Here is a 57,671-nt window from a genome sequence, read left to right as displayed (position 1 = left end):
GGGGCAATGGCTAAAACATGGCAGTAATCACTCTGAGCAAATATCTGAAGCAACAAAAGCTACATCAGCCGTTTACCCGCTGATATCACAATCTCTGCCAGAACGGGCGGCAAAATTAGCACAGATCGCCCAAAATTCTCGTTCGGCAGACCGAAACCGTGCGCGTTATCTATTGGCCAGTGATTACATTGAAAGAACGCAAGCAAGAAAAGCGCTAAGTTTACTCGAAGGGCTAGAGAAAGACTATCCTATCCTAGCTCCCTACATTTTGCTGAAACAGGCGCAAGCACAGGATATGCTCGGCGAAGACGGCAAAGCTTCAGATCTTAGACAAAAAGTATTCAAACAGTATCCCAAAGAAGCAGCCACAGCTAAAGCGATTTATCTGATTGCTCAACCGAAGTTACAGGACATAGCGATCGTTCAATTTCCCTCTCATCCGTTAACTTGGGAAATTATCCGCCAGCGATTGCAAATAAATCCTAATCAGCCGCAATTACAGTTGATTTTGGCAAAATATGCCGCAGATCAACCAGGAATAGTTGAGGTATTGGATGACCTAACAAAGCAATTTACTATCAAGCTTGAAGATTGGGAAACTATCGGTACAGCTTACTGGACAAATAATCAATTTGAAAAAGCAGCAAAAGCTTATGCCAGAGCACCCAAGACAGCTCGCAACCTCTACCGTATTGGCCGCGGTTTGCAAGTAGCAGGCAAAGAACAGGCAAAAGCGATCGCCACTTATCAACAACTAGTACAAAAATTTCCAGAAGCTAAAGAAACTGGGACTGCCTTGCTGCGTCTAGCAGAAATGGCAAAAACCCGTAAAGATGCTCTGCCTTATCTTGATCAAGTAATTAATCAATTTCCAGATTTAGCTGGTAAGGCACTCGTAGAAAAAGCCAAAATTTTCCAAGCCCTCAAGGATAATCAGTCAGCGGAGCAGGCATGGCAATTACTCATAGCCAAATATGGAAATTCTGACGAAGCGGCAGAGTATCGTTGGAAAATAGCCCAAGAAAAAGCAAAAGCTAGAGATTATGCAGGTGCTTGGCAATGGGCAGAACCAATTACTACTAACAATCCAAAAAGTATATTGGCTCCTAGAGCAGGTTTTTGGGTGGGTAAATGGGCAACTAACTTAGGAAAGCAGGAAGAAGCTAAAGCCGCTTATGAATATGTAATTGGCGAATTTCCCTACTCTTACTATGCATGGCGATCGGCAGCAATTCTGGGGCTGAATGTTGGTAACTTTAATACCCTGCGCCAAATGAACCCGGAAATTATCCCACCTCAGCGTCCTGTGCCTACCGCTGGTTCTGAGACTTTTAAAGAATTGTATCTACTCGGTCAAGACCGTGATGCTTGGTTGCAATGGGAGACAGAATTCCAAAATAAAGACCAGCCTACAGTTGCAGAACAATTTACTCAGGGCTTGATGCAGCTAGTAAGGGGAGAAAATAAGTTAGGAATTGACACAATTTCTAAATTGGAAGACCGAGAAATACCAGAAGAACAAGCCCAATATCAAACTCTTAGTCAACAGGTAACTTACTGGCAAGCCCGTTATCCATTTCCTTATCTCCAAGAAATTGAAAAGTGGTCTACTGACCGCCAACTCAATCCTTTATTAGTGACTGCTCTTATCCGTCAAGAGTCTCGGTTTGAATCTAGAGCCAAATCTGTTGCTAATGCCTCTGGCTTAATGCAAGTATTACCATCAACAGCTAAATGGATTGCCCCCCAAATCAAGTTGGATTTCAAAACAATTAACCTAGAAAATCCCAACGATAACGTTATGTTAGGGACTTGGTATCTGGATCATACGCATCAGCAATATAGTAATAACTCCCTGTTAGCGATCGCTAGTTATAACGCTGGCCCAGGTAATGTTTCCAAATGGCTGCAAACTTTGCCTACACAAGATCCAGATGAATTTGTCGAAAAAATTCCTTTTGACGAAACCAAAAATTATGTCCGTCAAGTATTAGGTAACTATTGGAATTATTTAAGACTTTACAATCCAGAAATTTCTGCTTTAGTAGGACAATACTCAAAGACACACCCAAAATTGCCGACGCAGTAATGTGCTGAAGCAAAAAATAATAGGCAAATCAGCTAAAAATTCCAAAAGCTAAGACGGCAGAGTTTGCTAGATGCGAGCAATACCTCATAGCACGCTTTTATCTCCGTGCCGCCCTACTTACCACTGTGCGGGAGCCTACCTTCGCGCGTCTATAACGGAACGGCAGTCGCTACAACTGGGAGGCAGTCCGTTCACACCATACTTGTAGACACCCGTAGGGCTTCCGGTAGGGCAGGAACTTTCATGGGAACCCCCCGAAGGCGCTGCCTCGGTAACTTACCTAATCAGGAGACACAAGCCTTTTACTTAAAAGTCAACCTAACATTTTTAACGAAAAAGATGTTGGGTAAAAATTTATCGAAGTTGCAAAGTAACTAAAAACCTGTCTTGCTTGCTGCTTCCCCAGATAAAATAGTTAACAAATGTTGCCTAATAGCTGACTCATGACGCCACAAGACTTAGACACTGTACCGCAATCCGATTCACCAGGGGAATACCCAGATGCAGCTGCCTCAAATTCTCCCGATATAGATACGGAAGAATATGACAACTCAGAGATTGATCCTCTTGATGAGTTGCCAGATGAAATCGAAATGTCGTTTTTCGACCACCTAGAGGAGTTGCGACAACGAATTTTTTATGCGCTAATTGTGTCCGTAATAAGTATTGTCGGCTGTTTCTTTTACGTCAGGCCAATTGTCCAGCTATTGGAAGTTCCCGCACAAGGAATAAAATTTCTCCAACTTGCGCCAGGAGAATATTTCTTTGTTTCCCTGAAAGTCGCAGCCTACAGCGGCTTATTAATTTCTAGCCCCTTTATCCTTTTCCAAATTATCCAATTTGTTCTCCCCGGACTCACTCGCCGCGAACGCCGCTTGTTAGGGCCTGTAGTTTTGGGGTCGAGTGTGCTGTTTGCCGCAGGGTTAGTATTTGCTTATTTTCTCCTTATCCCCGCAGCTTTAAACTTCTTTATCAGTTACGGTGCAGATGTAGTAGAACAACTGTGGTCGATTGAAAAATATTTTGAATTTGTTTTGTTGTTGTTATTCAGCACTGGTTTAGCATTTCAAATTCCTGTAATCCAACTTTTGCTAGGTGCTTTGGGAATTGTTTCTTCTAATCAAATGCTTTCGGGTTGGCGTTACGTGATTATAGGAGCAGTTGTTTTAGGTGCCATCCTTACACCTTCAACTGACCCCCTGACCCAAAGTCTTTTAGCAGGAGCAGTACTAGGGCTTTATTTCGGTGGTATTGGTCTAGTGAGGCTGACAGGCAAATAATAATTCGTAATTGATAATTCGTAATTCGTAATTCGTAATTTTCATCCTACGGATAAATTCGTGATTTTCAATAAAGATGATTCGCACCCTGTCAATATTATTTGTCATTATGAATTACGAAATTAAATCTGAATTGTTTGATTACGAATTATTAATTACTAGTTGATATTAGGAATCATTCTAGATGATGAGGAAGTTACTTTAATTTTGCTAGAGAGGGATATTTTATTGGCAAAAAAATTTATAGTAAGCCCTATATTTAAAATCTATATAGAAATTATGAGCTTATTGTTAAAGCTATTAATAGACAAGGTATAAAGATAAGAGCAAATCATAATATCCATTCTGAAGAACGCTCACCCAAATCAAGAGGAATGCTCACAGCTTTGCCAAGTCGCGGACGATCGCGTGTTTGTGTAATAAATATTTGCACTTGTGTTGTCCCACCTAAAGCATGAAGGTAACTGGCAATGGTATCGAGATGGGTTTGATACTCATCTTCACTCATGGGAAAAGAGGCTTGCTCTAAATATTTCCACATTACTTGCAGAAATATCTTGCCTTGGGAGCGGCGCAATTGGACATCATAAGAGCGTCCCCACTTATCAAGCAACAGTTGACGTAATTCTTGTCCTGTCATAGGTTGTCTTAGATTGAATTTTACATTTAGTTATGATGTTAAGTTCCGTAACTCAAGTATGATAAGGATATAAAGAAATGTAATGCTAACAGAAAAGATGCTAGAAATATCTTGGAACAGAGAAGTATGGCATTTTTGTGGGCGTTAGCATTTCGACTCAGATAAGAGCTACTTAACTATTAGTACTCTTATCAAAATGCTTAACAAAATACACAAAGAGCGCGTAGATTATGGCTCAATTTTCTGAATCAGCAGACGTGCCCGATATGGGGCGTCGTCAATTCATGAATCTGCTCACTTTTGGAACCGTCACTGGAGTGGCTCTGGGTGCATTGTATCCCGTTGTCAAGTATTTTATTCCACCTGCTACAGGTGGCACTGGTGGCGGTACAACGGCAAAAGATGAACTGGGCAACGATGTTAGCGTCAGTAAATTTCTAGCAAGCCATAATGTAGGCGATCGCTCCCTAGTTCAGGGACTCAAGGGCGACCCGACTTATCTTGTAGTAGAAAGCAAAGAAGCGATCGGCGATTACGGTATTAATGCCATCTGCACCCACTTAGGTTGTGTTGTCCCCTGGAATGTGGCTGAGAACAAGTTTAAATGTCCTTGTCACGGTTCCCAATATGACGCAACTGGTAAGGTTGTCCGGGGCCCAGCACCGCTTTCTTTGCCTTTGGCGCATACCAAAGTAGAAGACGACAAAGTTGTCTTAACTCCTTGGAATGAAACCGACTTCCGCACCGGCGATGCACCTTGGTGGGCTTAATCAGTGCTGAGTTGTTAGCTCTAAGTTGAAAGTCAAGAGTATAAATTTAGGCTCTTGACTAATAACTAATAACTAACGACCAATGACTAATAACCAATGACTAATTTATGAGAGAATCGTTGCCCCTACAGAGATGAGAAATGCTTTTACAACAGCGAGGTTAACTCGCAGTACTAGAGCAATAGTAAAAACATTGCTCATAGCGATCGCTACCGTGACATTTTTCTTCACCAGCGATCTAGCCCTTCCCCAAGCTGCTGCTGCCTATCCTTTCTGGGCACAGCAAACCTATCCAGAAACACCCCGCGAACCAACTGGGCGAATCGTTTGTGCCAACTGTCACCTAGCAGCAAAGCCGGCAGAAGTGGAAGTTCCCCAATCAGTGCTACCTGATACTGTGTTTAAAGCAGTAGTGAAAATCCCCTACGATACCAGCTTGCAGCAGGTTGGTGCTGATGGCTCCAAAGTCGGCTTAAACGTCGGTGCGGTATTGATGCTACCCGAAGGCTTCAAGATTGCTCCTGAAGAACGTATTTCTGAGGAGTTAAAGGAAGAAGTCGGCGATGTTTTCTTCCAACCCTACAGTGAAGATAAAGACAACGTTGTCATCGTCGGCCCCCTACCAGGTGAACAGTATCAGGAAATCGTCTTCCCAGTTCTTTCGCCTAACCCCGCAACCGATAAAAACATCCACTTCGGTAAATATTCAGTTCACTTAGGTGCAAACCGGGGACGCGGACAAGTTTACCCAACTGGTGAGAAGAGCAACAACTCTGTTTACAGCGCTTCGGCTACTGGCACAATTAGCAAGATTGCTAAAGAAGAAGATGAAGACGGTAACGTTAAGTATGCTGTAAGCATCAAAACCGACTCTGGTGAAGTTGTCTCTGATACGATTGCTTTAGGGCCAGAACTGATTGTTTCTGAGGGGCAAGCAGTAAAAGCAGGTGATGCTTTAACCAACAATCCTAACGTTGGTGGATTTGGTCAACAAGATGCAGAGATTGTATTGCAAGATGCTAATAGAATCAAAGGGTTAATTGCATTCATTGCACTTGTAATGTTGGCTCAAGTCATGCTGGTCTTGAAGAAGAGGCAGGTTGAGAAAGTCCAAGCAGCAGAAATGAATTTCTAAATTCTTTGCTAATTAATTAATTTAAGGACAGGCAAATTGCCTGTTTTTTCTTTTGTGCTTTTTGCGTTCTAGACTGTAGAAAAATGCTTCTTATACGCCAATACGGTTCAGTTAAGAAAGTTCCTCTATGGAGGCAAGGGAACAGGGGGAAGAAAAAACAGACTTATCTGAACTGTATTGTCTTATACGCAATACTTTCGCCAACAGTAAGAAGGATGCGGCTAGATAAACATAGACGCATTCGCGTTGTTGCAGCCTCTCATAAATAAGCATTACCGCCTTGAAGTATGCACCCAACCCTACGGTAAGCCTTACTCTTCTCCGAACGGAGAAGGGCTTTATAAGAACAGCTACTACTCGACCACATTAATTACGAGAGGTTCGTAGTGAGCGATAAATTGCTCAAAATCAAAGGCTAAAGCCCTAGCTACGAACTTTCATAAGCCCTCGTAATTAATGACATAAAACACTACCAGATGATATTCAAAAAAGTTAGTATTTGGTGAGTTTAGTGAAAAACACTCTCAAATATTGCTCTAAAAGGTCTTTTCTCTGTTTTAAAAATCTAATCGTTAGATATTGCTTGATAATTATTAAGAAAACCTATAGATAACTTAAATCCTCTGATAGAATTTGCAAGTTTAAGCTTTGTTTTTTAAAATACATTCTCGACACTGAACAATGCCCCAGGTAGTTTTAGTCAACCCGCAAATTCCCCCTAATACAGGTAATATTGCTCGTACTTGTGCTGCTACTGGCACAGAATTACATTTGGTAGGGCCTCTAGGGTTTGAAATTAGCGATCGCTACCTCAAAAGAGCTGGTTTAGATTACTGGCCTTATGTCAAGCTACATTATCACGAATCACTAGAAGCTTTTAAAAACCTGCATCAGGAGCGTGGAGGTAGATGGTTAGGTTTTAGTGTTGGCGGTAGTTTGAATTATAGCCAATTTCAATTTCAAACTGATGATTGGTTGCTGTTTGGCAGTGAAACCACTGGCTTACCATCAATAGTTCTATCAGCTTGTGATGCTACCCTCTACATTCCTATGGCTCAACCACAAGTTCGCAGTTTAAATCTTTCTGTAAGTGTAGCAGTGGGTTTGTTTGAAGCTCGTCGTCAGTTAGGTTATTTACAGTAGGTCAATCTATTATTTCTAAGTAAAAATACTTAAAATAATTTTGGTACTCAATCTAAATAAGTAATTTATCTGAACAACAATATCCGTTGTTACAGCTATAAAAAGGGGAATGGGTATACTTGATTGTGAAAGTTGCTCTAAAACAAGGTCAAAAATGCTGACAAATAAGTATGGGCTTATATAAGAAATTTGTATAGGAAACACGAGACGATTCCAAATTTGAATGATAGATTTTGATGAATTTCAATTATCTAGACATGGGGAACAAAAACCTTAAAAGCTAGTCTTAAAGGGCATTTAAAGGTTTTTGGTTTCATTAGGATTTGGAAGAACCGTAAAATTAGCTGTGAGTTTATACGGTTGCCTTTTAGGGAATAAACAACGTAAAGTCTCGTGTTGGAAGACGGATTGTCTAAAAATATCTTGAAGATATCTACAGCAGGGGGAATTGCCTTTCTAAAAGTCGTAGCAACTCAATTGTTGATAGCAATAGTGGTTCTAGCAAAGTGTGATGTCTAGTCCCTGCAATTTCAGCAAGAGCAGCACAGACAACTGCAAAGTGCAACAAATCCTAGGGTGTGAGGAGTGGAACGGACAAGTCAGCACAGCAATTTTAAGTTTTGCTAAAAGGTGTGAACTTGTCTAAATCAGAGAAGCAGGTTAATCTTGCGTAAGTATCTCTGGTGGGTGTGATCTTGATCTATCTTTCGATGTGATCTAAATCATTGACTAGTATCAGACTGAAAAATATCGAGGTCAGTTAAGCGCTAGTGATCATAGGAGGTCGTCTTTGAAACGAGCATTGAAAAAGAGAGTAAAGGCTGTGCTGAAAAATACCCCCAGCAGCGATGGTGTCCCGGTAGAACAGTTAAACATTGTTAATTCAAAAAATAACCACCGGGTGCGGACAAAAGCCGCCATGATTGGCTTGGCAATCTCAATGGGAGCAACCAGTCTTTTGGTGACTCGACAAAGCGATCAAGCCCAAGCAGCGGCTCCTGTAGGCAGCCAAAAGGCAGCCTCAACAATTCCTGCTGCTCCTGACACCGAGATGAAATTTGTCCCCGCAAAGCTGGAGACCAAAACCGTCTTATCAGCAAGTTTGCCGGAAAATGCTGTCATAGTCGAACCAACAGCAATTTCACAGGTGCCTGGGCTTGAAGCTCAATTGCAGGTTGCGGCAAAAGGAATGCCCATGCAAATTGCTGCATCACAAGCATCTGCCAGAGCAACAGCAATTAATAAAATGCCCGTCTACCAGCAGCCTCAAGTTTTATCGGGCCGGCAAACAGCCAACCAGCTGGGAATAGTACAGCAACTCTCTAGTGCTAATGGTGTTGTTGGTAGTCCAATTACATCCTCCACACAAATAACAACAGAGGATACAGCTGCCAGCAGTGAAGTTAATGCTCAACTGAAGGCGCAACAAGAGTTTGCATTGAATCGCTTACAAGAGAAATCGAACCGTTTAAGAAAGAGTCTGGCGGAGTTGCGGTCTGGGGAGACCAAAAAGTTATCACAAGCTAGCATTGAGTTGGCACAGCCGATAGCGGCAGTTGAGAAAGTGCCACAAATCAACACAAGCGACGCTGTAACAGAGCAGTCGTCAACACTCACTGATACTAACAAAACTAGCCTGATATCGAAGTTAAAACAGGCAAAGGTTGCTAGTGCGCCTTTAGTGCCCTCTACACCAGTGACACTAAAAGTTGCCCCACCCTCGGCTGCTGTTGCCTACGAAGTTAAACCTGGAGATACATTAGCAGCGATCGCAAATAATTACGGTACTTCTATCTCAGAATTAGCCAAGGCAAATCATCTTAGCAATCCTAATCAACTGCAAATCAGCCAAAAACTGATAATTCCATCTGCTGGGGTTGAGCGCAGCATTGCAAGTGCGTCCGCTTCAGCAATTAACCCCTCTGTGGTGCAGACAAATGCTACTCCCAAGGTAGTTATATCTTCTGTCAATACAGCTAGCAGCGATTTAAATCTACCTGCTGCGTCACAGTTACCAGTCGTTACTAACAACATTGTTGCTGTGCCGACCCCAGTAACTACGATCGCTCAGATTCCAGAAAATACCGCAATTCCAGAAAATACTGCGATCGCTCCAGAAACAGCCCCCAGTTCCCCTGGCTCTTATGGTGTAGGTGGTGAAACTCCGGTACCACAAGTTATTCGAGATAGCGAGTTAAATCAACAACCGCAAAAGCTAGCAAGCACCAAAAATAATGAGCGTCTTCAGGGGCTACAAGCAGAAATTCAGAGATTGCGGGAAAAATACCGTGCCCAACAAGCCGGTGTAGTTATACCAGTCGCTACTGAAAGCAATAAGGCTGCGGTTCCGCTTACTGTGCCTAATCCGAACAATTTTGCGGTGACTAGCCCTACTTCTCCACGAAATGCAGTACAAATTCCCGTGCCTTCACCTATTGGGATCACTAACTTTAGCTCCCAACCGATGAAGCCCCTATACCGTGCAACTCAACCTACCAAAGAGCCAGTAAACCCAGAATTTTTATCTAACCAAGCCCCTGGTCGCAATATATCTGGCGCTAGGTTGGCAACTCCTCCTATCGGTGTCAATGCTTCTGACTCTTTAGGAAAGATGCGAGGAACTGTAGTCTCTCCAGGGTTACCACCTTTGGCAGCAGTAGATCAATACTTGCCCAAACCGCTCGACGAAACCATACCTCCCCCATCTAACTCATCCGTAGCTTATATTTGGCCAGCAAAAGGTGTCCTTACCTCAGGCTATGGCCGGCGCTGGGGCAGAATGCACAAGGGAATTGATGTTGCTAACTCCGTTGGCACCCCAATATATGCTTCTGCTGACGGTGTGGTAGAAAAGGCTGGTTGGAACAATGGTGGCTACGGCATCCTTGTGGATATCCGCCATCCTGATGGCAGTATGACTCGCTATGGTCATAACAGCAAGATTCTAGTGCAAGCAGGCCAACAGGTACGTCAAGGAGAAACAATTGCGCTTATGGGTAGCACTGGCTTCAGCACTGGCCCACACACCCATTTTGAAATCCATGCAGCAGGCAAGGGTGCAGTTAATCCTATCGCTTTGTTGGCGAACCGCGTCTAATTTCTGCCTGTTTAGAATCCAATTTTTCCTTGTTGGTGGAGGGAGCCAAACTCCCTCTTTTGCTTGTTATCCTAATAAGAGGTGGGTCTTCTCTCAACCTCAAATTAAAAATTTATTGCCAGCTAGACTAGCAATGACAAAAGTTTTATGATATAGTTAGAAACGTTGAATAAAAAATGGCTCAGTAGCTCAGTTGGTTAGAGCACGGGACTCATAAGCCTGGGGTCGTCTGTTCAAGTCAGACCTGAGCCACTTAAAAAAGTATTAATTTGTAAAAGTTCAGCCTACGGTCGTCATTTAATGACCATAAGCCTTTTTTTATGTAAATGCATTAGTCCAGTTGCGACCTGATCCAATTAAAAGTTTTTGAGTTGGTATTTAGAACTTAAAACTAAGGCTTGGGTAAATGGCGGATAATTTCAGCAACTGAGCAAGCTTGGGCGATCGCCCCTCTAGGTGTGTGAGGCTCATCGCCATCAAAAATTTCTGAGATAGAGCCAAGACAAGCGTCAAAGCGGAAGTGATCGAGCAAGGGTTGCCAATCAAAGGGCAGTGCTTCTGTTGGGTAAAAACGTTGCCAAGCGCGGATAAATGGCCCAATTAGCCAACTCCAAACAGTGCCTTGGTGGTAAGCGCGATCGCGATCCTCTGGGTTGCCAAGGTATTTACCTAGATACTTTGGATCGGCTGGATCAAGAGTGCGAAGTCCGTAGGGGGTGAGCAGCCTAGAAGTTGCCACCTTCAGTACCTGGTTTGCTTGTTGTTGAGAAAACCCACAGTGGTGTAGCGATAGTGCTAAAACTGCATTGGGACGAATCTGGGAATTGCGGCGATCATCTGGCTCAATAGTGTCGTACAAGTAGCAGAGCTTGGGATTCCAGAACTTTTGCAAAGAAGCTTTTACCTGTTGTGCTTGCTGGGCATAACGCTGTGCCTGCTTATTCAGACGTACCGAAGAACTGCCACACTGAAGCTGACTTAAACGTTCTGCCCACTGGCTGATCCAACATAGAGCGGAATACCACAGAGCATTAATTTCAACTGGCTTACCGCGACGGGGGGTAACAGGTTGCCCTCCAACAACCACATCCATCCAGGTTAGGGCAACACCAACAGCATCCCAACTAACCAGCCCATCAGTAGCATCAACTTGGATATTGTAGCGTGTACCACCTACAAACGCTTTGTAGATTTGCTGCACTATTGGAAATTGCTCTGCCAAAAACTGCCAGTCCTGGGTAGCCTCTAAGTAAATTCCTAAAGTTTCAATCCACCATAGAGATGCATCGATACTGTTGTAAAAAGGTTCGCTGCCAACATCAGGAAAAGCATTAGGAATTAAACCGTGGCGACAGTAATGCCCAAAAGTTTGCAGCAGTCCTTTGGCTAGCTCAAAGCGTTGTGGGACTAGTGCCAACCCTGGTAGAGAAATCAAAGTATCGCGCCCAGAATCATTGAACCAGTGATAACCAGCAATCAGTGTGGGTCCAGCAATTGAGGCGCGATAGACGATAAACTGATCGCTGGCGCGTAGTAGTTGCTGCCAAATCGCAGGGATCGCTTCGCTTTGTGGTTGGGAAAATTTTACCTCAGTAGTCCCTCCTTGACCCCATCCAAAAATTTGAGATAGCCTTTCTTGCTCTATTTCCACCGCTTCGACAAAGGTTTCACAGCTAAGGGGATCTTGTTGGGGATCAGGAAAACCCACTCGTGCTTCTAGAGTTACTGTATCTCCTGGTTGGAGAGTAACTGTCAAGTAACCAGGGCTATAAAGGTCTTCATGGTCGCCTAATCCCCGTTGCGTTTCCTTTGGCAATCCATAATTCCAGTACCACACTGCATCTGGTTGATAATCTCCTTTTGTCCAGCGCAAATGCCAAAGTGTGCCAAAGCGTCCAGCCATTATTGCTTGTAAGCAAACTTGCTGGGGCAAGAGTATTTGTGAAAAGTGTAATTCTGGACTGGCAGTTTGCTGGTGGTGAAAGTCGCGCTCGCCAATCAGCAGTCGTAGCCTTAAAATAGCTACATCCTTACCCTCATAGCGATATTGAATTAAGAGGCGATGGCAAAACTGGGCACAGGAGAGTAGAGATTTTAATTCTCCCCTGCTTTCCTTCTCCAACAACCCATAGGGCATAATTAATTGTCTGCTTAACTGCCAGTTATCCGCACCCCAAATCCACTTTGGAACTGGGTTAATATCAAAAGAGCGCAGCAGTGCGTAACCAGTAGGCTCAATCCGGCCAACACTCCAGTAATTTGTTCCTAGTGCAACAACGTTCCCTACTACTTCTAGGCTAGCTTCCAAATGGGAAAACAGCAGGTTACGTTCAGAAGGTGGGTTTGTAGCAGCAAACAACCAACCGTGATAAGTGCGCGTGCGTACATCAGAAAACGTACCACTGGCAAAACTGCCCAATCCATTAGTCAGTAACCATTCTCTTGTATCTAAATTAGCCATTTGCTACTCAAAATCGTTATGACTATGATATAGTCGTAACAGATCGTAATTAAACTGTGAGACAGCCCTTAAGGAAGGGTTAGCCCGACCTAGGGGACTGTGTTCCCCGAAGGGTGACAGCGTGGACGGGTGAGTTTTACCTGACCCGAATTCCAACGCTAGTAGAGACGTATATAAGTTGAAGGAGAATAGAGTTCATGTCCCTCACTTACGGAACGGAAGGATGCCTCCGCGTTGGTCAACAGGCTCCAGATTTTACAGCAACAGCTGTAGTGGATCAAGAATTTAAGACAGTTAAGCTTTCCGACTATCGTGGTAAGTATGTTGTCCTATTTTTTTATCCCTTAGACTTTACCTTTGTTTGCCCCACCGAAATCACAGCATTTAGCGATCGCTACGAAGAATTCAAAAAAGTTAATACGGAAATTCTTGGTGTTTCCGTTGATAGCGAGTTCTCTCACCTAGCTTGGATTCAAACCGATCGCAAATCTGGTGGCGTCGGCGACCTGAATTATCCCTTAGTTTCTGACATAAAAAAAGAGGTGAGCGCAGCTTACAACGTCCTTGACCCAGCAGCAGGTATTGCTTTGCGTGGTCTGTTCATCATTGATAAAGATGGTGTCATCCAGCACGCAACTATCAACAACCTAGCGTTTGGTCGTAGCGTTGATGAAACCCTGCGGACATTGCAAGCCATTCAGTATGTTCAGTCTCACCCAGACGAAGTTTGCCCTGCTGGTTGGCAACCAGGCGATCAGACAATGGTTCCCGACCCAGTGAAGTCCAAAGTTTACTTCTCTGCTGTCTAGATTTCGGTAGCTTTTAACTCCAATAAACTGTATTGGAGTTAAAAGCAAAATCAATACAAACCACAGATAAACCACACAGAACAGAGAAGTTTAAGCGGCGCAAGCCGTCGCTCAAAACTTTGATAAAACACAGATATACATTAATCAATGTCAAATTAGTGTCTATCTGTGTTTTTATTGTTTTATAGTTTAATAATTATGGATAAAATATGCTAACTTCAACTGATTTTAGTGGCTTATTTAATGAGCGCTTTTTCCGCAATTTTCTGCCAGTTCCCGCAACAGATAAGTTCAGGATAGGGATAGGAACAACAGATTTTCAACTTCCAGATATAACTAATGGTACTGTAGTTAAACTATCAAATTATAGAGGCAAACAACCGATATTACTTGCCTTTACTCGCATATTTACCGAAAAACAGTATTGCCCCTTTTGCTATCCTCATATCAAAGATTTGAATGAAAATTACGAACAATTTAAAAATTGTGGCATAGAAGTTTTGATGATTACTAGCACCGACGAAAGGCAAAGTCAAATAGTTGTCAGAGACTTAGGCTTAAAAATGCCCTTACTCAGCGACCCCGGTTGCCGCGTATTTCGTACCTATAAAGTAGGACAAGCATTAGGAGCGCCCCTACCAGCGCAATTTGTATTAGATAAAGATGGCAAACTCTGCTATAGACATCTCTTTTCATTCATCGATCATAATGCCAGCATAGAAACGCTCTTAAAACAATTTAATTGAGTTAAAAGACAACAATGTTTACTAAATTACCAGGTTATCTGCTTTAGAGAAATTAACAAGTAAATTTTAATTTACTTGTTGAATATTTTGTTATAAATGTAAAATTAAATAAAATTTGTATAGGATTAATATTAATCTTTATAATTGACTTTTAGCAAAAATACAAATAATACCAAAATTAACCACAGATAAACACAGATAAACACCGATATTTATCTGTGACCATCCGTGTTTATCTGTGCTTTTATATCCAAATCACAGACTTATTTAAGAGGCTTAATATAGGTATGGTGGGCAGTGCCCACCATACAGGGCTTAAAACTTTCACAAATGATTTATTAGGATGCCTATAGCAAGTGTTTAGTAACGGCTTGCAAATTAAATATAAACAGCTTATCAGACTGAGCTACCAACTTTTAGATATAGGCAGGAGTAGGAAAATTAAACCAATAAAGTAATACAATAAAAGCGAGGAAGTGAAAAAGCTTACCCTACAAGTAAAAACTGTTAGGTTTAGCCATGCTCAAATTGTATCACCACCTGATTTCTGCAAACTCCCGTCGCGTGTGGATTGCATTACTAGAAAAAGAATTGGAATTTGAACTGATAGAGATGAAGCTGGATGGCGATCAGTTTAAACCAGAATTTTTAGCGATCAATCCCTTCCATCACATTCCAGTGTTAGTTGATGATGACTTTAGCGTAGTGGAATCCTTGGCTATTCTTGACTACTTAGAGGCAAAGTATCCCAAGCCTAATTTGTTACCAACAGCAGAGAAAGCCATAGCAACCGTGCGGATGGTGGAAATGGTGACAATTAATGAATTAATGCCTGCCATAAACCCATTGTTTCGGCAAATGATTGGCTTGAGCGATAACGATCCGCAGCAGATAGAGCAGGCAAAGCAAAAATCAGCAACCGTACTAGCTTTTTTTGAGAAATTAATTGGCGATCGCCCATACTTTGGTAGTGAGCAATTAACTTATGCCGATATCGTTGCTGGTAGTACTATTCCCTGGCTTCCGCAAATGGGGTTGGCTCTAGAAGACTATCCCCAACTCCAAACTTGGTGCGATCGCTTAATGCAACGTCCATCCTGGCAAACTACCCAACCTAGCCCAGAGGCAATTGAAGCCTTTAAGTCGCGGATGAGAGCTTTAATGACGCAAAATCAATCCCAATGAGCCATGAGATGACTTTGCGCCGCCAATACCAATTCGCCCTTAACATTCTTCAGGCGAGGTCTGATTTTATAGCTTGACCTGCTGCAAATGACTGCGGGGATTATATGTACGTATAGCCCGAATTTTTTCATAATATTCCCGCTCTTGCTGGCTGAGGTCTTTTGCTGGGACAATTGCCACCTTCACCAACTGATCGCCACGTCCACCCTTGGCTAAAGGCCAACCTTTGCCACGTAAACGCAGAGATTGGCCAGAACGCACTCCCGCCGGTAACTTGACGTTAACCAAACCATCGGGTGTTGGAACATCGATAGATGCTCCTAAAGTAGCTTCATCTGGGGTGATTGGTACTTCACAAACAAGATTATCGCCTTCAAACTGAAAGAAAGAATGGGGCTGAAGTTCTACCTTTAAGTACAAATCGCCTCGTTGTTGGGTCATAGGGTTGAATTGACCTTTGCCCCGTACACGCAGGCGAGTACCTGGTTTCGCACCAGCAGGGATACGGACATCTATCGTTTCGTTACCCAAGCTGAAGCGCTTTTGGACACCAGCAAAAGCTTCTCCAAAAGTCAAGGTGATCGCAGCTTCGCTGTCCTGGGTCGCGCCTGCACCCGTACCTACATCTTGAAAGCCAAAATCATTAAAACCACCAAAACCACCAGGTCTACCTGTGGAAGTGCGAGAAGAATAACTTTGGCGGCTACTACGAGGGCCAGCACCACCAAATAACTCATTCAAGAAGTCATTAAAACTCCCATATTGGCTGAAGTCAAACCCGCTCATATCCACACCAGCGCCACCGGATGGGAAGCCTTCACCAACTTGTTTCCAGTATTGACCATACTGGTCATATTTTTTGCGTTTGTCTGGATCTGACAAAACCTCGTAGGCTTCGTTCACTTCTTTAAAGCGTGCTTCTGCCTGTTTATTATTTGGGTTAACATCGGGGTGAAACTTGCGGGCTAATTTACGAAAAGCTTGTTTAATTTCTTCTGGACTGGCAGTTTTACTAACTCCCAAAATTGCGTAATAGTCTTTGAAGTCGGTTGCAGCCATCTACCAGCCTCCTCTAAAAATTCCTGTTATGTTCTTTTTCTAAGATGTGAGATCTCTTCTTTGCCAGGTATAATGCCAAGCAAATAAAGTCTGATTTTAAATTAACAAACATTACAGAAAATCAAGTGGGGTTCTCGCTCACAATCCGAGTGCAATTTCCGTACTCCTGCGATTCTGAAAAGCGAATTAGGCAGTCTAGACCTTCTTCCAAGCTTGGAGGGGCATCCCGGAGTTGGCGATGCATACGCCAGATAACATCTTCAGGAACCTGGCGACTACGCCGTTTATTGCGTGTCAAACATAGCCAAACTGGGGTATTCGCCCAAATTCCAGTAATGTGGGTAAAGCCTAAATCGCGGGCTAGGGTGATAATCTCACGGCGATGACGGCGCTGGACGTTGGTAGCGTCGTAAATTGCTGTCTTACCTGCGGCGAGGACTTGTTGTAATTCCTCCTGAATTGCCCGCCAGATCAGCAGCCACGGGCCTTGAATTGCTTCATTGCCAAACAGTTGCCCCCGAATGACATCAGTAGAAATTACCTGCATCTGGGGACATTCTGCTTGCAATTTTTTAGCTAAAGTTGTTTTGCCACTGCCCGGAAGACCAATTAGTAACAACAGTTGCGGCATTTGTCCTATCGTGTGCCAAGCAGTTGGTGCGTTTATGTCATTAGTTTTTAACTAATAACTGTTAACTAATGACTAATGGCTAAATGACAGTACCGTGGGGGATGACAGCATTTTTCAGCACAACAATAATGCCGCTGCGAATGTAAAAACCTTGACCTTCGCGCTCTGCTTCTTGCACGTTGTCTTTATTGATAATTTTCACACCATGACCGATTTGAGCATTTTTATCGATGATCGCACGACGAATGATGCTATCTGTACCAATGCCTACAGGAATATCACCTTTTTCAACGCTACAGTGACGTTCTACAGAGTCTTGGTAAAAATCGGCACCCATAAGTAGAGAATCTTCGATGATCGTACCAGATTCAACCCGCGATCGCACTCCTAAAACCGAATGTTCAATGCGGCAATTTTTCAGAATACAACCTTCGCCAATCATCGATTGTCTGATTTGACAATCTTGTAATTTACTCGGAGGTAAATAACGAGCGCGGGTATAAATTGGTGCGTGTTCATCGTAGAAGCTAAAGGGCGGTACGGGTTGGTGTGTCAGTGCTAAATTGGCTTCATAAAAAGCTTCAATGGTTCCAATATCTTCCCAGTAGCCATCAAATAAGTAGGCTTGAACGTTGTGATCTTTTGCAGAGTCAGGAATAATTTCTTTACCAAAATCAGTCCGTTCTATAGATTCTTTCAACAATTTGATCAAAACATCTCTTTTAAATACATAAATCCCCATTGAGGCGATGTAGGGTTGGAGTTTGGCTTGTTCTGCGTTCAATCCGAGTATGGAAGTATCGACGCGCATTGCTTTTAAAGCATCGCCTTTAGGTTTTTCGCTAAAGTCAACTACCCTACCGGAGTCATCAATTTTCATTAAGCCAAAATCTGAGGCCCGGCGCTCATCTATGGGAATAACTGAGAGAGTAATATCAGCACCCGTCTCTCGATGACGCTGCACAAACTCGCGGTAATCCATACGGTAGAGGTGGTCGCCGGAGAGGATCAGATATTCCTCAGCGTCCCATTCTTCTAACAACCAAATGTACTGACGCACAGCATCAGCTGTACCCTGGAACCAGTTCGGGTTTTCTGGCGTTTGCTGTGCAGCTAGCACTTCTACAAACCCTTCACTAAAGCCACTAAAGTTATATGTACGAGCGATATGGCGATTCAGGGAAGCTGAGTTGAATTGTGTCAGGACATAAATTTTAAATATTTCTGAGTTTATGCAGTTACTGACAGGGATATCGATTAGACGGTACTTTCCAGCCACTGGTACTGCTGGTTTAGCACGTAGTTTAGTTAGCGGATAAAGGCGAGTACCTGCGCCACCACCAAGAATAATTGCTAAAACTTTTTTCACAAGATGTCTCCCGACTGCCTTTCAACTCTCACCTTCAGTTTAGGACTGTATGTGGCAGCTGATAAGGGGGGAGCGCAGATTCTAATTAGTAAATTTTACAGAATACTGCTGGTGATCAATAGTGCTGCCAACAACTCCCACATCAAAAACTATGTGTCGATTGACACGTAACAAATACAGGCGATCGCTACACTAGTTTTATAACTCTGCAATCTATAAATACAATTCTTTGCTGATTTTAAAAAACCAGTAAATTTTAACTCAGTGACAGCTACCGTAACTCTTGTTTTATAAATAACATGAAAACTACTTATAGTTTGCAAATGATTTTCAAAGAATAATTGTCTAAAATTTGTTCACAAGACTTATCTTTACTCGCTGTGAACTCTGGCGTATAGTCTTAAGCTCTTTGGTTCCTTGGTAACAGAGTCAGGTAGATTCTGCTTACCCTAGAGTGGCGATCGCCACATTTAAATTAAACGCCCAATCTCCCAGGAGTTCGCATTCTATTAACTAAATGCAATTTCTGCGACAACTTGAGAAACTGCACCCAAGGTTCCTCAGACAGCTGAGAAATGCCATTTGCTGAAAGTGTTGCAGTGAAAACATCCTTTCCAGGCGCGACGCCATCAACGCCTAAATTTTCCAAAACAGCAATTGCAGAACCTGAAACAGGTTCGGTATGGATAAAAACTACCAAACTCGACACTTCTGGGTCTTGTACATTATTCAGCGCCATAGCAAGAGCGGCGTCTAGCTTCTGATAATTCATAAGCAATTCCTGAGTAATCAGGGTAGGCTATCTCTTAACCCACCCTATCACCAACCTATCAAATTTATAGGTTTTTACTACCTATCCTTGTACAGACGTAATATACACATTTCTACGTCTAATTACAGATTTGTTGCCGAAACTACTTTCTAGATAAGTTGGGAGTGTGCTTCTCGGATAGCTGATGCGATCGCACTTTCTGGCATTGCATTAGCAATTTGTTGTCCTTGTTGCACAAAAAACTGTTTGAAAAACTTGTCTTTTCTAGCCTCAGTCAAAATCACTTGCTTAATTAGTTCTATTTGTTCATTGCTAGAAGTAGCGACACTCTGTCTTTGGAATTGTTCTAAAAGGCTTTTAACTAGGTGTAATGATTGTATTGGTTCGCTGCTATTAGCAACAAAACTGCGAATTTTACTAGCAGCTTCGTCATAATTAATTTCTCCAGAACCAGCTAAGTTTGTAATTGTACTACCTGTAATAAAAAAACTATTACCAAAAGGTCTTTTACTAGATTCTTTTAAGGCTCCTGCTTGATCTGCGGCAATATCTAAAAGCTTGTTAATTTGTGGTTCTTTGACAGCCATTAAGCCTTTCATCATATCATAAATTTCTCCAACCCTTTGTTCAACATCTTGTCGGAGAACACCTTGTTTATGAGTTACTTTAACAACCCAAAGGTCACCACGTTGTTCAACTCCCTTGAGTTCTAAACCTAAACCGTCATCCTCTAATTGAAATTTACGGAAAGTAAAGCTTAAAGCCCGCCAATTTACGCCTTCTTTGAAAACTAATTCTACTGCTTCTTCTACTTCTTGGAATAGAGCTTCAAATTCTCCTTCTTCAAAATTACGTCCTATAGGATATTGTTCTATTGGCTCTCCTTTATTATCTAATTTGCGGTAATAATAATCACATTTGACCTTAGCAAAACAAGTCTGACTATTGATATTCCAATCTTGAATACAAATTCCAGTCAAATTAGCTCCAGTAAAATCCGCTCCTGTAAGCTGAGTACGAATTAAAATACTGCCGCGCAAATCAGCATCTTGTAAATTTGCGCCTTTGAGATTAGTTTCTATTAACTTGAAATGCCTCATATCTGCATTTTGCAAATATGCTCCTTGCAAGTTTATTCTGCTAAAGTTTATGTCTTTACAAACTCCATCAGTTAACAGCTTTTGTACTTTGTAGTTAGTTAAGTCTAGATAGCGATTGTCTATTCTAGCTTTATCTAATCCCTTAACTTCCTTTAAACAAGTCCGGTAAAAATTCTTTGCTCGGAAATCAGTATTTGCTAACTGAGAACCAGTAAAATCAATATCACTTAAATCTAAATTATAAAATGATGTACCGCCCCATGAACCAACTGCGATCGCCCAAGAATGCAAAAACTCGAAATGACCGGAATATTTGTTACTAAATTTTGTTGCTATTAAGCTAATAATCCCAAAGCAAAATCCAGAAAAAATACCGCCTAAGATACTAGCGATTCTAACAAAAAGGCTTTGCTCTTCAACTTTACTATCTACTCCTCCTGATAAATATAAAACTACAGTAGCAATCACCGCAATTATAATTATAAATACAGCCGCACCGATTCGGAAATGATTAGATTGGTTTTTAGCAAAGCTTGTAGAAATGACAGCAATAGCGAAACTACCTGTTAGAAAAATAAAAATTGTAAAAATCATTCCTACTAAGCAAGCAGCCAAGTGTTGAATACTATGATCGACTAATGGAGAAATGCGTATTGTAATAGTTGGCAATAAATTCAATAATGCTAATACATCTGTGACTATTAATGTAATTAGAAAAAATTCTATAGCAACTTTTAAACCTTGGGCGATGCCTTGACGGATACTGGTAAATATCCAAGCAATAATTATTATGAACATTGAAAAAAGTTCTATTTTTCCTGGTTCATTTGGTAAAGATATATAAAAAAAATACCAGCTACCAAAAAAACTAGATACAATACCTGAAATAGAAGATAGTATAAGTATTGTAAAAAGCAAACAAAGTTTTATTAAGATTGTTTGTCCAGCAATAAGATTATGTAGTTCTGGTTGTAAAGATTCTTGAAATATACGCCAACCTTTGATATTTTGTCCCTGTTTAATACGGTAGGGTAAGCGATTAGATTGCATTGCAAATTCACCAATTAATTTGATAATTATTTAAATTAGATATGAGCATTACTATAACTTCCTCTCGTCAGAGATTATTATATAATTGGTTTTTGCCGCCAATTTTCCGAGAAAGACTAAATTTAAGTGCAATTCCGTTTCCAGCCAAACAAGACGCTGTTCTTGATTTGATTGATGACTCCGATTTAGTAGAAATTATTAACTCACGATTTGAGATCAACCCTTCGTCGCGTATTAGTGCAGTTTTTGGTCAACCAGACTTTCTCCCGTTTTCTTTTCTAGAGTTAGGGGTAAGACGAGGCGCTGCTGTATGCCGACTAGTGCGAGAATTTTCGGAACAAGCTAGAGTTGAGCTAGTTGAGAAAATTGACGCTCTTGAAAATGAACTGAAAAATAGTCAAAAGGCTATTTTATCTCAGGAAGATATAGAAGAAATATTCTCATTTTCTGAAAAAGAGCCAGATTCTATTCAACAATTTTTTGATGGAATTGATACAAATCATTCATCAGATGCGCTTAAAGATCCAGAACGTTTCAAAAAATTACTACCTATTCCCATCGCTACAGGGTTTTTAGTTGGAAGCAGCTACTTACTAACCAATCATCATGTGCTTCCAAATGAAGAAGTATGCGCTGAAGTAATAGCTCAATTTGGTTATGACCAAGACGGTCTTGGACGAAAAATTCCTCCAATAGAATACAAACTCGATCTAGATCCTGAAACAGGTTTTTTTGAAACTAACGAAGAATTGGATTATACCCTAGTTAAGTTACAAGACAGGCCTAAAGACAGTAATTTATCTATCTTAGGTAGAGCAGGCGATCGCTTTGGCTGGATTACATTAGATGAGAACAGTACAAACATTGCTCCACCTATAGATGATAAAAGGTTGATAGAACTCCAAAAAATAGGAGTTCAGCAAAATGTTCCCCAAGGCAAATTGGCACAAGGAGAACCAGTTAACATCATTCAACATCCAAAAGGAAAGCGTAAGCAAGTCATTCTTTCTAGTAATAGAGTTATCGATATTTATAAGAAATTTATCAGATATGAAGCTGATGCTGATTTTAGTTCATCAGGTAGCCCAGTATTTAATCAACAATGGCAATTAGTAGCATTACACAATTCAGCAGTAGCGAATATCAAAACTGATTCAACCATTGAAATAGTGGCAGAACAAGGTGTGAGAGCTTGTGAAATTGTTAAAGATTTACAACAAAAAAGTTCTAATTCGACAAAGATTAAAAACTTCATCGATATTTTTGTTGATACAAAAGAAAAAGAGGCTGAAAATAAGTCTACTACTCAGGCTGTTCAAGCTTACTGAGTGTATCTAAATTAGACTTTCACTTTTGTTTAGGAGCTTCATTATAGTTAATTTGCCCTGAGCCAGTGAGGTAGGTGATGCTGCTGTTAGTGATATGAAATTCATTGCTTGTAGTTTGGACTGGTTGAGTAGCAGCAGAGTTAGTTCCTAATGTAGATTCGTTTACGGCTGACGAATGCTCTTTAGCTAAATGGGGTTGAGCAACTATTTCACTGAGATTAGGCTTCTTGATGAGAATTGGAGTTAGTTGTTCTGGAATACCTGTCATCTGAATGGCATTACAGCCATATTTGTAAGCAAACTCAACAGGTTTCCCTGCTGCTATAGCATCATAAAAAGCTACAGCAAATTCAATTGCTGCCTTATCTCCAATTTCCCTACTCATACCAATAACATAGTTAATGTGTTGAGCGATCGCCTCTGCTTGAACCTGCGAATAGCAAGCATTAAGAATTACACACTCCACTTGATTAGCGAATAACTCAAATAGTCCTGCTAATCCTTCAGCATTTACAAATTTCTCTCGCCCTGCATCATCCTCAAATACTAATCCTTCATTCCCTGCTCCATGCCCGGAAAAATGTACAATCTGCGGTTCAAAATTCAATATTGCTCGTCGAACGTCTCTAGGGCGTACTGCCCACTTCTGTTCTAAGACAAAGCGATCGCGGTTTCTGGCAAGCTGTAGTCCTGTATCTATTTCCCGCAGTTCTTCATCAAGCCGCAAACGTACAGTGTCTTTTGGATTAGCTGCTAGAAATAAAATTTTGTTAACTTGAATGTCCATATTAATTAACAGTATGGGATAGCTACTCTTGTTCAGCAGTATAACTTTGTCTTAACATCATGGCTTTATCATCTATAGCAGTCTTAAATCATTCGTGGATAACAAGATCCCTGACTTATTTGAAAAGTCAGGGATCTAAGCCTCTCAATTTTTACAAATCAATAGGATTGCTATATCGAGTATCAACTGGTACGCCTACAAATTTGGTGGATTTCTCTAATTCGAGATGGCTATAATTACAGATTTGCTGCATTAATTACGCCAAAACCCCATTTGTGATCAAATGTTCCAGTCGGTTTGTTGGGAATGGAACTATTTTTACGCAGCAAATCTTTCACAGCAACTGGGTCTAGCTTCGGATCGCGCTGCAACAACAGTGCTACTAAACCAGTAACAAATGGTGTCGCCATACTCGTACCAGCCATGGCCACAAACTTAGAATTCACCATCATCGAGCGATCAAAATTGGCATTGGCGGAAAGGGTAGAAACAATCATCGCTCCTGGTGCGGCGACATCTGGCTTTTGAGCATCATTCCGCAATGGCCCTTCACTACTGAACTCAGACATATCGTCCAAATCCAAGCCCATTTCTCGCACTTGGTTATCAATATCTGTATATTTTACTTTCGTAGTGTAAGCAGCAACTGTAATGGCACTGCTAGCAGTTCCCGGTGCGCCTATCTTCACTGCATCCTTGACACTTTTACCTGTAAAAAACACCGATGAGCGATCATCAAGTGCCCACACGTCTAAACGTGTTTCAGTTGAAGAAGCGTTACGTACCCGTAACTGCCAAATACCTCCCATAACAGGCGAGGGGCCATTACCACGAATTTGCACGAAGAAATTATGGTCACCGTTAGCTGGATCTGGCCCTGGTGTCACTACTTCTACTCGTGCATCTGGTAACTGATAATTTTGGGCGGGATTGCTGTTAGCAATAATTTTTTGGAAAGGTGTAACGAAACCGTTAGGACTCCGCAACGATATTTCTAACTGACTGTCACGAGCATACCAACCGTTTAACCATACTATGCCTACTTGATTTAAAGGGACATTAAAGCGCATACCACGGGTTTTATTGGATGGGATGGTTGCTTGACCATGAATATTATCGTTGCCCTCGTTGCCTGCTGCACAGCAAACAATTCTTCCTGGCCCAGATTCAGCATCAATAATTTTTGACAAAGAATCACTACCATCGTGGGCATCGGCGTGTCCACCTAAGCTGAGATTGACGACTGCTGGCCGTTCTAACTCTCCGGCTACTCGGAAAACGTAGCGGACAGCATCAGCAATGTGGGCGTCCTGTAAGTCTGATTTAACAACGACCAATTCTGCCTCTGGTGCTACACCTCCATAAGTCGCATCTGCACCAGCAGCAATGCCGGCAACATGAGTGCCATGACCGTTAGTGTCTTGAGAAACTGTCAGTTGTTCTCCGGTGAATTCTGCTCCATAACCCCCCTCTCGAACACCCGGCCCTGGAAGGGTTTGATCCCAAATACGTAAAATGCGTCCAGCAAAGGCGGGGTGTTTTGGATCAATGCCACTGTCTACAATGCCGATAACTACGTCTTTGCCAGTTAATCCAGTTTTGGTCTTAAAATGTGGCAGTTGCACTTTACCTGGAGCAACATCCATCCGTAAATTGAGTTTACGCGATGGTTTAATGCGCTGGATGGCTTCTTCTTCCGATAAGGCATCTAAACCCTGGATGGGTAAGAAAGCTGTCCGTACGCTTCCAGAGTTTTGATTGATTTCAATTCCGTATTGTTCTAAATAACTTAAGTCTGCATCAGAGTCGCAGTAAATAAAAACTATGCTCTTAGTTGGCTTGACAGCACTTTTATGGGCTATTAAACCCAGCGATCGCTTATGTGTAGTTAAAGCCTCTTCTCCTTCATTTTGATAGTCTTGATATGCCAACAGCAACCCAGGAGAAAGTTTATCGTGTCTCATCTTTTCCTCCACGTCTATGTGTTTTCCTGAAAATAAAGTATTGATTTTAGCAGCACATATTGCTTTAGTACGAATACCACTAAAGTATTTTTTTAGCTTTTATTCTTGATTTTGGCTATAGACCTCTATTGTTTTTATAGTTAACACAGATCAATATTAGGGAGCGCAGAATAACTCATAACTTTATTACTAATTAATAACTAATCTTCATGTCTCGTGCTTTTTATAAGGAATTTTCAGTAATCCATCCAATAAATGTGAGTGAGCAATCAAACTTAGTAATCACAACAGTTAAAGCCATTTTTGATTACAATTGGCTAGACAACGCTCCTGCAAGTAACTTGTTTATTTATCCAGCGTTTATATTAGCTATTACGGAAAAAAGTTAAATATAGAAAAATTAAGAGTTGTTAATTATTTAGTAACTACTTAAATAAGCAATAAATCATACATAAATATAAGCGTGGTCAAACAAGTGACTACTGGTAACATTTGTGTCAAAAAAAATAATTACTGACTATTGACTAATAAAAATTGAGAGATTTCTATCACAAGTGAGTAGCGCAAATAACCCAGTATTTGCAACGATCGCTCCTGAAGTCATCAAGAGTAATTCATGCAGATTCAAACACCAGACTGGGTTAAGCACGCTGTTTTCTACCAAATATTTCCAGACCGCTTTGCCAGAAGCAAACAGCCTCACAAACGCCTATTGCATGAGGCCCGTTGGGAAGATTGGGAATCTATGCCAACACTCCAAGGTTACAAAGGCGGCGATTTGTGGGGCATCATAGAGGGATTAGACTACATCCAGGATTTAGGGATTAACGCTATCTACTTCACACCCATCTTTCAATCTGCCAGTAATCATCGCTATCATACCCACGATTATTATCAGGTTGACCCACTGTTGGGAGGTAATGAAGCTTTTAAGGAATTGCTAGACGCAGCCCATCAACGGAATATTAAAGTTGTGTTAGATGGAGTGTTTAACCACTCCAGCCGCGGCTTTTTCTTTTTCCACGACGTTTTAGAAAATGGCCCACATTCGCCTTGGGTGAATTGGTTCAAAGTTGAGGGTTGGCCGCTTTCACCTTATAACGGTGAATTTCCTGCCAATTATGAAGGTTGGGCAGGAAATCGTGCCTTGCCAGTATTTAATCATGACAACCCAGAAGTACGGGAGTACATTATGGAAATTGCCGAATATTGGATTAAATTCGGCATCGACGGTTGGCGGTTAGATGTACCATTTGAAATTAAAACTCCTGGTTTTTGGCAAGAGTTTCGCGATCGCGTTAAAGCAATTAATCCTGAAGCTTACATTGTGGGGGAAGTGTGGGGAGATTCCCGCGAGTGGCTAGATGGAACTCAATTTGACGGCGTGATGAACTATTTATTTGCCGGGCCAACAATAGCTTTTGCCGCAGGCGATCGCGTAGTCTTAGAACAAGTCCAAAGCCGTGACTATAAACCCTACCCGCCCTTATTTGCTGCTGAGTACGCCAGCCAAATCCAAGAAGTATTACAACTGTATCCTTGGGAAATTCAGCTTACCCAATTAAATTTGCTAGCAAGTCACGATACAGCAAGGTTAATGACTATTTCTGGAGGCGATAAAGCCAGTGTAGAATTAGCAACTCTACTACTGCTTACATTTCCCGGTGCGCCCAGTATTTACTATGGTGATGAAGTCGGTTTACCCGGTGCGATAGATCCAGACTCGCGTCGTGGCTTTCCTTTAGAAGCTAGTTGGGATCAAGAAATCCTCCAGACTCACCGCGAATTAATTGCTCTTCGCCATACTTACTCGTCTTTGCGTATAGGTGATTACCAAGTTCTCTATGCTCAAGGGGAACTTTACGTTTTTGCCAGAACTTTAGGGACAGAGGAATTAATTATTGCTGTTAACGCTGGTACAGCATCGACAAAAGCGAATATTGCTATTACCAGTTTGCGTACTCAGCCCTACAATCTTGTATATGGCACTGCTGAGATTGCATGGCATGAAAATGGAGAAACTCAGCACCTTTCCTTGTCTCTTCTCCCACGTACTGGTTGCATTCTGAGTGTTAGCTAATACTTCAAATTCGTCGAAGCTCTAATTTCAACAAATCATTAATGAAAAATGGGGATTGACTTTTTCACAATTCCCCATTTCTATTACCCGTTCCTGAGACAAAACTGCATCTTTACGTGTCCCTATCACCGCGTCTTTGGGGTTTTTTGAGGCTGCGAATTACGCAACTTCAAGGCACATTAGGGACTTCCAGAGAATAAATTAGCCAATTTATTCATACTAAGTTGCGTTCAGAGGTAGTAATCTTTCGTTAGGGGAGATTGCTTCGCTCCACTTTGTTTCGCTCGCAATGACAGTTGCTACTTTTGATTGCAACTTGGTATCAAATGATATTTTTCTTTCTCCCCCTGCTCCCTGCTCTCTACACTTTTTAATTGGAAGTCCCTTAGCCGATCACGAACTCCTACCGCCAGCAACCATTGCAGGTATCAACACCGCATCAATAACATGAATCACCCCATTGTCCGCCAAAATATCAGTTGTCAGGACATTGGCATCATTCACCTTAATTGCACCATCAGCAGACTCAATTGCTAAGATTGACCCCTCAAGAGTCTCTGCTTCCTCAATCTGTGCCAAGTCATCAGACCTGACATCCCCAGGAGCGACATGATACGTCACAATCTTCTTAAGTTTAGGAATGTCTTGCAGTAGCGAATCTAAACTTCCCTCTGGCAGCTTGGCAAAGGCTTCGTCAGTAGGTGCAAAGATTGTAAGAGAACCAGGACTCTTAAGAATTTCTGTGAGTCCCGCAGCTTCAACAGCCTTCACCAAAGTGTTGAAATTTCCTGCATTGATAGCAGTTTCCACAAGATCAGCCATGAGGTTAGGTTACTTTATTAACTTACTGTTACAACCTACTTATAAAATGATAAAAATCTATCAACCTCTATCAACAGAGAGGTTAACAACGATTTAGTACACAACAACAGCTTGATCAGTGCTGCTAAACTGGAGAATGACCCCAAGAACCACTAACTATGCTAAAGCGTTCTAAGTTCGAGACAACTCAGTCTCAGATTATGCACCGTGCTGAAGATTTGATTAGTGCAGCCTCAAATCGCTACCGCATTACGGTTCAGGTGGCAAACCGTGCCAAGCGTCGCCGTTACGAAGACTTTGAAAGTGCAGAAGATGCAATGATGAAGCCAGTACTTAGGGCAATTATTGAAATGTCTGATGAACTGACTCAGCCAGAGATTATTGGCGAAATATAAATATAGTGCTGAGATGAAAGTGCTGGGTTAGCGAAGTTTGCCTGGGGGGAAACCCTCCTTGCAACTTCTCGCTGAGTACAAAATGTAGTCGCATTCCACTTTCATCACAGAATATTTACTTTATGGATAATAAAAAACTTTTGTCTTGGCCGATTCTGCGATTTATAGTTTTAAAGTTTAAGTTACTACTGAGAACTCACAACTGGACACTGCCAATTACCTTAATGGTGATGGGTGTAATTGTTTTGGGTTCAGGAGTAGGAAAGTCAACACATAAAAGTTTTTTGGCAAGTTTTCTAGGTATCCAACCTGCCATAGCTCAGAGAGTAAGTCCTAGCGATGTTTGGCAGCAAGTGTATCAGCAGTTGCCCGACTTCCCAAAGGAAAATAAATATATCAGTAAAGAAACTGGGAAAGTTGCTGAAAATAATACCTTGGCAAGTCGCTTGATTCGTTATCACATTTATGTGAAAGAGCGTGCGCCCAACTATCGTTTAGATTGGAAGTTGACTTTGGCTGATTACCTGGATGCGAACGAAATTATGTATGACATGACGTATCCGGGGAATGATGCATTACGAGAAAATCCTATAGAAGGCGATCGCGCTGCCATAAAACGCCTCAGCCGCAGTCAAAGAGATGCCGTAGTGCAAGTTTTGACCAATATCTTCACTCCTTCCCCAAACACTACAACTACCCCACAATAACCTCAAATAGACAGTTATCAGTTATCGTAATCACTGTTGAGTGTTTATCACTAATTATGGAGCGTGTTGTTAAAAGCGGCTCTGGTTGGCGTATTGGCTGGAACCCTAATGCAGCTGAATTTAAAGGTTTATTGGGTACAGATGATTGGGCGATCGAGTTAACAGAAGCTGAGTTGAACGATTTCTGCCGTCTTTTGGCGCAGCTAGCAGACACAATGAAACAACTGGCGGCTGAATTGATGGATGAAGAGAAAATTGCTTGTGAAGCTGAAAGCGATTTATTATGGATGGAAGTTGAAGGCTATCCTCATGCCTACAGTCTGCGCTTTATCCTCAACACAGGGCGATGTGCAGAAGGTAGATGGAATAATTCTGCTGTTCCAGGTTTGCAGCAAGCTGCTGGGATGCTTAAAGTTTTCTAAAATTGCCTCTTGATTATCCTATAAATTGTTGCTACTATAATAATTCTGACCGGGGCGTAGCGCAGCTTGGTAGCGCGCCACTTTGGGGTAGTGGAGGTCGTGGGTTCAAATCCCGCCGCTCCGATTGATAAAATCCCTAATCCTGCTAGTTTTGATAGAAGACTGGCAGGTTTTTTGATAGAAAGTTTTTGCTCTAATTCCTTACTAATTTCCACTAAAACTGGTACAAATTGGTACGGTCAATGAAAGCTCAAAACAAAGTCCAGAAGGTAACTGTAGTTATTCAGGAGCATGAAGGACGCATTAGACTTAGATGGTCTTATGCAGGTAGACGTTTCTCCCTAGCTCTTGGTTTACCCAAAATAAGATCAATCGGAAAGCTGCACAAATTGAGTTAGATATAACCACAGGTCAATTTGACCCTACCCTCGCTAAATACAAACCCCAACCCCTTAAAGAATTTAAAGAACTTAAAATCACTGTCATAAATTTATTTAATGATTTTAGGGACTACAAAAGTAAAGTCTTATATAAGTACTTAAACATAACTAAGTAATTTGTTTCCTTGTGGGAGAGGGGGATAGAGGCATATTTTAAGTAGGTACAGAAGCTCTCCCTTCGGTTGAGAATCGTAAAGAAGCTGAAAATTTATATTTATTCTGAGGAATTCTCTGAAGGCCATTTAAATTATCATCGCTTAATTTATAAGCATAGGTACAAGAAATAAATAGGAATAAATTGCTAAGTTATTGGGGGAATTTATGTCTAATGATGATGCGAAAGCAATAGCAGGTATTATTACGATAATATCTATCTTCGTTATCAGACTAATGATAGCTAATGCTGGGAATCAACCTTCAGAACCAACTCTGGTCGATAGAATTAGAAACGAGGGCCCAGGTTCTCACTATCGTTAATGAAATTCATAACCACATTGGGTTGGACTTTTAACTTCAAAGCAAACCATCCTTCAGATTAGTATTAATCCTTTGATTACAGCCTTAAGCAGACTTACATAGAATCTCGTAGGCTAAAGATGAAATCTAGGCTTTATGGAAATACTTTTAGGAAAACTTTTAATAATTGTTGTATTTATTGCACTTGGCTGTGTAACTCTAGGCGCTAGTAAAATCTTATCAATCTTGCCTCTCGAAGTAAGATATGTTATTTGGCTTGTTCCATTTCTAAGCGGTATTTATACCTGTACACAGCTATTAGTAGCAGGCCACTTTATTGCTCTCATTATTTCAGGCTTAATTACCTTTATGATTGCAAAGTCATATCACAAGATAGTAGAAAAGGGAACTCTATTTGATTAATGGTCTCAATTAACTCAGACAGATTTACACAAAATCTGATAGGCTAAGATAATTTCCTTAGCCTTATCCTCATTTTGGGTGTATCCGGGAGAGGGGAGGGCTGAGGAGGTGCTACCCATTTAAAAAACAAAAACCGACATTCAGTTAAGAATCTCGGCTAAAAAGATATGGTAGTACTTTGTTAAATTCCGATAAATTGGTTTCTAGATTCAAGAAGGTGGTTAACCGCCCATTCTTTTCTCTAGTTAATATCAGCAAAGGGGGGTAATTTACTCCTACTAACCTAGCTAGGTTCATTACTACGTCAGAATAGTCTTAATCAGGATAGTCCTTGTCGTATTCAGTATCTAATATCAAATAACTTAAAACGCTCATTAAAGCGGAGGTATTCTTATTAGGTGATTCTTTGGTTTGCATCTTTGCCACCTATTTCAACTGTGTAAAAATAATCCCATACGGACAGTGATCACCGCTACGTAATAAATACCAATATTTAAATGTTTGGTAAAAATTATATCTGCGTAAATTACTTAAACAGTGTCCTCCTCCCTATCCCGCGATCGCAGCCAGCACAATCCCTTCTATTTTGACATTACTACTGTAACTGTATTTATAGGTTGCAATCCTTGAAGTATAGCCATCCTTCTCAAATTATGAGATGTCTAGTTTAGAACTTCATCTCATCCCAAGTTGTTATCAAAGGTAGTATCTGTCATTGCGAGCGGAACGCAGTCAAGGGAAGCAATCTCATGAAACCCAAGGTACTACAACAGACCGCAATTTAGTATCAATTATGGCAGGAGAGATTGGTTATTCAATTTATAAATTGACTAAAAAATAGCAAAACAAAACCTCAGAAGGGCTTAACTTCTGAGGTAGTAACCATTTTATTAGGAGAAAAAATCATGGTCTTAATGTTACCTGTTTTATCCACGAAAGAAACAGTAAAACTACGGGAAGATTACCCAAGTATTGAACATCTATAAGCAGGGAATACCGCAAGTTGATTGCAAGAACGCTAAGACTAATTGTTAAGCAGACATTTTCTCCATTGATAATCCTTACAGATATTAAGGGAATACTGAGATAAACAACTATCAAAAGGCATTACATGAAGTTGCCATACATCCTCAGTATTGCTGGACTATTTACTAGCTGTAATCTAAAATTTGTTAGCCCCGCTTGTGCCCAGGCGATTGCCTCTGGCAGTGGGCATAGCCCAATCGCAGCTGATGGTACTCTCCCCACAAATGTTACCTCAGTTGATGGTCACAATTTCACAATTACAGGTGGTACTCAAGAAGGAGGCAATCTTTTTCATAGTTTTAGCCAATTTTCTGTACCAACAGGCGGATCAGCCAATTTTGCTCATGCTTCGGTTATTCAAAATATTATTAGTCGAGTTACTGGTAATCTTCCATCTAATCTTGATGGCAAAATCCATACCATTGGCAATGCCAACCTATTCTTAATTAACCCTAATGGAATTATCTTTGGCCCTAATGCCCAATTAGATATTGGTGGCTCATTTTTTGCCACTACTGCTAACAGTTTGAAATTTGCTGATGGAAGAGAGTTTAATACATCCGCAGATAAGACTTCACCTTTACTAACAGTGAGCGTTCCTATCGGTTTACAGTATGGTAGAAAATCAGCAGTTATCCAAGTCCAAGGAGCTAATCTTGCAGTCAGGCCAAATCAAACGCTGGCGCTGATAGGAGGTGAGGTTAGCATCAACGGTGGCGAGTTGAGGGCTGATAGCGGCCGCGTGGAACTGGGTGGAGTAGCAGATGCAGGTACGGTTGGACTGTCATTAAAAGGCGGCCAATTTAAACTAAGTTTTCCCAGCAATTTAGCTAGAGCTAATGTTTTACTAACTGATAACGCACTGGTAACAACCAGTGGTGATGGAGGTGGTAGTATTCAACTTACCGGCAAGCAACTCATAATTGACAACTCGTTTGTAAAAGCAAACACACTAGGCTCTGTATTTGGAGCAAACCTGACGTTAAATGCTTCAGATTCCGTCATAGTATCGAGCGCTAGCACTTCTGGCAAATTTGAGCATGGTTTGTTCGCTGAAAACAGTGGTAGTGAAGCTAGCTTAGGAATAACAATAACTAGTAGCAAACTTTCGGTTGAGGGCGAAGCTCGAATCTCTACTGCAACTTCACCTGGTTCCTCAGGGAAAGGAGGAGATTTAACCATTAATGCTTTTGATTCTATTAACTTGGATGGTGCTGATTCAGAAAATTATTCTTTATCAACTGGGTTGTTGACTGATACTTATGGTAGTGGAGCAGGGGGCAATTTAAAAATAAATACAGAAAGATTAACTGTTAAAAACGGAGCGCAAATATCTGCCGCAACCTTCAGTGAAGCCAAAGGCGGAACTTTAACAGTTAATGCTGCAAATACTGTGGAATTATTAGGAGTTTCCTTTACTGATTTCTTAGTCAGTGGTTTGTTCACATCAGTTCAAGAAGGTAGAGGACAAGCTGGAGATTTAATAGTTAATACAGGTCAGTTAATTATTAATGATGGCGCACAAATTTTTGCTGGCACTTTAGCACAAGGAAATAGTGGACATATCATGATTAATGCTACTAATTCTGTGAATGTAAGTGGAGTATCGCCTATCTATCAAGTTCCTAGCGGGATTTTTAGTAGTACAGATATCGACACTACAGGTAACGCTGGTAATTTAACAATTAATACTAAGCATCTAATAGTGGCGGATGGAGCTAATATTACTGTTGAGACCAGAGGGTTGGGTAAGGGAGGAGTCATGACTATCAATGCAACCGACTCTATCCAGATATTAGGACAAGGCCCTCTTATAGAGGATATATTCGACCCAACACTCTTAATTCCAACATTTAGTAGTTTATCTGCAAATGTATTGAACAGGAGTAATATTAACGATGCTGGAAGTTTAGAAATTAATACTAATCAATTATCAATTCAAGGAGGTGCTAGGTTAAATGTTGATAATGAAGGCTTGGGTAAAGGAGGAAATATCAATGTTCTAGCTAACTCAATATTACTTGATAATGCAGGAAACATTCAACAAGATGCAGGAGGAATTCAAGCTACAACAAAATCAGGTGAAGGTGGCAATATTACACTACAGTTAAAAGATATTTTGCTAATGCGTAACGGCAGTAAAATTACTACTAATGCTAAAGGCGGTAGTGGTAGCGGTGGCAATATAAATATTAGTTCTAGCGTATTAGCTGTTGCTGAAAATAGCGATATTACAGCTAATGCAATTGCAGGACAAGGTGGAAATGTTCAAATCGCAACACAAGGAATATTTGGTATTCAGCTGCGTTCTGAACAAAGTTCAAAAAGCGATATTACGGCTAGTTCTCAGTTTGGGCTAAGTGGTTCTGTAGGAATTAAAACTCTAGAAGGTGATCCAACAACAGGAATTGTTGTCTTACCAGTTGAACCAAATGATGTTTCTACATTAATTACTCAAGGTTGTGGACAAAATAAACCTCAAGAATCCAGCCGCTTCACTATTACCGGACGGGGTGGTTTACCCCAAAATCCAGAGGTGGCTTTGGGTAGTGACACAATTTTAGAAGATATTCAAATAGTTCCAATTCAAACAGGTAGCGGTTCCAAAGTGGCCGTTCCTTCTACAAATTCATCTCTACAACCGCCCGATGAAATAGTAGAAGCTCAAGGACTTGTCGTATCACCCCAAGGACAGGTATTGCTCACAGCACAAGCACCTGTTGTTATACCTCACGGAACTGGGCTTACCACAGCTAGTTGTCAGACAAATTATACCGTTTCGCCTTAAGGTTGCTCAAGATGCCACCAGCTTAGAGAAAGCGATTGGTATAATTCTTGATTAAATTCAAATTAGATATATTCAGCGTAAATTATTAGAGATTGAATAAAGTTATTAGACTAATATAACCTTAATATTACTGATATTGTAATCAAGCTAAGTCAAATTTCAATATCTATCTGATATAACTAAATATCGGGAAACTTACTAATGGAAAGACTGTTTGAGTAATAACTAAAACTACAATTCTTCAATAAAGTAGAGGAATTAGGTAAAAGTTTTTAAATTTTTGGTGAAGGGATTTAGTTCCAATTGCGTATTTTAAACAAATAAATATCTAAATTATATTAAGATTTTAAATTTACATCAAGGTTATTTAAGTAAACAATAAGACTAAATAACTTGTAGCTTTACTACGTGATTATGCAGCACGAACAAAAAAATATTGCTAAAAGCTTGATAATTGCAGAAAGTTTAATTGAAGAACTATCTGATGAACAATTAGCAGCTTGTATTGGTGGTTGTAGCCTTACAATTAATGCTGGGCAAACAACAGGTATAGAAGTCCCATTAATTAAACTGCCTATATCAGTACAACCCTCTGTTGATACTGGTATTGCATCTGTTAATGCTGATACTGATGGCTCACAGCGCTTTGGCTACTATCGAAAGTAATTTACAGAAGAATCTGTTGAGGTCAATGTCAACAAGATTCTTCATGTTATTGCAGATTTACACATTACTGCTGGGCAGTTTAAAACCAAGACAAAACAATTCGCTATATTGTTTTGAATGGACAAGATTTTGCAGATACATTTAATGTACGCAAAAGCGATCGCCCTCATTAAGTTACGCTGGAATTATATCCACAGGGCGCATCTAATTTACTCAAAAGTTAGATTTTTGTTTTTACAAACCTATTTAAGCAGTATGCTCATCCAGCCGAAGTTCAAAGAACACTTTCATGTTGAGGTATCTCCTCCTAAAAGTGTATTTCTATTCAGTGAAAAGGGGCATTTCGTCCTAACTGGGCGTTTATATTGCCTACTAGTACCATTATTAAATGGAGTTTACACTGTTGAGGAAATAGTTCAATGCCTTCAAGGGCAAGCTTCGGCTGATGAGATTATCTATGCTTTAGAACAGTTGGAACATAAGGGATATATCACCAGCGCAAATAACATACTACCTGCCGAATCAGCTTTTTGGGAACTGCTCCATGGTGATGCGAAAGTTGCTGTTGAGAGGCTGCAACAAGCTAAAGTTGCGATCGCCACTTTTGGTAAAATTACAACCGAGCCATTAAATGCCATCTTAGAATCCCTGAACATTAATGTTAGTGATAGTGGCGAGTTTACGGTTGTACTAACAGATGATTATCTCCAACTCGGTTTGGCAACCTTTAACCGAGAAGCTCTGCAAAATAAACGTTCTTGGCTGTTGGTCAAACCTGTTGGAGGTACAATCTGGATTGGCCCCGTATTTCGTCCTGGGCATACAGGATGTTGGGAATGCCTAGCGCAGCGTCTGCGAATGAATCGTGAGGTTGAGTCTTTTGTACAAGAACAAAAACAAACCCTTAACCCATTTCCTGTTTCTCGTGCTGCTTTACCTTCAACTGTACAAACTGGGTTAAATCTAGCAGCGACAGAAATTGCTAAATGGTTAACTAACCCAGAACAGCATTCTCTAGAAGGAACTCTGCTAAGTTTTGATCTTGTCAATTTCAACTTGCAACGCCATACCTTAGTTCGCCGCCCTCAATGTCATTGTTGCGGTGAGGCTACTGAATTTGCTCAACAGAAACCTCAACCATTAATACTTACTAGTCAACAGAAGCAGTTAAGTGATGATGGGGGATATCGCAGCTGCTTACCTGAACAAGCCTTTCAATATTACGAACATCACATTAGTCCCATCACTGGAGTCATCCGCAGCTTATTTCAACCCTTCCAAAATAATGATCTCATCCATGCTTATGTTGTTGATCACAGCTTGCCTAGAGAAGGTAGAGAGTTAGAAAATTTACGCAAGGCAGTTCGTCCCAAAAGCTTTGGTAAAGGAAAAACCGCAACACAAGCGAAGATGAGCGCTTTAGGAGAAGCGATTGAGCGCTACTCAGGTACTTATACAGGAGAAGAACTCCGGGTGAAAAGCACCTATGGCAAGCTGGGAGAACTGGCAATTCATCCGTATGAATGTATGTACTATAGCGTAGCTCAGTACCGCGATCGCTCTTCCTGGAACGAGCAACATCACTTCATTCAATGGGTTCCCGCTCCATTTGATACTACCCAAGAAATTGAATGGACTCCCATCTGGTCACTCACTCATCAGAAATTTAAGTATTTGCCTACAGCATATTGTTATTATGGCTATCCGATAGCTGAAGAACACTGCTTTTGTTATGCAGATACCAATGGCACAGCTGCCGGAACTTGTAAGGAAGAAGCTATTCTCCAAGGTTTTATGGAGTTGGTAGAACGGGATGCGGTAGCAATATGGTGGTACAACCGTCTGCGTAGACCTGCTGTTGATCTAAATAGTTTTGATGATCCTTATCTGCATAAACTGAAAACATACTATACATTTATAGGACGTGATTTTTGGGTATTAGACCTCACTACCGATTTAAAGATTCCTACGTTTGCCGCAATTTCCAGACGCACTAATCAACAGCCAGAAGATATTTTATTTGGCTTTGGAACTCACTTTGATGCAAAAGTTGCCCTACTCCGTGCTGTTACTGAAATGAATCAGATGGTATTTCTCTCCAATGGGGCAAATTCTAATTCTTCAGCAAAATTTACTCGTCAGGATATGCAAACTTGGTGTAATACTGCGACATTAGAAAATCAAACATATCTTGCACCCGATTCTAATGTGATTCCTCAAATGTACACAGACTATTCTTCATACCGCAGTCATGACTTGCGAGAAGATGTTATTGCCTGCGTTGACTTAGCAGGTAAACATGGTCTAGAAATGCTTGTCCTCGATCAAACACGTCCAGACATTAGTATGTCTGTTGTCAAGGTTGTTGTTCCTGGACTGCGCCATTTTTGGGCACAGTTTGCACCAGGTCGGCTGTATGAAGTACCTGTAAAAATGGGGTGGTTAAAACAAGAATTCATAGAAGACCAGCTTAATCCAATTCCCATGTTTCTTTAGAGATTTAATTAAAGTTAATTTAACTAAAATTTAATCAACTATTGCCAAAATCAAAATAATTCTCAAAAGAACCACAAATATCTGTGTTCATGTGTGTTGATCTATAGTTCGATACTTCTCAAACATCCTCTAAGAATGTATTGTTTGCGGAACAGAGTAAAGTATTGGAAACAGCCTGTACTACACCTTGTTCTGTATGTCTTAATTACGAATTTGTATTACTCATGCTTAAAAGTATAAGCAGCCGGAAAATTTCCTTACTAGTTATGGTGGCGCTAGTTGTATGCTTTACTCTGGTAAGCGTGCGTTCATTTGGGCAAACAATTATGATATCAGCACCCAAACTGCTGACAGATCCATTTTTGCAGCTGCCAACGGAAACATCTGTACGAGTAGTATGGTTTACCGAATTTGTTGGTGATAAACACATAGTCAACTATGGGGAAAATCTCAGTCAGACTATTTTGGCAAGCACAACCCAACTTAGCCGCACACGGGAAGACCAACAATCACGAGTACACAACCAAACCCAAAATGGACAAATATACCAAAAACCTGTTCAGCGTCCAATTTGGCGACATGAAGCTGAAGTAAATAATTTAACTCCTGGGGTACAAATTGCCTATCGCATCACTAGTGTGCGGGAAGATGGCGAGAGTGTCAGCAGCGATGTTTTTACCCTTGCACCCAAACCAAAAGTAGGTACACCCCTTAAAATTTTACTTACCTCCGACCATCAACTTAAGCCGATGACAGCAGCAAATCTGCAAAAGGTAGTAGAAACAGTTGGACGAGTGGATGCAGTTTGGTTTGCCGGCGATTTGGTTAATGTCAGCGATCGCGCCTCAGAATGGTTTGATGATAATCGAGGTGGTGCATTCTTTCCCGGTTTGCAAGGTCTTGCCAAATATGAAATGAATTACAACGGCGTAAAGCCAATTTATACTGGTGGGCAAATAATACAATATGCGCCGCTATTTACTTGCATTGGCAATCATGAAGTGATGGGGCGTTTTGCTAGGACAGCAAGTTTAAACGATGAATTTGATGATCCGATTCCTCTTACAGTAGCCCAAAAATTATATGGCGACAAATCGCTAAAAGATAATTCTTTTAATACCGATACATACGAAGAGATTTTCACTTTACCAACAAGTAATGAAGGTGGAAAAAAGTATTATGCAGTCAGCTTTGGTGATGTACGCCTAGTAGTACTTTATGTTACGAATATGTGGCGAACTCCCAAATTAGATGCACAGGCGAGGGGTAGATATCGAGAAGCAGAAAAGGATTTTCAAAATTCTGAAAATTGGGGTTATGGACAACATATTTATGAGCCAATTACTGAAGGCAGTAAGCAATACAATTGGCTAGAACAAGAACTCAACAGTTCTGAGTTTAAACAAGCAAAATACAAAGTCGTAATGTTTCATCATCCGCCTCATACTCTAGGTGATAACATTGTCCCTGCCTATACAAATCCAATCCAGATAATTGAACGGGATGATGTTGGCAATATTAAGGCAGTACGTTACGAATATCCCAAGGATGCAGATTACCTGATCCGCGATGTCATACCTCTACTAGAGGCTGCTAATGTGCAATTAGTTTTCTATGGGCATTCTCATTTATGGAATCGTTTTATTAGTTCTAGTGGAATGCACTTTTTAGAAACCTCTAATGTTGGTAACTCTTATGGTGCGGCTTGGGGTAACAAAAAGCGAGAAGTGCCAATAGGATATCGAGAGAATTATGTTGCAGTTGGCGACCCCAATGGTTTAGAACCTGTAGTACCAACAATTGCCCCATTGTTAGGGGAAGACGGCCAACCAATGCCGTATATTGCTAGTAATGAAATTACTGCTTTCAGTATTTTTGATACTGGAAGAGGAACGATAAGCAGCTATCGGTTTGATACTCGCAAGCCTGATTCAGAAGTTGTAAAATTTGATGAATTTAAGTTGAAATAATTATTTAATTACTCATCTTCAACACCAAGCAAGCGCAATCTTTCTGCTAACCGTTCAGCACGTTGGCGTTCCTGTTCTAACTCTAGACTTTGCCGTTCTAACTCCAATTGCGCCTGTAAAGCAGCTTCTTCTGGTGTTGGCACTAAATTACCTTCAGTAGTAAAGTAACGCAGTTTGCCTGCATCAATACCCAAGTATAAACCTAACTCCTGACTCCAGCGCCAACCATTAGCATTGGGCGAAATCTCTTGATATTCGCTTCCTACTAGTTTAAATCCTGCAAATTCTAGAGTGTCTGGAGAAAACCAGAAATACTCTGGCGTATGAAATCTGTCTTGATACAAGGTTTTTTTCAAATTGCGGTCTGTATCAGCAGTGCTATTTGACAACAATTCGATTATCAAATTGGGGTATTTGCCATCTTCTTCCCAAACTACCCAAGAGTTGCGAGGACGCTTTTGAGTCTGTTTAACTAGGAAAAAATCAGGGCCACGAAAATCTTTATTCCGCAATTGTTGACGACTAAAATAAATTGTGAGATTTGCCCCAATAAAATAATCATTCCTGTCACGCCATAGCCATTCTAAACAAGTGACTAGTAGTAATAGCTGGGCATAGTGCAGAGAACTTTCCATTTCTGGCTCATCGCTATATAGCTGACTAGCATCAGGCATAATGGCATCAAATTGTTGAGGAGTCAAAACCATTTGGCTTACCTCAAAATTACTGGAAGTAATCTATATTATCGGCGATGAGGACGAGTTTTGTCTTGAAAAGCTAAATAAACTAAAACTGTGTTACGCCATTTTCATCTGACCTAACTCAAATATTGAATTATTCTAAACTTTTTAAATAATCGGTAAAAGCTTTCTTTTGCCGTTGTATAAATTTAAGTAGCATTTATTACTTGTAATTGCAAATAATCAAATTATTTAGGATTGGCATCTAGCGATAGAAAGACCTAGTTGTAAAGTAATATAACGAATCTTGCAAAAATATTTAGAAATTGCCTCTCAGTCAAACCTGGTTCTAAGGTAGAACCTATAGGAGAGACTTGAGGCAAATGTGATGAAGATGAATGATATTCAAAAGTATCGGTTTGTCTGTACCCTGACCTTTGGTGATATTTACGGTCAAATAATTGTTTGGTTGATCACAATTACCATAAGTTTGGCATCAGCCTTGGCGCTGATGGGGGCCAGACGACCAGTTTATGCTTTAGCTACCGTTGGCCTCGTGGTCTTGTTATCGCTGCCTTTCTTGCTGTTTGCGTTTGTAACTACATTGTTAAATCATATTGAATTAACTGCTATAGAGCCTGGAACAAAGACCGAACCTATACCCGGTAATGTTTCTCAGCAACAACCTGTGCAAGCAACTAGTTGAAGGGATTTTAAAATTTAAATTTGACGTTTTGGGATTGAGGCGACTGACTTTCACAATCCAAAATCGAAATAGCATCCCTGTCGATTGGCAGGGAATTTTTTATAAGGGGTGAGGACAGTTACTTACACCTCTCGAAGGGCAACACACAACTTAATGAATCACATCTCTAAAATAGAACAGCAGCATTTTACATTCACAAGAGAATACTAATTATGCTTGAACATGATGTGATTATTGTTGGCGGTGGCTTGGCAGGATGTCGAGCTGCTGTGGAAATTGCTCGCAAAGACCCCAGCTTAAATATCGCCGTGGTTGCCAAAACCCACCCTATTCGTTCCCACTCGGTCGCAGCCCAAGGCGGTATGGCGGCGTCGCTGAAAAATGTTGATTCAGAAGATAGTTGGCAAGCACACGCTTTTGATACCGTCAAGGGTTCTGATTATTTGGCAGACCAAGATGCTGTAGCAATTCTTGCCCAGGAAGCGCCGGATGTAGTCATTGATTTAGAACACATGGGTGTTTTATTCTCGCGCTTGCCTGATGGTCGCATTGCCCAACGTGCTTTTGGTGGACATTCCCATAAACGTACTTGTTACGCTGCGGATAAAACTGGTCACGCGATTTTGCACGAATTGGTTAACAACCTACGGCGTTATGGCGTGCATATTTATCAAGAGTGGTATGTGATGCGCCTGATTTTAGAAGAAGGTCAGGCGAAAGGTGTGGTGATGTTCAGCCTGCTGGATGGGCATATAGAGGTGCTACGGGCTAAAGCGGTAATGTTTGCCACCGGGGGTTATGGTCGCGTTTATAACACCACCTCTAATGATTACGCTTCTACTGGTGATGGTCTGGCAATGACTGCGATCGCCGGTTTGCCTCTAGAAGATATGGAATTTGTGCAATTTCATCCCACAGGGTTATATCCAGTAGGAGTGCTAATTTCCGAAGCGGTACGCGGCGAAGGGGCATATCTCATCAACTCTGAGGGCGATCGCTTTATGGCGAAATACGCACCCAGCCGCATGGAATTGGCTCCTCGTGATATTACCTCACGGGCAATCACTTATGAAATTCGCGCTGGTCGTGGTATCCATCCCGATGGTAGTGCTGGTGGCCCATTTGTCTATCTTGACCTGCGTCACATGGGCAAAGAAAAAATTATGAGTCGTGTGCCTTTCTGTTGGGAAGAAGCCCATCGCTTAGTAGGCGTTGACGCTGTGACTCAACCTATGCCAGTACGTCCAACAATTCACTATTGTATGGGTGGTATCCCTGTTAACACTGATGGGCAAGTCCGCAGCAGTGGTGATGGTCTAGTTGATGGCTTCTTTGCGGCTGGGGAAACATCTTGTGTTTCCGTACATGGTGCAAATCGCCTCGGTAGTAATTCCCTACTAGAGTGCGTAGTTTATGGAAGGCGAACTGGGGCTGCGATCGCTCAATTTGTGCAAAACCGCAAATTACCGATAGTGGACGAGCAACGTTATGTTAACGAAGCGAAGCAACAAATCCAAGCTTTGCTAGAACAACCTGGGCAGTACCGCATTAATCAAGTTCGTCAAGCCTTCCAAGATTGTATGACTGATTACTGTGGGGTTTTCCGCACCGAGGAATTAATGCGTCAAGGTTTGGAGAAATTGGCAGAATTACAACAGCAATATCCTCAAATTCACTTAGATGACAAAGGCAGTTGCTGGAATACAGAAATTGTCGAAGCTTTAGAACTGCGGAGTTTGATGGTGGTAGGGCAGACTATTCTAGCCTCAGCCCTAAATCGCCAAGAAAGTCGCGGCGCACATAGCCGCGAAGATTATCCCCAGCGAGATGATAGTAAATTTCTCAAACACACAATGGCTTACTATTCACCAGCTGGTATTGATATTCAATATCGCCCAGTGGTGATTAATATGTTTGAGCCACAAGAGAGGAAGTATTGAAATTAAAAATGGGGTGTGAGGAGTTTGATACAAGTTGTTTAGAAAAAAGCACTGTTCACGGTTAAATATTGGAGATTTTGGTTAAATACTCAAGCAGTACCTCTCGCTTAGAAGATAAATTCTTATATTGCAGCATTGATTGCGGCATTTGTTGAATTACTGCCGATAAACTTTGAGCGATCGCTGGATGATTTTCTAAGATAAAAAGTGGATAAACGTAAGTCCGAATTGTAAAAAGAATATGACTGGTTATTTCCAGTCGTCGCAGGGTTTGCCGTTCTACCCTAATCCAAAGTTTTTGCCCTACATGGTCAGCAGTAAGATTTGTGTCTAATCGGCTGGAACTTTGAGAGTGTCCTAAAAACAGTTCTGGAGTATCAGCAATGCCCCAATTCAAACGATATCCTGGACTATCTACTTTGAGGCGATCAAAAAAATTGTTTACTGGATACTCTAGCTTCTGTGGATACTCAGGAACAGGCTGGTGAATTTGATTCATCGGCCGCCCCAATTTATCCTGTAACCGCCAATGGGCAGGAAAACAAACTGAAGCAGCAACCAAAATGTATCCTTCTGGACTCGGTTGCATTAAACACAAGTCTTCTTGCACCAAGCGTCCTGCTAAATCGAGAGGATTTATCTCAAAATCTTCAATATTCCAAATTTGTTGTGTCAGCAAGATTTTGATTTGCTTTCCTTGGCGTTGATAATAATTTGGAAAGCGTTCCGGGAGATAATCTAGCAATAGATTAAGTACTTCTGTTTGTGCGCTTTCACTACCTGGTAAACTGGCAAAAACCTCAGAATGAGAGTTTTGTAAAAGTTCTTGCTTACGCTTGAGGTAGGTGGCAAATTGATCGTCAATTTCAATCCAGTCTTGGATTTGAAGCGGTTTTAACCCCATCTTTATGCGCCATTGACTATCCGCGAATGGTAGATAAAGTCGTTGATTCATTGCAGATTTTGGAGATTATCAGCTCACTTAATTTTGATTTATAGCAATATTTATGTCTTATATAAGATTCAAATATTGTTTCGCTATTAATATTAGATGTAAGATTTATATCTAATTTTTGAAATACACGTCGTCGGGTGGGCATTGTCCAGCAAAACCCGGATATGGTGGGCATTGCCCACCCTACTATTAATATTATGTTGTGTTCTGTAAGATATTTCCTATTAAGTTGACTCGTACTTACGATAGATGTACAATTTCAATGAAATAGAAGGGGAGTAGCTGCTGGCAAAAACATCTAAAAGCCAGTACATCTGAATCAACATACTGGCAATAAGCCTGGTTCAGATGACAAGTAATCAACATTTGGAAGCGAGACCTTCACTGAGTTCACACCAAAAAAGTGTGAAGCTTGGTGAAGTCTTGTGGCTCTCATCAAGCTCACATCGCTAAATGATTTTTCAGGAGCTTGAGAGAGTGCTAACAGCTTTTACCGCAGGTTTATTACTAATTACAGTTTCGGAGTTAGGGGATAAAACCTTTTTTATCGCCGTGATTTTAGCGATGCATCATTCACGGCGTTTGGTATTCGCGGGGGTAACAGCCGCTTTAGCAGCAATGACGATCCTTTCGGTGATGTTGGGACAAACAGTGTCTTTGTTGCCAAAAGTTTATATTCATTATGGCGAAATAGCTTTATTTATTGCCTTTGGTATTAAGCTGTTGTACCAAGCCAGTCGGATGTCTGCCTTAACTTGTGATACAGAAGTTGTAGAAGAAGCCGAAGCTGTGGTAAAGCAAGCCGATTTACAATTGCCGAAACGTAAAACACCACTGGCAATTTTAATCGAAGCCTTTGTATTGACATTTATGGCAGAATGGGGCGATCGCACGCAAATTGCCACCATTGCCCTAGCAGCCGGAAATAACCCCATTGGAGTGACTACAGGCGCGGTTTTAGGACACGCCATTTGTGCCGCGATCGCTGTAATCGGTGGAAAAATGATTGCAGGGCGTATCTCCGAGCGTCAACTCACTTTTATTGGTGGATGCTTGTTTCTAATATTTGGTGTCGTTGCAGCCCTAGAAGGCGCGTGAAACCCACAATTTAAAATTACTCAACTACAACTCCCTCATCTCTATTAGACCTTTTATAAAAATAAAGCAGGAGAAGCAGAGGAAGCAGGGGAAGCAGGAGGAGAAAAAAGGCTTATCTGAACTGTATTGGGGGCTGTAGACAAAGTGAAAGAATTGTAAATATTTTCTCCTTGTCCCCTTCCTTGTCCCAAATTCCTTCTGCCCTCTGCCTTACCTTCCTCATTGCTTGGGTGTACTTTCCATCGAGGGTGTGGGAGATGCAGCAGGGGTAGGAGTTGGGGAAGCCTCTGCTGCTTTGTTAATTTCATCTCTGTACTGAGCAGGTGCTAAAGCCGAAGCATTAGCAAACAAAGGCTTGGCTTCTGCGGCTTTGCCTTGTTGCTTCAAGAGCATCGCCTTGGCTAAAACCGGGCGAAAATCCTTGGGATCTTTCTTAATCGCCTGGTCAAATACAGAGATAGCTTGGGGATAACGTTTTTGGGAGGCGTGAACATTGCCTAAAAGTACCTGCACAGCAACAATATCCACACTTCCAGGCTGAATTGTATTTGCCTGATTTGCAGCAGATAAAGTCTCTTGCAATAAACCAATGGCTGCTTCGGGGCGTTGCTGGCTTAACAAAAGAGCCACCATTCCTTGCAAAGCCTTGAGATCGCCAGGTTTGGTTGCTAAAACAGCACGATAAGCTTGGGCTGCGCCTTCCTTGTCACCAATTTGTTGCTTGGCTTGAGCCAAGAGTACAGCATATTCTGTCTGGTCTGGATTCAGCTTGGCTAGCTTTTCTAAAGGAGTAATTACTCCTTGAACGTCTCCTTGTTTGAGACTTAACAGTTGTAGCCGCGCTTGTAATAAGCCTTTAAGAGCTGTCTGATTCTCTGGTTCCCGTTGCAAAACCAGTTCATAACCCCGAACTTCGTCTTGCAATTTTGATTTTTGGTCAGAGGAAGGCAAACTGCCCCCAGCGCTGGCGTTATTCTGGGTTGAGGGTTGCGTATTATTAAATGCAGTAATTAGGGGAACCATTGAAATTCCCACAAAAGCAAGAACTGCCAGAGCCAACACGACCTTAACTATCCAGTTGTTGCGCGGTTGAGACACAAAATTTTCTGCTCCTAAACTCTAATGACATTATCATTTACACAAATTAGAAAGTTAAAAATTTCCAAAACTTTGCGGAATACCGTCGATTGTCTGTGAATTTTATAACAAATAACTATCCACGCTGCTTAAGTTAAGTGATGACTTTAGGAGGAGCCGTCAGAACTGTAGCTATGATATGCTTCCGAAACTAGTGTAAAGGCGCTAAATTAGAAAATTTGGTGTACAAATAAGTTTTGCGTCTTTAGAATCGTACAGGGCGCTCTAAAGTAGCTTGGTTGAAAGCAAATATACTTTCATCAGCCGCACAAACGCTCTTTCCAGCTGCCTTCGTTAAATCCCACAATGGGATGTGTCTCCGCCGCAAGGAGTTTTTATGAATTCCGACCTGATGCCGTCGCCTGAATCCTCCAACCCTTCTGCCTCTAACCAGGGCCCAACTAACATAGAAGCAACCGCTAATGTTCCTACAGTAGCAGTCCAGGCCTCTAAAATTGAGAATTCACCCGTTAACCCTAGTGAGACTGCCTCAAATGGGAATTTCGTTAATCGGCAGCAACCGATTCCGCCTCCCAGTGAACCGATGCAGTATCGAGCGATCGGGTTAGTTCGGGGCCGCTACCATGCCAGCGACGAACAATTTACTCAAGGTACTCTGTTAACTACAGATGGTGTAGAACTCAATGCTGTCCTCCTAGGACGAATTATGAGTTTAGTTAAGAATCATTTAGATTTAACACAAGAACACCTATGGGTAGTTTATCCGCGCACAAGACAAGAAAATGATACATTGCACATCCAAATTGTAGGAGTTTGGGAGCCAGAAAAACTGGCTAAACATCTTACAGAGGAGGATGAGGAAGATTCGGATTCACAAGAATTGTACATCAGCGATCATAGTGAGTCCGAGAGTTCCGAAGAAGCTACGAATACTTTTAAAGCCTCATCAGACATTCCAGATGGTGGTTTTTCTGTTCGTGGCGAAGTAGTTTACCAGTCTTTTGACGCTAAGAGCTTGGTGGTTAAAATTAAGCAGGCTGCACGCAAACCAACTGATAAACCCAAGTATTTTAAGTTAAAGCTGAGGGGTGTGCTGACCACCAAAGCAGTAGGTAAGTTTTGGGACTTCCAAGTGAAGCGGGAAGCTGATGTATTAGTAGTAGAAAATGCTGAGGCGATCGCTGACCTGCCTAAAAAGCGCAGACCACCATTCAAAGGCGGCCCTCGTGCTGGCGGCGGAAGGAAACCATTCCCCCCAAGAAGGGGTGGCGAAACTCCACGCCCAATCAGAAAAACAGGCGGCGACTCCTCCGCAGTGTCGAAACCTGTGCCAAAAACGCCTGCTCCTAAGCCCGTAAAGCGCCCGAAACCACCTCAAGATTAGGGATCGGGGATTGGGTACCGGGTATCGGGGGACTTTTTCTCCCCCGATACCTGAAGTTGCTTCACTTGGGGAAACCCCTGCGTACCCGTCACTTCTCTCCTGCTCCCCTGCTTTTTCCTAGTCCCCAATTCCCAGCCCCCAGTCCCCAATATCAAAATTCCGTCCAACGGTCTTGTGGTAGAAAAGCTCGCTCCATCGGAATTTGAGAAACTGGCTCTGTGAGGGTAAATTTGCCAGATTCAATCCATTGTTTCAACTCTGAGGCAACTTCTCTAGAGAGAAACATACTAGCAAGGGGGGCAACGCGTACTGCTTTGCCCTCAATTGTGATACGCCCAGACTTGAGTTGAGCGTAACTCACCAAACCAAACGTGGGACGAACCCGCCGGGGAATTGAAAAGTCTACAATTGGTGCTACTAAATCTTTGTCTTGCACAGCACAGCGTTCAACTACTTCTTCATTTAGCACGGGGATTGGTACACCGACGCCCAACATCAATGAAGGCCCATAACTTTTGAAGTAACAACCCCGTACCCAACGAGCATCCATTTGCTTGGCATCACCGATTAAAGCTAAAGTAGCAGCCGGGCCAATTGGTGTATGATTGGCTAAACGTTTTTGTAAGGGGAAGTGCTGAGTACCTTCCCAGGCAACATAGCCAATACCACCGCCTAAAAAAATACGTGTGCCAATGCCGATAAGTTGCAAATCAGGGTCATTGAATAGAGGGGAAATCGCACCAGGGTTAGAGTAAACAGCATTCCCTAAACGTGGTTGTAAAGGCCCAAGATAAGTAAAAAGTGGGCGATCGCCTCCATTTACCCCCACAATAAAATTTTGATAAAGATTACGCGGATTAAATAAATAAAACTGATTTATTGTTTCACGGGTAATTGTCGTTTCAAACATTGCCCGTGGGTAACAATCTGTAACTTGTCCTTGCGCTCTTACGTGTACAGTTTTACCTGCGATCAAATCTTCTATGACATGGCCACCACCGCGTTCTCGGACTTCTTCGCCATCGATTACATCTACTGCACAGCTAGCGCCAAGATATAAATCTACTGCACCAAAACCAGAGTATGCCGGAACACCATCTAACCAGCAACGGCGAATTTTGATTGGGGGATCAGTGTGTCCGAGATTAATAATTGCACCACTGGCTTCCATCGGCTCAAAAGTGCCAGTGGTAATTACATCAACTTCCTGAGCAGCTTTAGTAATACCAACTTCTGCAACTTTTGCTTTTAATTCTTCAACAGTCAACACCACTGCATCTTGACGGCTGATTTTATGATTAATTTCCGCAATTGTCCGCATTTTAAATGTAGCGAATTGACATATTAATTATGAGCGAGTTAGTAGACGCACAATCAACTCTTTTCTCGTTTATATCTTCTTTGTTGCAAGGCTTGTTGAAGAATATAATATCTCGATAAATTATAGATTTTTGGATAATTTCCTGTTGAAAGTATCAAATCGGTTTAATCTGTCCAACCACCTCTATTTTGTTTTGTTTATTAGCTCGCACCACCACTGATTCTCCAGACTGTGGGTAAATATCGCCGATGAGTGCTGTAATGTTGACTTCGTGGGTGATCATTACAACTACACCAGAGCTATTACGTTTATTCAAGATAAACTGACGTAGTTGTGCAGTTTGCTTAGATTGCGTTGTGTAATTACGGAAGAAGGAATTCAGAGGTGGGAAAGGCTTAACTGCACCCAAATTCATCAGTTTTGCAGTCTCTAAACAACGACACCACTGGCTTGATAGAACTCTAGAAACACGAATATTTCGGCTTTTAAAAGCTTTTCCGGTTCGTACTGCCTGTTTTCTGCCTTCATCTGATAAGTTTCTTTGTGTAGAACAATCACCAAGGCGAAAATCAAGCGGATCGCCTATTCCTGGCGCTAAAGCATGACGCATGAGTACAACATAGCCTCTTCCTTGCTGAAGACGTGACCAAATTGCTGCTTGAGAGTTAGCAGAAACATTAGTTGCAGGGGATGATGTTGAACTTTCTTTTTTCGTGGATAGAGATTGCTGAGGTTGCTTTATAGATACTGCGGCTGGCTGTTGGGGAATTTCGGGATTGTATAAATCTTTGAATATTAGAGACAGTGCGATCGCACCAAGACCAAAAATGATGTAGCGACGCATGATGAAATAGCGTGGTAATAATGAGGAAGTGAAAACGGAAATGGCGATCGCGCAACGGGGTAGTTACTTTCTAATCTTCTTCTTGCCAAGCATCATCAATTGGCTGTTCCCTAGGAATCACTGAACTTTCTGCCCTCTTGCTATCATCTGCGCTAGGAGAGTCAGAAACTATGACTAATTCTGACTCTTTTGTATGGCTATGTCCCCATTGATCCAAAACATCATTAATCAAGACTTCTCGCAACCAAATCTTAGCGACAACAGTTAGAGGTAGCGCCAGCAATAATCCTAAAAAGCCGAAGAAAGTCACAAAAAACAGCTGAGAAATTAATGTCACAGCTGGTAGTAACGAAACTTGATGTGCCATGACGACGGGTGTGATGAAATTGCTTTCAGCTTGCTGAATGATCAAGTAGAGAATCAACACAGCAACAGCTTTCCAAGGAGAATCCAAAAGAGCGATCGCCATTGCTGGAACCACACTCATTGTCGGGCCAAGGTTAGGGATTAAGTTCAAAAATCCTGCCAAAACTCCTAAAGCCAGCGCCGCTTTCACACCCAAAAGTGATAAGCCAATCAAACTCATCAGTCCTACTACACCCATAGCGATGAGAGCGCCTGTTACCCATCCCCCCAATGAGACATCGCACTTATCCAAAATGCCATCTACCCGCCGTCGATAAAACGAGGGAAAAAGCCGCACAAATAATTTGCGGTAAGCGTAGGGATCGGCTAATAACATTCCTGTTAAAACCAGCACCAGCAAAACTTTAAGGACAGCTTCTAACGAGCCAGAAACGAAAGCGAAAGAATTTCCCAGTACTCGATTGATAAATGGCTGTGCTTGTTTGATTAGACTGTCTATATCCGGTATATAAGGTATTAGCTGACTAGGAACTTGGGTTTTTAGTGCGTTAAACCAACTATTGAACCGCTCGAAACCTTGGGGAACTCGATAGGTTAGTTCATTAAACTGAGCGGCAAAAGGCGGCACAATCAGCCAGAAAAAGCCAACAACGCAAGCTAAAAAGATTCCCACTGACAGGAGTACGGCAAATCCACGCTTCATGCCGAAACGTTGAAAGCGTAGTGCTAGACGATTCAAGGTTGTGGCTAATACAACTGCGGCAAACATTAGCAACAGCACTTCTTTAATTTGCCACAAGATGTATAACGAAATAATTATGGCGATTAAGCCGATCCATTGACCTAAATTCACAGGCTGACTCCTGGCGGTTGGCAAGCTGCATATTTCTGGCAATGCAGCTAGGTTAGCTGATTCTAGCAACTTCCGCCCATCAGGTTATCAGCTAATTTTGTTTTGTCTTTGGAATCGCCACAGTAGTGCGATCGCTAAAATTACAGACGGTAACAAAACGCTAACTAGGGCAATTGTATTTGTCCCCGGAATCATCAGGCTCGGCGCTACGTATTTAATCAACAGCGATAGCAAAGTCGAGAGTAAAAGCACTTTTAGAACTAATCCCAGGTGGTTTTCCATAAAAGTTCGGCAATACACATTTTTCTGTGGGGTATACACGAATTTGGTCTACGCCATCTAGTTTCTAGAATAGACCTAACAGATACAAATCTTTGCAATTCATATTCCGCACCCACAACTGTCACGATCGCTAACAACATCATCAATGCTGAAGTGAGTGTTAATTTGACTGCTTCTAAATTCTGAGAAGAAATATAGCATCGCTTAATCCTTTTCATTCGTTAAAGGATTGGATACTCAACTTCTAAGTGCATTTGGCTGAGTTAAAAACACAATCCTGTATCTCAATTTCCATGATCTACCTACCAGTTTCATTACTGCTATTTCTGGTATTACTGCTATTACTACCTTTTCTCTGGTTTGCTGTAGCAGTAGATGTGGTGGAAATTGCAGCTGCCAAGTTGGGATTTTCTCCCAATGTTGCCTTTTTATTGCTGTTGTTGATTATTCTTACCAGCACAATCAATATACCGCTATATCGCCTACAAACTCGCGTCCAATTAGCCGACGACTTTGCGGCGCTGTGGTTAAGAGAATTTTGGGGTATTCCTTTACGAAGAGTCGAGCAATCTAAAGTTGTAGCTCTGAACGTGGGTGGTGGCTTAATTCCGGTGACATTGGCACTTTACCAATTTACTCAGGGAAATATCTTAGCAATTTTGCTAGTCACTACCATTGTTACTGTTGTTAGCTATTATGCAGCGCGAGTAGTGCCAGGGATAGGTATTCAAATGAATCCGTTGTTGGCTCCCCTGACCGCCGCTTTATCTGCAATGTTGTTTGCTGCTCCCCATGCGGCCCCTGTAGCATTTGCTGGCGGCGTTTTAGGAACTGTAATTGGTGCTGACTTGCTGCATCTTAAAGATATTCAAGCTATGAGTGCTGGGGTACTAAGTATCGGTGGTGCGGGTGTGTTTGATGGCATTGCTTTGTGTGGTCTATTTGCTTTGCTATTAAGCTGAAAAAATAGCCAAGATAATTCGTAATTGATAGTTCGTAATTCGTAATTATTACCCTACGGCTTCAGCCGAGAGTTAAAACCAGAAAAAATCATACCTCTGACTGGAATTAAGAATTACGAATTAATAATTATTTTGAGCTTAATAACTGATAAATTCAAATTGAGGATACATCAAAATGCCTGTTGAAACTAATAACAAAAACCAAATTAAACCGCCAAGATTGCGGCAGTTTGGTGGCAGTTTTCTAATTTTACTAACCCTGTTGTTGCTCCTTAACTATATTGTTCCTACTTTCTTTGGCCCGCGATCGCCACAAGTCCCTTACAGCGACTTTATTGTTCAGGTAGAAGCGGGTAAAGTAGAACGAGCAGTTGTGGGTGGCGATCGCATTCAATACGTCCTCAAAAGTGAAATAGATGGCAAACCCACTGAACAAGTATTCACCACCACACCAGTAGCTCTAGATTTAGATTTACCCAAGATTCTCCGCGAGCATAACGTCGAGTTTGGTGCGCCACCACCAGATCAAAATGGCTGGATTGCGACTTTACTGAGTTGGGTAGCACCACCGTTAATTTTCTTTGGTATTTGGGGCTTTTTAATCAATCGTCAAGGAGGCGGCCCCGCAGCGCTAACGGTAGGTAAAAGCAAAGCCCGCATCTCTTCTGATGGCAGTACTGGTGTTAAATTTACCGATGTAGCTGGCGTAGATGAAGCCAAAGTAGAACTCGAAGAAATTGTCGATTTCTTGAAGAACGCTGACAAATATACCCGCTTAGGAGCGAAAATTCCCAAAGGTGCGCTGCTGGTAGGGCCTCCAGGGACAGGTAAGACCTTATTAGCAAAAGCGATCGCCGGGGAAGCAGCTGTTCCCTTCTTCAGCATCTCTGGTTCCGAATTTATTGAACTGTTCGTTGGTGTAGGTGCTGCACGAGTCCGCGATTTGTTTGATCAAGCTAAAAAACAAGCTCCCTGTATCGTCTTTATTGATGAGTTAGACGCACTCGGTAAGTCTCGCGGTGGTGCTGGTGGGTTCGTCGGCGGTAATGATGAACGCGAACAAACCCTCAACCAGTTACTTACAGAAATGGATGGCTTTGATGCCAACACAGGCGTAATTATCATCGCCGCTACCAACCGTCCAGAAGTTCTTGACCCCGCATTGCGCCGTCCTGGAAGATTTGACCGCCAAATTGTCGTCGATCGCCCTGATAAAATCGGTCGAGAAGCGATTCTCAAAGTTCATGCCAGAAACGTGAAATTGGCTGAAGATGTTAACTTAGCTACCATTGCCATCAGAACTCCCGGCTTTGCTGGGGCAGATTTAGCCAACTTGGTAAATGAAGCCGCATTGTTAGCAGCCCGTCAAAATCGGCAAGCGGTAATCATGGCAGATTTCAACGAAGCCATTGAGCGTCTAATTGCTGGGTTAGAAAAACGTTCTCGCGTGTTGAATGAAACCGAGAAGAAGACCGTAGCTTATCACGAAGTTGGTCACGCCATCATTGGTGCTTTGATGCCTGGTGCTGGTAAAGTCGAGAAAATCTCCGTTGTGCCCCGTGGTGTTGGTGCTTTGGGTTACACAATTCAAATGCCAGAAGAAGACCGCTTTTTGATGGTAGAAGACGAAATTCGTGGACGGATTGCTACTCTGTTGGGTGGACGTTCTGCTGAAGAAATTGTCTTTGGCAAAGTCTCCACAGGCGCGGGTGACGACATCCAGAAAACCACAGACTTAGCAGAACGCTACGTTACTGTATACGGCATGAGTGATAAACTCGGCCCCGTAGCATTTGAGAAGACACAACAACAGTTCATCGAAGGTTACGGCAACCCGCGGCGATCGATTAGCCCGAAAGTAGCTGAGGAAATTGACCGCGAAGTTAAGCAGATAGTAGATAATGCTCACCACATAGCCTTGACGATTCTGCATGAAAACCGCGACTTGTTAGAAGAAACCGCCGAGGAACTGCTACAAAGAGAAATTCTCGAAGGTACAGAATTACGGGAACGTCTTGCCAGAGCAAAAGCACCAGCCGAACTCAATGAATGGTTGCGTTCCGGCAAAGTATCAGAAGATAAACCACTGATGCAATCTGTTTTGAACTAACTATAGTCTCCTTCGTAGTTAGCACTTCAGTGCTGATTACCAACTTAGATAAAAGCGATCGCTCTTGAAGTGGGGTGATCGCTTTTTTTAATACTGTATGTCATCGCTAATAGTCCACTAACTCTAAAAAGTCACTCTTTGATCTAGAAATTATTATTCCTATCGGGTACTATATTGGTACAAATTCTATATTTTGTACAATTTGTTAAAATTGTACAAAATATAGAATTGTAGGCAATGTCAATTATTTATTTTTGTGAGACACTATGACTGTCACAAGTGCAAGTGAAGCTCGTGCTAATTTTCAAGAGTTGATTAATCGTGCTGAATATCGTGGCGATCGCATTGTGATTCAGCGTCACGGAAAACCTGTTGCAGCAATTATTGGGCTTGAAGATTTGAAGCTATTAGAAGCTATAGAAGATGCGATTGATTCTGCTGAACTTCGTCGTGCAGTTGAAGAAAATGATGGCTTTACTACGCTAGACGCAATAATTGCGAAGCGTGGAAATGAGTGAACGCTACACTTTAAGGATTGCAAAGACTGCTGAGAAAGATTTGTTAGACTTGCAAGCAAAACAATTTAAGCAAGTTGTAGCAAAAATTTTTTCACTTCAAGGTAATCCTCAGCCCCAAGACTGCAAAGCTTTGAAGGGATATGAAGGTGGGTATCGGATTGACCAAGGCGAGTACAGAATTTTGTACACCATTGATAACGAGAATAAGCTAGTTGACGTTTTTCGTGTTGGTAAGCGTAATGATGATGAAGTGTATAAAAATTTGTAGGTTTGTTCAAGATTTTAGTTTCGCCTTCACTTGAACCTCAACTAAAATTCAACAGCAACTGGGTTTATACTCAACACTCAGCACTTTGCTATATTTTTGGCAAACATATAAGTCGCTGAACTTGAACGGATACATCGGGAAAGGCTAGGGGGGCAATAGTACCTGTAGTTAATGTTAGTTCTGTTGTGTATTGCCCATTTTTCAAGTCTCGAAATACTTGTAACTGTGAAGACTTGAGGTTGACAACCCAATATTCAGCAATGCCTGCTTCTGCGTATATGTCTTTTTTCTCACCCAAGTCTTTGCTGAGGGTGGCTTTAGAGAATTCGATAATCCAGAAGATGTCTTCGGGGTAGGGATGGTGTTCTAGGTAGACCTCGCCTAAAGGTTTGACAATAGCAACATCGGGGGCGGGTTCTGAGTCGTTGGGGAGAGTGATCGGTTTGGCATCGCGGATTTTTACCCGTTCACCCAGCAGTACGCGCAGATAATCAGCTGCTTCTGTGTTGTAGTAGGCGTGAAGTTCTCGTTCTGGGGGCATAACGATCAGGTCGCCGCGCAATAATTCAATTGGCTGGTCGTCAAAGATACCTGCTTCTATTGCTCGGTGATAGCGTTCAATTGTCCATTTATAGGTAGTTGCGGTCATAACACTTTGTTTAGCTTTTGTTCTACCGTTTAGACAATAAATTTATACATTTTAGATTTGAGATTGTGTATTGTGACATTACGACAAACTCAGCCAGCCAAAAACTTGTTCTACTGTCAGTTCCAACTCGATACCCTCAAGTATGGGTAATTTATCAGCATCTTCGTATAATTCCACTCGCTGTCCAGGAAACACCCCCAGCACACTTTCATCTTCTGGATTAATCAACCAGCCTAATTCAGTTCCATTGCGCGAACAATGCAATAACTTATTCAATACTTGTTTGAGTTTTTGGTCTGGGGAAAGAATCTCAATTGCCCAGTCGGGATGAATTTCAAAGCGATTGGCAATTCTACCAGATGAAGTTTTAGGAATTCTATCCCAGCGAAACACGGCTACATCAGGAACAATAGACGCACCGCCGAAAGTGCAGCGCAGTTCTGAAATAGCTATGGCAATTTTCTGATTTCTCGCTACGCCGTTAATAACTTCACACAAAGTTGTCTGAATCAGGCCATGTTCACCTTGAGGCATTGGTTTTTGAATGATTTCTCTATTGATAAATTCTGATGCTGGCTCAGTTTCTGGCAGTTTGAGGAACTCCTCTAAAGTTAGTTGAGGTTGACTAGCGATCGCCATAAGTGATTGCAATAGAAAGGATAGTTTTATTATGGGCAAACTCGCGAAGTGCCCGCTGGAGACAGAATCTAGTTTAAATACTAATTGGCACTAAAATTATAATTCCACTGAAAATAAGCAGAACCAAAGTAATAATTAAACCGTATCGTAAAGACATAATATTTAAAATTCCTAATAACCATACTAAAGCTACTTCAACTATAGTTGCTCCAAAAACTCTCAAGATATGTCTAGCTAATTGAAATAAAGAATAATCAGCATATAGCAAATTTACGTCGCGTATTAAATCTACACTTGACCTAAGCAAGATAAGATTTAGTCCAATAATGACTATCGTTAAGAGTATAAAAGCAATGAGTTTAAATAATCGATTTTGAAGTCTCATACTTGTTGATAAACTCAATCCATCTTTACTTGCATAAAGAGCGATCGCTGCTCTGGTTGCTACATGGAAAACGCTGTTGGCATAACGCACTATCAACACTTCAGGGTGCGTTAGCCTGGAGTATAACAAACCCTACTGGCTAATTATGAATTACTAAAGTTAGCTGGCATTGACTGGCGATCGCCATAAGTGATTGCAATAGAGGGGATAGTTTAATTATGCAAGACGCGCGATCGCCTAGCTTGTAGGAACGCACTATCAACAATTCAGGATGCATTAGCCTACCCTCCGGGAACGCCTGACGAGTAAACAAAGTTCAAAGACTCATTAACGGAGTTCTAATACTCATTCACGAGTATCAAAGACTGATTAACGGAGTTCAAAGCCTCATTAATGGAGTTCTGAGGTGGATGAATCCAGTTCAAAGACTGATTAACGGAGTTCAAAGCCTCATTAACGGAGTTCTGAGGTGGATGAATCCAGTTCAAAGACTGATTAACGGAGTTC

50 protein-coding genes and 2 tRNA genes (1 of these 52 running past the window's edge) are annotated in these 57,671 nt (G+C 41.6%); 30 read left to right on the top strand and 22 right to left on the bottom strand.

What is annotated here, in order from left to right:
- Both AC5JL8_RS24875 and tatC read left to right on the top strand, forming a co-directional pair.
- A protein-coding gene (locus AC5JL8_RS24875) for a lytic transglycosylase domain-containing protein (protein WP_495882349.1) crosses the window boundary here: on the top strand, positions 1-2,089 show its 3' portion. The gene continues 107 nt to the left of window position 1, outside the view; the window shows 2,089 of its 2,196 coding nt (coding positions 108-2,196); its start codon lies beyond the left edge, outside the window; it ends in the stop codon at positions 2,087-2,089.
- A 443-nt stretch (positions 2,090-2,532) separates the two neighbouring features.
- Positions 2,533-3,369 (top strand): twin-arginine translocase subunit TatC, encoded by an 837-nt coding sequence (gene tatC, locus AC5JL8_RS24870; protein WP_495882348.1) that lies wholly within the window; start codon positions 2,533-2,535, stop codon positions 3,367-3,369.
- A 331-nt stretch (positions 3,370-3,700) separates the two neighbouring features.
- Here tatC and AC5JL8_RS24865 read toward each other — a convergent pair whose 3' ends face one another.
- On the bottom strand, positions 3,701-4,009 hold the full coding sequence (locus AC5JL8_RS24865; protein WP_495882347.1) for a DUF3067 family protein: 309 nt from the start codon (positions 4,007-4,009) through the stop codon (positions 3,701-3,703).
- Between the two features lie 230 nt (positions 4,010-4,239).
- Between AC5JL8_RS24865 and petC the strand changes: the two genes are divergently transcribed.
- From petC to AC5JL8_RS24840, 5 genes are all read left to right on the top strand, one after another.
- A complete protein-coding gene (gene petC, locus AC5JL8_RS24860) occupies positions 4,240-4,779 on the top strand; it encodes a cytochrome b6-f complex iron-sulfur subunit (protein WP_495882346.1) in 540 nt (179 codons plus the stop codon).
- 133 nt (positions 4,780-4,912) lie between these two features.
- A complete protein-coding gene (gene petA, locus AC5JL8_RS24855) occupies positions 4,913-5,914 on the top strand; it encodes a cytochrome f (RefSeq protein ID WP_495882345.1) in 1,002 nt (333 codons plus the stop codon).
- A 681-nt stretch (positions 5,915-6,595) separates the two neighbouring features.
- Positions 6,596-7,057 (top strand): tRNA (cytidine(34)-2'-O)-methyltransferase, encoded by a 462-nt coding sequence (locus AC5JL8_RS24850; protein WP_495882344.1) that lies wholly within the window; start codon positions 6,596-6,598, stop codon positions 7,055-7,057.
- Between the two features lie 790 nt (positions 7,058-7,847).
- On the top strand, positions 7,848-10,154 hold the full coding sequence (locus AC5JL8_RS24845) for a peptidoglycan DD-metalloendopeptidase family protein (protein WP_495882343.1): 2,307 nt from the start codon (positions 7,848-7,850) through the stop codon (positions 10,152-10,154).
- Between the two features lie 178 nt (positions 10,155-10,332).
- A tRNA-Met gene (locus tag AC5JL8_RS24840) sits at positions 10,333-10,406 on the top strand.
- 139 nt (positions 10,407-10,545) lie between these two features.
- Here AC5JL8_RS24840 and AC5JL8_RS24835 read toward each other — a convergent pair.
- Positions 10,546-12,615, bottom strand: a complete 2,070-nt coding sequence (locus AC5JL8_RS24835; RefSeq protein ID WP_495882342.1) for an amylo-alpha-1,6-glucosidase — start codon at positions 12,613-12,615, stop codon at positions 10,546-10,548.
- 197 nt (positions 12,616-12,812) lie between these two features.
- On the opposite strand from AC5JL8_RS24835, the gene AC5JL8_RS24830 reads away from it, so the two are divergent.
- From AC5JL8_RS24830 to AC5JL8_RS24820, 3 genes are all read left to right on the top strand, one after another.
- Positions 12,813-13,424: a peroxiredoxin gene (locus AC5JL8_RS24830; RefSeq protein ID WP_495882341.1), complete on the top strand. Its 612-nt coding sequence runs from the start codon at positions 12,813-12,815 to the stop codon at positions 13,422-13,424.
- 209 nt (positions 13,425-13,633) lie between these two features.
- The gene (locus AC5JL8_RS24825; protein ID WP_495882340.1) at positions 13,634-14,170 is read left to right on the top strand and encodes a peroxiredoxin family protein; all 537 of its coding nucleotides are present in this window, start codon (positions 13,634-13,636) and stop codon (positions 14,168-14,170) included.
- A 519-nt stretch (positions 14,171-14,689) separates the two neighbouring features.
- A complete protein-coding gene (locus AC5JL8_RS24820) occupies positions 14,690-15,355 on the top strand; it encodes a glutathione S-transferase family protein (RefSeq protein WP_495882339.1) in 666 nt (221 codons plus the stop codon).
- A gap of 66 nt (positions 15,356-15,421) precedes the next feature.
- Here the strand turns inward: AC5JL8_RS24820 and AC5JL8_RS24815 are convergent, their stop codons facing one another.
- The 5 genes from AC5JL8_RS24815 to AC5JL8_RS24795 form a co-directional block, all read right to left on the bottom strand.
- Positions 15,422-16,414 carry a DnaJ C-terminal domain-containing protein gene (locus tag AC5JL8_RS24815; RefSeq protein WP_495882338.1) on the bottom strand — a complete coding sequence of 331 codons (993 nt, stop codon included), beginning with the start codon at positions 16,412-16,414 and terminating at the stop codon, positions 15,422-15,424.
- Positions 16,415-16,535: 121 nt separating this feature from the next.
- Entirely contained in the window at positions 16,536-17,045 is a 510-nt protein-coding gene (locus AC5JL8_RS24810) for an AAA family ATPase (RefSeq protein ID WP_495882337.1), read from the bottom strand.
- 79 nt (positions 17,046-17,124) lie between these two features.
- Positions 17,125-18,414 carry a glucose-1-phosphate adenylyltransferase gene (locus AC5JL8_RS24805; protein ID WP_495882336.1) on the bottom strand — a complete coding sequence of 430 codons (1,290 nt, stop codon included), beginning with the start codon at positions 18,412-18,414 and terminating at the stop codon, positions 17,125-17,127.
- Positions 18,415-18,889: 475 nt separating this feature from the next.
- Entirely contained in the window at positions 18,890-19,186 is a 297-nt protein-coding gene (locus AC5JL8_RS24800; protein WP_495882335.1) for a hypothetical protein, read from the bottom strand.
- 149 nt (positions 19,187-19,335) lie between these two features.
- Complete coding sequence (locus tag AC5JL8_RS24795) at positions 19,336-21,336, bottom strand: pentapeptide repeat-containing protein (RefSeq protein ID WP_495882334.1); 2,001 nt, start codon at positions 21,334-21,336, stop codon at positions 19,336-19,338.
- Positions 21,337-21,377: 41 nt separating this feature from the next.
- Between AC5JL8_RS24795 and AC5JL8_RS24790 the strand changes: the two genes are divergently transcribed.
- Entirely contained in the window at positions 21,378-22,664 is a 1,287-nt protein-coding gene (locus AC5JL8_RS24790; protein ID WP_495882333.1) for a trypsin-like serine peptidase, read from the top strand.
- Between the two features lie 19 nt (positions 22,665-22,683).
- On the opposite strand, the gene AC5JL8_RS24785 is transcribed toward AC5JL8_RS24790, so the two are convergent.
- Positions 22,684-23,451, bottom strand: coding sequence for a CHAT domain-containing protein (locus tag AC5JL8_RS24785; RefSeq protein ID WP_495882332.1), 768 nt, complete (start codon positions 23,449-23,451; stop codon positions 22,684-22,686).
- Between the two features lie 236 nt (positions 23,452-23,687).
- On the bottom strand, positions 23,688-25,415 hold the full coding sequence (locus tag AC5JL8_RS24780; RefSeq protein ID WP_495882331.1) for a S8 family peptidase: 1,728 nt from the start codon (positions 25,413-25,415) through the stop codon (positions 23,688-23,690).
- A 209-nt stretch (positions 25,416-25,624) separates the two neighbouring features.
- Here AC5JL8_RS24780 and AC5JL8_RS24775 point away from each other — a divergent pair, with 209 nt between their 5' ends.
- Entirely contained in the window at positions 25,625-25,804 is a 180-nt protein-coding gene (locus AC5JL8_RS24775) for a hypothetical protein (RefSeq protein ID WP_495882330.1), read from the top strand.
- 227 nt (positions 25,805-26,031) lie between these two features.
- Positions 26,032-27,495, top strand: coding sequence for a glycoside hydrolase family 13 protein (locus tag AC5JL8_RS24770; RefSeq protein WP_495882329.1), 1,464 nt, complete (start codon positions 26,032-26,034; stop codon positions 27,493-27,495).
- A gap of 393 nt (positions 27,496-27,888) precedes the next feature.
- Here AC5JL8_RS24770 and AC5JL8_RS24765 read toward each other — a convergent pair whose 3' ends face one another.
- Entirely contained in the window at positions 27,889-28,317 is a 429-nt protein-coding gene (locus AC5JL8_RS24765; RefSeq protein ID WP_495882328.1) for a fasciclin domain-containing protein, read from the bottom strand.
- Between the two features lie 158 nt (positions 28,318-28,475).
- Between AC5JL8_RS24765 and AC5JL8_RS24760 the strand changes: the two genes are divergently transcribed.
- The 9 genes from AC5JL8_RS24760 to AC5JL8_RS24720 all read left to right on the top strand — a co-directional run bounded on the left by AC5JL8_RS24760 (position 28,476) and on the right by AC5JL8_RS24720 (position 40,106).
- Entirely contained in the window at positions 28,476-28,712 is a 237-nt protein-coding gene (locus AC5JL8_RS24760) for a DNA-directed RNA polymerase subunit omega (protein ID WP_042341339.1), read from the top strand.
- 230 nt (positions 28,713-28,942) lie between these two features.
- Positions 28,943-29,419: a hypothetical protein gene (locus tag AC5JL8_RS24755; RefSeq protein WP_495882363.1), complete on the top strand. Its 477-nt coding sequence runs from the start codon at positions 28,943-28,945 to the stop codon at positions 29,417-29,419.
- 56 nt (positions 29,420-29,475) lie between these two features.
- Positions 29,476-29,841 (top strand): DUF1818 family protein, encoded by a 366-nt coding sequence (locus AC5JL8_RS24750; protein ID WP_495882327.1) that lies wholly within the window; start codon positions 29,476-29,478, stop codon positions 29,839-29,841.
- Between the two features lie 50 nt (positions 29,842-29,891).
- Positions 29,892-29,965: transfer RNA gene (locus tag AC5JL8_RS24745), tRNA-Pro, on the top strand.
- 928 nt (positions 29,966-30,893) lie between these two features.
- Positions 30,894-31,160, top strand: coding sequence for a hypothetical protein (locus AC5JL8_RS24740; RefSeq protein ID WP_495882326.1), 267 nt, complete (start codon positions 30,894-30,896; stop codon positions 31,158-31,160).
- Between the two features lie 1,111 nt (positions 31,161-32,271).
- Positions 32,272-34,974, top strand: a complete 2,703-nt coding sequence (locus AC5JL8_RS24735) for a two-partner secretion domain-containing protein (RefSeq protein ID WP_495882325.1) — start codon at positions 32,272-32,274, stop codon at positions 34,972-34,974.
- A 414-nt stretch (positions 34,975-35,388) separates the two neighbouring features.
- Positions 35,389-35,640 (top strand): hypothetical protein, encoded by a 252-nt coding sequence (locus AC5JL8_RS24730; protein ID WP_495882324.1) that lies wholly within the window; start codon positions 35,389-35,391, stop codon positions 35,638-35,640.
- A gap of 117 nt (positions 35,641-35,757) precedes the next feature.
- Positions 35,758-38,136, top strand: a complete 2,379-nt coding sequence (locus tag AC5JL8_RS24725; RefSeq protein WP_495882323.1) for a TOMM precursor leader peptide-binding protein — start codon at positions 35,758-35,760, stop codon at positions 38,134-38,136.
- Positions 38,137-38,462: 326 nt separating this feature from the next.
- Complete coding sequence (locus tag AC5JL8_RS24720; RefSeq protein WP_495882322.1) at positions 38,463-40,106, top strand: purple acid phosphatase family protein; 1,644 nt, start codon at positions 38,463-38,465, stop codon at positions 40,104-40,106.
- An 8-nt stretch (positions 40,107-40,114) separates the two neighbouring features.
- Here AC5JL8_RS24720 and AC5JL8_RS24715 read toward each other — a convergent pair whose 3' ends face one another.
- Positions 40,115-40,813 (bottom strand): Uma2 family endonuclease, encoded by a 699-nt coding sequence (locus AC5JL8_RS24715; RefSeq protein ID WP_495882321.1) that lies wholly within the window; start codon positions 40,811-40,813, stop codon positions 40,115-40,117.
- A gap of 361 nt (positions 40,814-41,174) precedes the next feature.
- Between AC5JL8_RS24715 and AC5JL8_RS24710 the strand changes: the two genes are divergently transcribed.
- Together AC5JL8_RS24710 and AC5JL8_RS24705 are read left to right on the top strand one after the other, a co-directional pair.
- Positions 41,175-41,492: a hypothetical protein gene (locus AC5JL8_RS24710; RefSeq protein WP_495882320.1), complete on the top strand. Its 318-nt coding sequence runs from the start codon at positions 41,175-41,177 to the stop codon at positions 41,490-41,492.
- Between the two features lie 212 nt (positions 41,493-41,704).
- Positions 41,705-43,432, top strand: a complete 1,728-nt coding sequence (locus tag AC5JL8_RS24705; RefSeq protein ID WP_495882319.1) for a succinate dehydrogenase/fumarate reductase flavoprotein subunit — start codon at positions 41,705-41,707, stop codon at positions 43,430-43,432.
- A 61-nt stretch (positions 43,433-43,493) separates the two neighbouring features.
- On the opposite strand, the gene AC5JL8_RS24700 is transcribed toward AC5JL8_RS24705, so the two are convergent.
- Complete coding sequence (locus tag AC5JL8_RS24700; protein ID WP_495882318.1) at positions 43,494-44,387, bottom strand: heme-dependent oxidative N-demethylase family protein; 894 nt, start codon at positions 44,385-44,387, stop codon at positions 43,494-43,496.
- A 477-nt stretch (positions 44,388-44,864) separates the two neighbouring features.
- On the opposite strand from AC5JL8_RS24700, the gene AC5JL8_RS24695 reads away from it, so the two are divergent.
- Positions 44,865-45,485 (top strand): TMEM165/GDT1 family protein, encoded by a 621-nt coding sequence (locus tag AC5JL8_RS24695; RefSeq protein ID WP_495882317.1) that lies wholly within the window; start codon positions 44,865-44,867, stop codon positions 45,483-45,485.
- 219 nt (positions 45,486-45,704) lie between these two features.
- On the opposite strand, the gene AC5JL8_RS24690 is transcribed toward AC5JL8_RS24695, so the two are convergent.
- Entirely contained in the window at positions 45,705-46,583 is an 879-nt protein-coding gene (locus AC5JL8_RS24690) for a tetratricopeptide repeat protein (protein WP_495882316.1), read from the bottom strand.
- Between the two features lie 376 nt (positions 46,584-46,959).
- Between AC5JL8_RS24690 and patR the strand changes: the two genes are divergently transcribed.
- Entirely contained in the window at positions 46,960-47,967 is a 1,008-nt protein-coding gene (gene patR, locus AC5JL8_RS24685; protein WP_495882315.1) for a heterocyst master regulator PatR, read from the top strand.
- A gap of 151 nt (positions 47,968-48,118) precedes the next feature.
- Here the strand turns inward: patR and AC5JL8_RS24680 are convergent, their stop codons facing one another.
- From AC5JL8_RS24680 to AC5JL8_RS24660, 5 genes are all read right to left on the bottom strand, one after another.
- Positions 48,119-49,288, bottom strand: coding sequence for a homocysteine biosynthesis protein (locus AC5JL8_RS24680; protein ID WP_495882314.1), 1,170 nt, complete (start codon positions 49,286-49,288; stop codon positions 48,119-48,121).
- A 154-nt stretch (positions 49,289-49,442) separates the two neighbouring features.
- Entirely contained in the window at positions 49,443-50,132 is a 690-nt protein-coding gene (locus AC5JL8_RS24675) for a histidine phosphatase family protein (protein ID WP_495882313.1), read from the bottom strand.
- A gap of 70 nt (positions 50,133-50,202) precedes the next feature.
- Positions 50,203-51,351, bottom strand: a complete 1,149-nt coding sequence (locus AC5JL8_RS24670) for an AI-2E family transporter (protein WP_495882362.1) — start codon at positions 51,349-51,351, stop codon at positions 50,203-50,205.
- A gap of 87 nt (positions 51,352-51,438) precedes the next feature.
- On the bottom strand, positions 51,439-51,633 hold the full coding sequence (locus AC5JL8_RS24665; RefSeq protein WP_495882312.1) for a hypothetical protein: 195 nt from the start codon (positions 51,631-51,633) through the stop codon (positions 51,439-51,441).
- Positions 51,612-51,851, bottom strand: coding sequence for a hypothetical protein (locus tag AC5JL8_RS24660; RefSeq protein WP_495882311.1), 240 nt, complete (start codon positions 51,849-51,851; stop codon positions 51,612-51,614). Before AC5JL8_RS24660 ends, AC5JL8_RS24665 begins: the two co-directional genes overlap by 22 nt.
- A gap of 75 nt (positions 51,852-51,926) precedes the next feature.
- Between AC5JL8_RS24660 and AC5JL8_RS24655 the strand changes: the two genes are divergently transcribed.
- The 4 genes from AC5JL8_RS24655 to AC5JL8_RS24640 all read left to right on the top strand — a co-directional run bounded on the left by AC5JL8_RS24655 (position 51,927) and on the right by AC5JL8_RS24640 (position 55,491).
- A complete protein-coding gene (locus AC5JL8_RS24655) occupies positions 51,927-52,595 on the top strand; it encodes a DUF1614 domain-containing protein (protein ID WP_495882310.1) in 669 nt (222 codons plus the stop codon).
- 175 nt (positions 52,596-52,770) lie between these two features.
- Positions 52,771-54,705, top strand: a complete 1,935-nt coding sequence (ftsH, locus tag AC5JL8_RS24650; protein ID WP_495882309.1) for an ATP-dependent zinc metalloprotease FtsH — start codon at positions 52,771-52,773, stop codon at positions 54,703-54,705.
- A 266-nt stretch (positions 54,706-54,971) separates the two neighbouring features.
- Complete coding sequence (locus AC5JL8_RS24645; RefSeq protein WP_495882308.1) at positions 54,972-55,223, top strand: type II toxin-antitoxin system Phd/YefM family antitoxin; 252 nt, start codon at positions 54,972-54,974, stop codon at positions 55,221-55,223.
- Positions 55,216-55,491 carry a type II toxin-antitoxin system RelE family toxin gene (locus tag AC5JL8_RS24640; RefSeq protein WP_495882307.1) on the top strand — a complete coding sequence of 92 codons (276 nt, stop codon included), beginning with the start codon at positions 55,216-55,218 and terminating at the stop codon, positions 55,489-55,491. The genes AC5JL8_RS24645 and AC5JL8_RS24640 overlap by 8 nt, the downstream gene beginning before the upstream one ends.
- Before the next feature lie 88 nt (positions 55,492-55,579).
- On the opposite strand, the gene AC5JL8_RS24635 is transcribed toward AC5JL8_RS24640, so the two are convergent.
- From AC5JL8_RS24635 to AC5JL8_RS24620, 4 genes are all read right to left on the bottom strand, one after another.
- A complete protein-coding gene (locus tag AC5JL8_RS24635) occupies positions 55,580-56,140 on the bottom strand; it encodes a Uma2 family endonuclease (protein WP_495882306.1) in 561 nt (186 codons plus the stop codon).
- Between the two features lie 78 nt (positions 56,141-56,218).
- The gene (locus AC5JL8_RS24630; protein ID WP_495882361.1) at positions 56,219-56,779 is read right to left on the bottom strand and encodes a Uma2 family endonuclease; all 561 of its coding nucleotides are present in this window, start codon (positions 56,777-56,779) and stop codon (positions 56,219-56,221) included.
- 73 nt (positions 56,780-56,852) lie between these two features.
- Positions 56,853-57,254: a hypothetical protein gene (locus AC5JL8_RS24625; protein WP_495882305.1), complete on the bottom strand. Its 402-nt coding sequence runs from the start codon at positions 57,252-57,254 to the stop codon at positions 56,853-56,855.
- A 49-nt stretch (positions 57,255-57,303) separates the two neighbouring features.
- A complete protein-coding gene (locus AC5JL8_RS24620) occupies positions 57,304-57,441 on the bottom strand; it encodes a hypothetical protein (protein WP_495882304.1) in 138 nt (45 codons plus the stop codon).
- Between the last annotated feature and the right edge of the window lie 230 nt (positions 57,442-57,671).

This window comes from Mojavia sp., from assembly GCF_059505145.1.
Note: the sequence above shows the minus strand (reverse complement) of the source record. Positions and strands in the feature narration are given on the sequence as shown.

Bases quoted from the DNA above. Each gene is read 5' to 3' on its own strand.
- tatC (WP_495882348.1), top strand. From the start codon at position 2,533: ATGACGCCACAAGACTTAGACACTGTACCGCAATCCGATTCACCAGGG.
- AC5JL8_RS24865 (WP_495882347.1), bottom strand. From the start codon at position 4,009: ATGACAGGACAAGAATTACGTCAACTGTTGCTTGATAAGTGGGGACGC.
- petC (WP_495882346.1), top strand. From the start codon at position 4,240: ATGGCTCAATTTTCTGAATCAGCAGACGTGCCCGATATGGGGCGTCGT.
- petA (WP_495882345.1), top strand. From the start codon at position 4,913: ATGAGAAATGCTTTTACAACAGCGAGGTTAACTCGCAGTACTAGAGCA.
- AC5JL8_RS24850 (WP_495882344.1), top strand. From the start codon at position 6,596: ATGCCCCAGGTAGTTTTAGTCAACCCGCAAATTCCCCCTAATACAGGT.
- AC5JL8_RS24835 (WP_495882342.1), bottom strand. From the start codon at position 12,615: ATGGCTAATTTAGATACAAGAGAATGGTTACTGACTAATGGATTGGGC.
- AC5JL8_RS24830 (WP_495882341.1), top strand. From the start codon at position 12,813: ATGTCCCTCACTTACGGAACGGAAGGATGCCTCCGCGTTGGTCAACAG.
- AC5JL8_RS24825 (WP_495882340.1), top strand. From the start codon at position 13,634: ATGCTAACTTCAACTGATTTTAGTGGCTTATTTAATGAGCGCTTTTTC.
- AC5JL8_RS24820 (WP_495882339.1), top strand. From the start codon at position 14,690: ATGCTCAAATTGTATCACCACCTGATTTCTGCAAACTCCCGTCGCGTG.
- AC5JL8_RS24815 (WP_495882338.1), bottom strand. From the start codon at position 16,414: ATGGCTGCAACCGACTTCAAAGACTATTACGCAATTTTGGGAGTTAGT.
- AC5JL8_RS24810 (WP_495882337.1), bottom strand. From the start codon at position 17,045: ATGCCGCAACTGTTGTTACTAATTGGTCTTCCGGGCAGTGGCAAAACA.
- AC5JL8_RS24800 (WP_495882335.1), bottom strand. From the start codon at position 19,186: ATGAATTATCAGAAGCTAGACGCCGCTCTTGCTATGGCGCTGAATAAT.
- AC5JL8_RS24795 (WP_495882334.1), bottom strand. From the start codon at position 21,336: ATGCAATCTAATCGCTTACCCTACCGTATTAAACAGGGACAAAATATC.
- AC5JL8_RS24790 (WP_495882333.1), top strand. From the start codon at position 21,378: ATGAGCATTACTATAACTTCCTCTCGTCAGAGATTATTATATAATTGG.
- AC5JL8_RS24785 (WP_495882332.1), bottom strand. From the start codon at position 23,451: ATGGACATTCAAGTTAACAAAATTTTATTTCTAGCAGCTAATCCAAAA.
- AC5JL8_RS24780 (WP_495882331.1), bottom strand. From the start codon at position 25,415: ATGAGACACGATAAACTTTCTCCTGGGTTGCTGTTGGCATATCAAGAC.
- AC5JL8_RS24775 (WP_495882330.1), top strand. From the start codon at position 25,625: ATGTCTCGTGCTTTTTATAAGGAATTTTCAGTAATCCATCCAATAAAT.
- AC5JL8_RS24770 (WP_495882329.1), top strand. From the start codon at position 26,032: ATGCAGATTCAAACACCAGACTGGGTTAAGCACGCTGTTTTCTACCAA.
- AC5JL8_RS24765 (WP_495882328.1), bottom strand. From the start codon at position 28,317: ATGGCTGATCTTGTGGAAACTGCTATCAATGCAGGAAATTTCAACACT.
- AC5JL8_RS24760 (WP_042341339.1), top strand. From the start codon at position 28,476: ATGCTAAAGCGTTCTAAGTTCGAGACAACTCAGTCTCAGATTATGCAC.
- AC5JL8_RS24755 (WP_495882363.1), top strand. From the start codon at position 28,943: ATGGGTGTAATTGTTTTGGGTTCAGGAGTAGGAAAGTCAACACATAAA.
- AC5JL8_RS24750 (WP_495882327.1), top strand. From the start codon at position 29,476: ATGGAGCGTGTTGTTAAAAGCGGCTCTGGTTGGCGTATTGGCTGGAAC.
- AC5JL8_RS24740 (WP_495882326.1), top strand. From the start codon at position 30,894: ATGGAAATACTTTTAGGAAAACTTTTAATAATTGTTGTATTTATTGCA.
- AC5JL8_RS24735 (WP_495882325.1), top strand. From the start codon at position 32,272: ATGAAGTTGCCATACATCCTCAGTATTGCTGGACTATTTACTAGCTGT.
- AC5JL8_RS24730 (WP_495882324.1), top strand. From the start codon at position 35,389: ATGCAGCACGAACAAAAAAATATTGCTAAAAGCTTGATAATTGCAGAA.
- AC5JL8_RS24725 (WP_495882323.1), top strand. From the start codon at position 35,758: ATGGACAAGATTTTGCAGATACATTTAATGTACGCAAAAGCGATCGCC.
- AC5JL8_RS24720 (WP_495882322.1), top strand. From the start codon at position 38,463: ATGATATCAGCACCCAAACTGCTGACAGATCCATTTTTGCAGCTGCCA.
- AC5JL8_RS24715 (WP_495882321.1), bottom strand. From the start codon at position 40,813: ATGGTTTTGACTCCTCAACAATTTGATGCCATTATGCCTGATGCTAGT.
- AC5JL8_RS24710 (WP_495882320.1), top strand. From the start codon at position 41,175: ATGAAGATGAATGATATTCAAAAGTATCGGTTTGTCTGTACCCTGACC.
- AC5JL8_RS24705 (WP_495882319.1), top strand. From the start codon at position 41,705: ATGCTTGAACATGATGTGATTATTGTTGGCGGTGGCTTGGCAGGATGT.
- AC5JL8_RS24700 (WP_495882318.1), bottom strand. From the start codon at position 44,387: ATGAATCAACGACTTTATCTACCATTCGCGGATAGTCAATGGCGCATA.
- patR (WP_495882315.1), top strand. From the start codon at position 46,960: ATGAATTCCGACCTGATGCCGTCGCCTGAATCCTCCAACCCTTCTGCC.
- AC5JL8_RS24680 (WP_495882314.1), bottom strand. From the start codon at position 49,288: ATGCGGACAATTGCGGAAATTAATCATAAAATCAGCCGTCAAGATGCA.
- AC5JL8_RS24675 (WP_495882313.1), bottom strand. From the start codon at position 50,132: ATGCGTCGCTACATCATTTTTGGTCTTGGTGCGATCGCACTGTCTCTA.
- AC5JL8_RS24665 (WP_495882312.1), bottom strand. From the start codon at position 51,633: ATGGAAAACCACCTGGGATTAGTTCTAAAAGTGCTTTTACTCTCGACT.
- AC5JL8_RS24660 (WP_495882311.1), bottom strand. From the start codon at position 51,851: ATGAAAAGGATTAAGCGATGCTATATTTCTTCTCAGAATTTAGAAGCA.
- AC5JL8_RS24655 (WP_495882310.1), top strand. From the start codon at position 51,927: ATGATCTACCTACCAGTTTCATTACTGCTATTTCTGGTATTACTGCTA.
- ftsH (WP_495882309.1), top strand. From the start codon at position 52,771: ATGCCTGTTGAAACTAATAACAAAAACCAAATTAAACCGCCAAGATTG.
- AC5JL8_RS24645 (WP_495882308.1), top strand. From the start codon at position 54,972: ATGACTGTCACAAGTGCAAGTGAAGCTCGTGCTAATTTTCAAGAGTTG.
- AC5JL8_RS24640 (WP_495882307.1), top strand. From the start codon at position 55,216: ATGAGTGAACGCTACACTTTAAGGATTGCAAAGACTGCTGAGAAAGAT.
- AC5JL8_RS24635 (WP_495882306.1), bottom strand. From the start codon at position 56,140: ATGACCGCAACTACCTATAAATGGACAATTGAACGCTATCACCGAGCA.
- AC5JL8_RS24630 (WP_495882361.1), bottom strand. From the start codon at position 56,779: ATGGCGATCGCTAGTCAACCTCAACTAACTTTAGAGGAGTTCCTCAAA.
- AC5JL8_RS24620 (WP_495882304.1), bottom strand. From the start codon at position 57,441: ATGCATCCTGAATTGTTGATAGTGCGTTCCTACAAGCTAGGCGATCGC.